The sequence below is a fragment of the Pseudoalteromonas ruthenica genome (assembly GCF_008808095.1).
GTDB lineage: Bacteria > Pseudomonadota > Gammaproteobacteria > Enterobacterales > Alteromonadaceae > Pseudoalteromonas > Pseudoalteromonas ruthenica.
In genome coordinates this window covers 57,672-115,342 of sequence record NZ_CP023397.1, presented here as the reverse complement: position 1 = coordinate 115,342, position 57,671 = coordinate 57,672, and the positions used below count along the sequence as shown (strand labels likewise).

Annotated in this window: 46 protein-coding genes (2 of these 46 cut by a window edge); 22 read left to right on the top strand and 24 right to left on the bottom strand. The window is 48.1% G+C overall.

Annotated elements, in window-relative coordinates; all coding sequences use genetic code 11:
* The 4 genes from katG to PRUTH_RS15845 form a co-directional block, all read right to left on the bottom strand.
* Positions 1-1,280, bottom strand: partial view of a catalase/peroxidase HPI gene (katG, locus tag PRUTH_RS15860; RefSeq protein ID WP_151173830.1) — the 5' portion only. Its footprint begins 931 nt before the window's first position; the window shows 1,280 of its 2,211 coding nt (coding positions 1-1,280); its start codon is at positions 1,278-1,280; the stop codon falls past the left edge of the window.
* A 184-nt stretch (positions 1,281-1,464) separates the two neighbouring features.
* Positions 1,465-3,030, bottom strand: coding sequence for a sugar porter family MFS transporter (locus tag PRUTH_RS15855; RefSeq protein ID WP_151173829.1), 1,566 nt, complete (start codon positions 3,028-3,030; stop codon positions 1,465-1,467).
* Positions 3,027-4,031 (bottom strand): LacI family DNA-binding transcriptional regulator, encoded by a 1,005-nt coding sequence (locus PRUTH_RS15850; protein ID WP_151173828.1) that lies wholly within the window; start codon positions 4,029-4,031, stop codon positions 3,027-3,029. The genes PRUTH_RS15855 and PRUTH_RS15850 overlap by 4 nt, the downstream gene beginning before the upstream one ends.
* Positions 4,032-4,082: 51 nt before the next feature.
* The gene (locus tag PRUTH_RS15845; protein WP_151173827.1) at positions 4,083-5,417 is read right to left on the bottom strand and encodes a GH1 family beta-glucosidase; all 1,335 of its coding nucleotides are present in this window, start codon (positions 5,415-5,417) and stop codon (positions 4,083-4,085) included.
* Positions 5,418-5,558: 141 nt separating this feature from the next.
* Here PRUTH_RS15845 and PRUTH_RS15840 point away from each other — a divergent pair, with 141 nt between their 5' ends.
* Both PRUTH_RS15840 and PRUTH_RS15835 read left to right on the top strand, forming a co-directional pair.
* On the top strand, positions 5,559-6,812 hold the full coding sequence (locus PRUTH_RS15840) for a sugar MFS transporter (RefSeq protein ID WP_371741533.1): 1,254 nt from the start codon (positions 5,559-5,561) through the stop codon (positions 6,810-6,812).
* A gap of 2 nt (positions 6,813-6,814) precedes the next feature.
* A complete protein-coding gene (locus tag PRUTH_RS15835) occupies positions 6,815-9,367 on the top strand; it encodes a glycoside hydrolase family 3 protein (RefSeq protein WP_151173826.1) in 2,553 nt (850 codons plus the stop codon).
* A 42-nt stretch (positions 9,368-9,409) separates the two neighbouring features.
* Here the strand turns inward: PRUTH_RS15835 and PRUTH_RS15830 are convergent, their stop codons facing one another.
* The gene (locus PRUTH_RS15830) at positions 9,410-9,961 is read right to left on the bottom strand and encodes a methyltransferase family protein (protein WP_257221098.1); all 552 of its coding nucleotides are present in this window, start codon (positions 9,959-9,961) and stop codon (positions 9,410-9,412) included.
* A 278-nt stretch (positions 9,962-10,239) separates the two neighbouring features.
* On the opposite strand from PRUTH_RS15830, the gene PRUTH_RS15825 reads away from it, so the two are divergent.
* Positions 10,240-10,431 carry a DUF3185 family protein gene (locus PRUTH_RS15825; protein WP_022944803.1) on the top strand — a complete coding sequence of 64 codons (192 nt, stop codon included), beginning with the start codon at positions 10,240-10,242 and terminating at the stop codon, positions 10,429-10,431.
* Between the two features lie 538 nt (positions 10,432-10,969).
* Here the strand turns inward: PRUTH_RS15825 and PRUTH_RS15820 are convergent.
* From PRUTH_RS15820 to PRUTH_RS15815, 3 genes are all read right to left on the bottom strand, one after another.
* Positions 10,970-11,458 carry a hypothetical protein gene (locus PRUTH_RS15820; RefSeq protein WP_151173824.1) on the bottom strand — a complete coding sequence of 163 codons (489 nt, stop codon included), beginning with the start codon at positions 11,456-11,458 and terminating at the stop codon, positions 10,970-10,972.
* 8 nt (positions 11,459-11,466) lie between these two features.
* The gene (locus tag PRUTH_RS19395; protein WP_371741532.1) at positions 11,467-11,790 is read right to left on the bottom strand and encodes a DUF5675 family protein; all 324 of its coding nucleotides are present in this window, start codon (positions 11,788-11,790) and stop codon (positions 11,467-11,469) included.
* Between the two features lie 255 nt (positions 11,791-12,045).
* Positions 12,046-13,392, bottom strand: a complete 1,347-nt coding sequence (locus tag PRUTH_RS15815; RefSeq protein WP_218939712.1) for an aminotransferase-like domain-containing protein — start codon at positions 13,390-13,392, stop codon at positions 12,046-12,048.
* Between the two features lie 158 nt (positions 13,393-13,550).
* On the opposite strand from PRUTH_RS15815, the gene PRUTH_RS15810 reads away from it, so the two are divergent.
* From PRUTH_RS15810 to PRUTH_RS15785, 6 genes are all read left to right on the top strand, one after another.
* The gene (locus PRUTH_RS15810; RefSeq protein WP_151173823.1) at positions 13,551-14,147 is read left to right on the top strand and encodes a LysE family translocator; all 597 of its coding nucleotides are present in this window, start codon (positions 13,551-13,553) and stop codon (positions 14,145-14,147) included.
* Between the two features lie 308 nt (positions 14,148-14,455).
* Positions 14,456-15,643, top strand: a complete 1,188-nt coding sequence (locus tag PRUTH_RS15805; RefSeq protein WP_257221097.1) for an HlyD family secretion protein — start codon at positions 14,456-14,458, stop codon at positions 15,641-15,643.
* 12 nt (positions 15,644-15,655) lie between these two features.
* Entirely contained in the window at positions 15,656-16,387 is a 732-nt protein-coding gene (locus PRUTH_RS15800) for an ABC transporter ATP-binding protein (RefSeq protein WP_045980072.1), read from the top strand.
* On the top strand, positions 16,384-18,813 hold the full coding sequence (locus PRUTH_RS15795) for an ABC transporter permease (RefSeq protein WP_151173821.1): 2,430 nt from the start codon (positions 16,384-16,386) through the stop codon (positions 18,811-18,813). The genes PRUTH_RS15800 and PRUTH_RS15795 overlap by 4 nt, the downstream gene beginning before the upstream one ends.
* Before the next feature lie 47 nt (positions 18,814-18,860).
* Positions 18,861-20,171 carry a sigma-54-dependent transcriptional regulator gene (locus tag PRUTH_RS15790; protein ID WP_151173820.1) on the top strand — a complete coding sequence of 437 codons (1,311 nt, stop codon included), beginning with the start codon at positions 18,861-18,863 and terminating at the stop codon, positions 20,169-20,171.
* A complete protein-coding gene (locus PRUTH_RS15785) occupies positions 20,171-21,445 on the top strand; it encodes a sensor histidine kinase (protein WP_151173819.1) in 1,275 nt (424 codons plus the stop codon). The genes PRUTH_RS15790 and PRUTH_RS15785 overlap by 1 nt, the downstream gene beginning before the upstream one ends.
* Here the strand turns inward: PRUTH_RS15785 and PRUTH_RS15780 are convergent.
* Complete coding sequence (locus PRUTH_RS15780) at positions 21,432-22,304, bottom strand: cyclase family protein (protein WP_170268985.1); 873 nt, start codon at positions 22,302-22,304, stop codon at positions 21,432-21,434. The two genes, PRUTH_RS15785 and PRUTH_RS15780, sit on opposite strands and share 14 nt — an antisense overlap.
* Positions 22,305-22,452: 148 nt before the next feature.
* Here PRUTH_RS15780 and PRUTH_RS15775 point away from each other — a divergent pair, with 148 nt between their 5' ends.
* Positions 22,453-24,453 carry a spermidine synthase gene (locus tag PRUTH_RS15775; protein WP_151173817.1) on the top strand — a complete coding sequence of 667 codons (2,001 nt, stop codon included), beginning with the start codon at positions 22,453-22,455 and terminating at the stop codon, positions 24,451-24,453.
* A gap of 35 nt (positions 24,454-24,488) precedes the next feature.
* Here the strand turns inward: PRUTH_RS15775 and PRUTH_RS15770 are convergent, their stop codons facing one another.
* Positions 24,489-26,288 (bottom strand): PKD domain-containing protein, encoded by a 1,800-nt coding sequence (locus tag PRUTH_RS15770; RefSeq protein ID WP_151173816.1) that lies wholly within the window; start codon positions 26,286-26,288, stop codon positions 24,489-24,491.
* 189 nt (positions 26,289-26,477) lie between these two features.
* On the opposite strand from PRUTH_RS15770, the gene PRUTH_RS15765 reads away from it, so the two are divergent.
* The gene (locus PRUTH_RS15765) at positions 26,478-27,767 is read left to right on the top strand and encodes a hypothetical protein (protein ID WP_151173815.1); all 1,290 of its coding nucleotides are present in this window, start codon (positions 26,478-26,480) and stop codon (positions 27,765-27,767) included.
* A 55-nt stretch (positions 27,768-27,822) separates the two neighbouring features.
* Here the strand turns inward: PRUTH_RS15765 and PRUTH_RS15760 are convergent, their stop codons facing one another.
* From PRUTH_RS15760 to PRUTH_RS15710, 11 genes are all read right to left on the bottom strand, one after another.
* Entirely contained in the window at positions 27,823-28,536 is a 714-nt protein-coding gene (locus PRUTH_RS15760; protein ID WP_151173814.1) for a hypothetical protein, read from the bottom strand.
* 25 nt (positions 28,537-28,561) lie between these two features.
* A complete protein-coding gene (locus PRUTH_RS15755; RefSeq protein WP_151173813.1) occupies positions 28,562-29,287 on the bottom strand; it encodes a hypothetical protein in 726 nt (241 codons plus the stop codon).
* Positions 29,287-30,156: a lysozyme family protein gene (locus tag PRUTH_RS15750; protein WP_151173812.1), complete on the bottom strand. Its 870-nt coding sequence runs from the start codon at positions 30,154-30,156 to the stop codon at positions 29,287-29,289. Before PRUTH_RS15750 ends, PRUTH_RS15755 begins: the two co-directional genes overlap by 1 nt.
* Positions 30,157-30,402: 246 nt before the next feature.
* Positions 30,403-33,357: a TonB-dependent receptor gene (locus PRUTH_RS15745; protein ID WP_151173811.1), complete on the bottom strand. Its 2,955-nt coding sequence runs from the start codon at positions 33,355-33,357 to the stop codon at positions 30,403-30,405.
* Positions 33,358-33,421: 64 nt separating this feature from the next.
* Complete coding sequence (locus PRUTH_RS15740; RefSeq protein ID WP_045980063.1) at positions 33,422-36,046, bottom strand: glycoside hydrolase family 16 protein; 2,625 nt, start codon at positions 36,044-36,046, stop codon at positions 33,422-33,424.
* A 266-nt stretch (positions 36,047-36,312) separates the two neighbouring features.
* Positions 36,313-36,696, bottom strand: a complete 384-nt coding sequence (locus PRUTH_RS15735) for a VOC family protein (RefSeq protein ID WP_053909492.1) — start codon at positions 36,694-36,696, stop codon at positions 36,313-36,315.
* A 76-nt stretch (positions 36,697-36,772) separates the two neighbouring features.
* The gene (locus tag PRUTH_RS15730; RefSeq protein WP_151173810.1) at positions 36,773-37,756 is read right to left on the bottom strand and encodes an LLM class flavin-dependent oxidoreductase; all 984 of its coding nucleotides are present in this window, start codon (positions 37,754-37,756) and stop codon (positions 36,773-36,775) included.
* Positions 37,757-37,973: 217 nt separating this feature from the next.
* A complete protein-coding gene (locus PRUTH_RS15725; protein WP_151173809.1) occupies positions 37,974-38,915 on the bottom strand; it encodes an alcohol dehydrogenase catalytic domain-containing protein in 942 nt (313 codons plus the stop codon).
* A 2-nt stretch (positions 38,916-38,917) separates the two neighbouring features.
* Complete coding sequence (gene dkgB / locus PRUTH_RS15720; protein WP_151173808.1) at positions 38,918-39,730, bottom strand: 2,5-didehydrogluconate reductase DkgB; 813 nt, start codon at positions 39,728-39,730, stop codon at positions 38,918-38,920.
* A 9-nt stretch (positions 39,731-39,739) separates the two neighbouring features.
* Positions 39,740-40,642, bottom strand: a complete 903-nt coding sequence (locus PRUTH_RS15715; protein WP_151173807.1) for a TIGR03571 family LLM class oxidoreductase — start codon at positions 40,640-40,642, stop codon at positions 39,740-39,742.
* Positions 40,639-41,823, bottom strand: a complete 1,185-nt coding sequence (locus tag PRUTH_RS15710) for an MFS transporter (RefSeq protein WP_151173806.1) — start codon at positions 41,821-41,823, stop codon at positions 40,639-40,641. Before PRUTH_RS15710 ends, PRUTH_RS15715 begins: the two co-directional genes overlap by 4 nt.
* 116 nt (positions 41,824-41,939) lie before the next feature.
* Here PRUTH_RS15710 and PRUTH_RS15705 point away from each other — a divergent pair, with 116 nt between their 5' ends.
* The gene (locus PRUTH_RS15705; protein WP_138508161.1) at positions 41,940-42,827 is read left to right on the top strand and encodes a LysR family transcriptional regulator; all 888 of its coding nucleotides are present in this window, start codon (positions 41,940-41,942) and stop codon (positions 42,825-42,827) included.
* A gap of 93 nt (positions 42,828-42,920) precedes the next feature.
* Complete coding sequence (locus tag PRUTH_RS15700) at positions 42,921-44,012, top strand: alkene reductase (protein ID WP_151173805.1); 1,092 nt, start codon at positions 42,921-42,923, stop codon at positions 44,010-44,012.
* On the opposite strand, the gene PRUTH_RS15695 is transcribed toward PRUTH_RS15700, so the two are convergent.
* Entirely contained in the window at positions 44,009-44,902 is an 894-nt protein-coding gene (locus PRUTH_RS15695) for an MBL fold metallo-hydrolase (protein WP_218939711.1), read from the bottom strand. The two genes, PRUTH_RS15700 and PRUTH_RS15695, sit on opposite strands and share 4 nt — an antisense overlap.
* A 128-nt stretch (positions 44,903-45,030) precedes the next feature.
* Here PRUTH_RS15695 and PRUTH_RS15690 point away from each other — a divergent pair, with 128 nt between their 5' ends.
* Together PRUTH_RS15690 and PRUTH_RS15685 are read left to right on the top strand one after the other, a co-directional pair.
* A complete protein-coding gene (locus PRUTH_RS15690; RefSeq protein WP_151173804.1) occupies positions 45,031-46,299 on the top strand; it encodes a glycerophosphodiester phosphodiesterase family protein in 1,269 nt (422 codons plus the stop codon).
* A gap of 213 nt (positions 46,300-46,512) precedes the next feature.
* Positions 46,513-48,570, top strand: coding sequence for a TonB-dependent receptor (locus PRUTH_RS15685; RefSeq protein WP_151173803.1), 2,058 nt, complete (start codon positions 46,513-46,515; stop codon positions 48,568-48,570).
* Between the two features lie 4 nt (positions 48,571-48,574).
* On the opposite strand, the gene PRUTH_RS15680 is transcribed toward PRUTH_RS15685, so the two are convergent.
* Positions 48,575-48,970, bottom strand: coding sequence for a hypothetical protein (locus PRUTH_RS15680; RefSeq protein ID WP_151173802.1), 396 nt, complete (start codon positions 48,968-48,970; stop codon positions 48,575-48,577).
* A gap of 201 nt (positions 48,971-49,171) precedes the next feature.
* On the opposite strand from PRUTH_RS15680, the gene PRUTH_RS15675 reads away from it, so the two are divergent.
* The 3 genes from PRUTH_RS15675 to PRUTH_RS15665 all read left to right on the top strand — a co-directional run bounded on the left by PRUTH_RS15675 (position 49,172) and on the right by PRUTH_RS15665 (position 51,990).
* Entirely contained in the window at positions 49,172-49,432 is a 261-nt protein-coding gene (locus PRUTH_RS15675) for a DUF1294 domain-containing protein (RefSeq protein ID WP_170268983.1), read from the top strand.
* Positions 49,433-49,531: 99 nt separating this feature from the next.
* The gene (locus PRUTH_RS15670; protein ID WP_022945241.1) at positions 49,532-49,846 is read left to right on the top strand and encodes a hypothetical protein; all 315 of its coding nucleotides are present in this window, start codon (positions 49,532-49,534) and stop codon (positions 49,844-49,846) included.
* Between the two features lie 116 nt (positions 49,847-49,962).
* Positions 49,963-51,990: a S9 family peptidase gene (locus PRUTH_RS15665; protein WP_371741535.1), complete on the top strand. Its 2,028-nt coding sequence runs from the start codon at positions 49,963-49,965 to the stop codon at positions 51,988-51,990.
* 55 nt (positions 51,991-52,045) lie between these two features.
* On the opposite strand, the gene PRUTH_RS15660 is transcribed toward PRUTH_RS15665, so the two are convergent.
* Positions 52,046-52,474 (bottom strand): organic hydroperoxide resistance protein, encoded by a 429-nt coding sequence (locus PRUTH_RS15660; RefSeq protein ID WP_130146258.1) that lies wholly within the window; start codon positions 52,472-52,474, stop codon positions 52,046-52,048.
* Positions 52,475-52,588: 114 nt separating this feature from the next.
* Between PRUTH_RS15660 and PRUTH_RS15655 the strand changes: the two genes are divergently transcribed.
* From PRUTH_RS15655 to PRUTH_RS15635, 4 genes are all read left to right on the top strand, one after another.
* Positions 52,589-53,047: a MarR family winged helix-turn-helix transcriptional regulator gene (locus PRUTH_RS15655; protein ID WP_022945244.1), complete on the top strand. Its 459-nt coding sequence runs from the start codon at positions 52,589-52,591 to the stop codon at positions 53,045-53,047.
* 573 nt (positions 53,048-53,620) lie between these two features.
* Positions 53,621-53,893 (top strand): hypothetical protein, encoded by a 273-nt coding sequence (locus PRUTH_RS15645; protein ID WP_151173800.1) that lies wholly within the window; start codon positions 53,621-53,623, stop codon positions 53,891-53,893.
* A gap of 147 nt (positions 53,894-54,040) precedes the next feature.
* Positions 54,041-54,835, top strand: a complete 795-nt coding sequence (locus tag PRUTH_RS15640) for a Hachiman antiphage defense system protein HamA (RefSeq protein ID WP_151173799.1) — start codon at positions 54,041-54,043, stop codon at positions 54,833-54,835.
* Positions 54,828-57,671, top strand: the 5' portion of a protein-coding gene (locus PRUTH_RS15635) for a DEAD/DEAH box helicase (protein ID WP_170268981.1). It continues 96 nt past the right edge of the window; 2,844 of the gene's 2,940 nt are visible here — the first part of the coding sequence; the start codon lies at positions 54,828-54,830; its stop codon lies beyond the right edge, outside the window. Before PRUTH_RS15640 ends, PRUTH_RS15635 begins: the two co-directional genes overlap by 8 nt.

Sequence of the window (57,671 nt, the reverse complement as noted above, 5' to 3'; positions counted from 1 at the left end):
TCGCCGAGGTAACGAGCACGCGGACCTAAATCGCGGTGATTTAGCTTAAACCAAGCTTTCGCGAACGCCAGCTCGTATTGTTCTGGATTGGCGCGAAAACGCTCAGCAATTTTGCGAAACTCAGGGTCTTTTTTCAGCGCGATGTCGGTAGTAAACATAATCGGCGCATGGCGCTTACCTTTAACATGGGCATCTGGCACTAAGTTCTTCGCCGACTCATTGGTCGGGATCCACTGTGTGGCACCGGCCGGGCTCTTGGTTTGCTTCCACTCGAAATTAAATAAGTTATCGAGGTAGTTCATGCTCCACTGCGTTGGGGTCACGGTCCACGCACCTTCAAGGCCACTGGTGATCGTATCTTCAGCGTTGCCTTTGCCACATTTGTTTTTCCAACCAAAACCTTGGTCTTCTAACTCTGCCGCTGCTGGCTCTGCGCCCACGCAATCAGGTTTTTTCGCACCGTGAGCTTTACCAAAGGTGTGACCACCGGCAATAAGCGCCACAATTTCCTCATCGTTCATCGCCATACGACCAAAGGACATACGAATGTCGCGCGCTGCGAGCAAGGGATCGGGGTTGCCATGCGGACCTTCAGGGTTGACATAAATCAGCCCCATTTCCACAGCAGCAAGTGGGCCTTTGAGCTTACCTTTTTTGTCACGGCGCTCGTCGGTCAGCATTTTGCCCTCTGGGCCCCAGTAAACCAAATCTGGCTCCCAGTCATCTTCACGACCACCGGCATAACCAAAGGTTTTAAAGCCCATATCTTCTAGGGCAACATTGCCGGTCAGGGCCATTAAGTCAGCCCAAGAGATATTGCGGCCATATTTTTGTTTAATCGGCCACAATAGGCGACGCGCTTTATCCAAGTTGGCGTTATCTGGCCAGCTATTAAGTGGGTCAAAACGCTGCTGCCCGCCACCTGCGCCACCGCGACCATCAAATACACGGTAGGTTCCAGCTGCGTGCCAGGCCATACGAATGAAGAAAGGTCCATAGTGACCATAATCTGCTGGCCACCAATCTTGCGAGTCTGTTAGTACCGCACGAATGTCGGCTTTAACGGCATCAAGGTCGAGGCTTTCAAAGCCCTTAGCGTAGTCAAATTCTTCACCATAAGGGTGTGACTCCACGCCATGAGCTCGAAGGGGGCTTAAATCAAGCTGCTCAGGCCACCAAAACTGGTTTGATTTCGGCTCACTGGCATAAGCCTGCATAGATACGACTGATGACACTGCCATGGCAATGGCAGTCGCCAAAGGAATTGCTTTGTTGCGCATAATCTTCGCTCCTAATGGGAGGGTTGTTAATTGAGAGTAAATATAGACCAGTTTTCCAATCTATTGGAGCGAGAAAAACAGATTAGGTTAATCGATAATTTTGATAAGGGTTTTGTTTCAAATTGCTCTACACTAACGCGGCTTCGAACATTGCCGCGCGGGTGTAGGTGGTAGCGTCGCACACTTAGCTGCGCAAGCTCAGCTCTAACTGCTCTAACGACTTGCCCTTGGTTTCTGGCAGATAACGCCATACCAGCGCTAATGCAATCAATGCAAAAATACCGTAAATGGCAAAAGTCGCCGCTGCCCCGAATTGGCTAAGCTCCCAGGGGAACACAAGCTGCACCGCAAAACTCACTGCGTTATTCACTACAGTGACCGCAGATATGGCAATCGCCCGCACAGTATTCGGGAAAATCTCCGCAAACATCACCCACATCACCGGCCCAAGAGATAACGCAAATGACGCCACAAAGAGGGTGATCCCCAACAGCACCAAGGTGGCATTCATGGTGATCGCTTCACTGAGGATCGCACTTTCATGTTTGCGCGCATCTTGGACCCCTAAATGCTGAGTCAATGCCGCTTTAAAGGTAACATCATCGCTGTAAATATGAGCCCGCATAGGACTTAACTGACTGACCACAGTGGCCGGTAGTTGCTGTTGTAGTGCGCGCAGCTTGGTATCGTCAATATGGTAGCTGGCTTGTTTGAAACCCCAACTACACAAGGCCATGCTGACGATAATACCGCCCAACCCCAAGAGCAGTAGAGGACGCCGGCCAAAACGATCGATGCACAGCATGGCGACCACCGTAAACACAACATTCACTAAGCCTATCCACAGTGCTTGGGCAAAGGCTGCGTTGGTGCCTACACCACTTTGCTCAAAAATAGTGGGGGCATAAAAGAATATAACATTGATGCCGGTGATCTGCTGAGCCACAGCCACCAGCAGGCCAATCAATAACACAAAACGCACTCGCCGCCCGGCTAACAAACGAATACGTTGCGATAGCGGCGCTACTTTATGCTGCAATGAGGCTCGCATACTGCGTAGTTGCTCATCAATACGTTGTGCGCTAAACAGGCGAGCGGCAACGCTTTGCGCCTCTTCATGCTGTTGACGCATCAGTAGCCACCGTGGACTGCGAGGAATAAAAAACAACAACAGCAACCAGCACAGTGCTGGGGCGATTTCCAGCCCGAGCATCCAGCGCCACAAATGCTCATTAATAGCCAGGCTTTGCGCCCAGCCAGCCTCGGATTGAGCTAAGTTCAGTAAATAGTAATTGGTAAAATAAGACACCGAAAAGCCCAACACGATATTCAATTGATTGATCGACACCAACTTACCGCGATGCTCGGGCAGGCTAATTTCAGCTATATACATGGGTGCAACCATCAATGAGCAAAATGCCATGCCGCCAATAAAGCGCGCCGCAATCAGCATCCAATAACTTTGTGCAAAGGCCGAAGCCAGCGCCGACACTAAATACAATGCGGCAATTACAATCAAGGTTTTGCGCCGACCGATGGCATCGCTGATGGCGCCAGCAAAGCAAGTGGCTAATAGCCCACCAAGCGTTGGCGAGCTCACGACGAACCCTTGCTCCCAACTACTTAAGTGGAAATCGTCAACAATAAAGCCAACCGCGCCAGAGATCACCGACGCGTCGAAGCCGAAGATAAAGCCTCCCAAAGAAACAACAAGCGTATAAAATAACGCCGGAGGCAGGGTTTTGATCATGGTGCACTCACCAATGAGTCGCGCGCAACCAAAGAGGGCGCAAACAGATTACGAGGCTCGGCGACCCCCCGCTGTTGGTACACATGTGCCAAGACCCAATGCGCGGCCGCCTCACCCATCAGCCGAATGGGGTTGTCTATGGTGGTTAATTTTGGATACAAGTAACGGGCAAACAACACGTTGTCGAAGCCAATAATCGACAGTTGCTCGGGTATCGCGATGCCAAGCTCACGGGCTGCGGTCATCGCCCCTGAGGCCATCTCATCGTTGGCGCAAATCAATGCACTGAATTTGTGCTTTGCTCTGTAGAGCTGTTCCAGCCCTTGCGCACCCTCCGCTTCATGATAGCCGCCCTCAATTAATAGCGCATCGTTAAATGCAATATTGGCCTCAGCCAAAGCACGCTGATGCCCCGCCAAGCGCTCTTTAGCATCGCCTTTGAATAATGGCCCGCTAATATAAGCAATATCCTTATGTCCGGCATCCAATGCCGCTTTAGTAGCCAGGTAACCGCCCAGTTCATTATCGGTGTAAAAACAACGCTCGCTGATAGCATCAATTTTGCGGTTAATAAGAATGATTTGTGCATCACCTTTGGCAAGCTCGAGCAAATACTCATCACTGACCGCTTCGGCATGTAAAATGAGGGCGTCACAGCGACGATCGAGTAAAAATTCAATGGCCTGTTTTTCTTTTTCTTCATCACTGTGGCCGGCGGTGATCACCACATGCTTGCCCGCTTTTCGCAACACATTCTCAACCGTACTCATCATATCGCCGAAGAACGAACCATGCAGCGCTGACACCAATAAGCCAACGCTGTTGCTGCAATTAGAAGCCAGCGACTGGGCAATGGCGTTGGGTTTATAGCCCAATTCAGTCATGGCTTTAAGCACTTTATCCCGGGTGCGTTCACTGACCCGGACATTGCCGTTCATCACTCTGGAGACGGTGGCCAAAGACACGCCCGCTGCTTTTGAAACTTCGTAAATGGTTGCCATGTTTATTCTTTTAGATTGTCCTTTGAGGCCTAAAGCTAATATAAAGCGCGCTTAGAGTCTATTCTCAAGCAAGCCTTTATATGCCAGCGCACTGTCTTTCAAGGTGCGTTGCTGCGTGTGGTAATCCACATGAACAATACCGAAGCGTTTACTGTAACCAAGCGCCCATTCAAAGTTGTCCATTAACGACCATGCAAAGTAACCACGAATATTGACACCTTGTTCAATGGCATTGTGCACCGCGTTAAGGTGGCTATTAAAGTAATCGATACGTGGCTTATCATAAATGGCGCCATCAACTATCTCGTCATCGAAGGCGGCACCATTTTCGGTGATATACAGTGGCGGCAATGAAAAACGCTGGTGTAAATCAACCAGTAATTTCTCAAATGCCTCTGGCACCACTTCCCAGCCCATGGCGGTTAATGGCGTTTTTGTGGGTTCACACTGAACGAACCAACCTTTGCCATCACTGGCAAACACCGCACGGGTGTAGTAGTTGATACCAATAAAGTCGTTTTTAGCGCTGATAATAGCCATGTCATCGGCGCCAATCTCAGGGCGCACGTCTTCAGGTAAGAGTGCCAGCACGTCAGGATAACGGCCTTCAAGCAGTGGTTGTAAGTACCACAAATTATGATATTGGTCGGCCAGTTGCGCCGCATGTGTATCAGCAGCGCTGCTACTTGCGCCGTAGGCAGTAGAAAAGTTCAGCACGATACCGCACTCACTGCTTGGGACCGTGCGTCTAAGTACCTGCATGGCTAAGCCATGTGCAAGCAGTAGGTGGTGCGCTGCTTGGCGACCATAGTGCTGCCCCTTTTTGCCGGGCGCATGAATGCCTACCTCGTAACCAAGATACGCAGAGCAAAACGGTTCATTTAACGTCGCGTAAGAATAAACCTGCTCACCGAGCGCTTGAGAAATAACATCGGCATACTCAGCAAAGGCATAAGCCGTTTGCCGGTTGAGCCACCCACCTTGGTCCTCTAAATACTGTGGCAGATCCCAGTGGTATAAGGTGACAAAGACTTTGATGCCCTGCGCCGTGAGTGCCGCTACTAAATTCTGATAAAAACAGATCCCCTCTTGGTTGGGCTGCCCGTGCTCATCCATTACTCGACCCCAAGCAATTGAGAGCCGATACGCATCGACACCAAGATTGGCTATGAGCTCGACATCTTGTTGCCAACGAGCGATATGTTCACAAGCGACATCGCCATGACTGCCGTCTACGATGGCACCCGGCTGACGACAAAAGGTATCCCAAATACAAGGTAAGCGCGCTGCTCTTGCCCCCTCTATTTGAAACGAGGACGTCGCGACGCCGTAAATAAAGTCGCGTTGCAACATCTTGGATTCGGTAGGCAAGGTCAATTTAGGCATCTGTGTTACTCAGTCCGTTTGCAACCCTTTTGGGTTTTTATTTGAATTCATGCGCGCTTTCTGTAATTATCAAATAAAAATGTAAGCGCTTTCATAACTAAATGTAAGCGCTTTCCTTAAAAAGATCAATAGGAGAACACCGTGGCCCTATCCATGCAGCAAGAATCTGCGCAGGCGCAGCCATCGAGCAGCGGCGGCAATTACCGTTTTGCGCTGGTTGCACTGACCTCACTGTTTTTTATGTGGGGGTTCATTACCTGCCTCAACGACATTTTGATCCCCTACCTTAAAGGGACATTCGAGCTTAATTACACCCAAGCGATGCTGGTGCAGTTTTGCTTTTTTAGTGCCTATTTTATCGTCTCGCTTCCCGCCGGAAACTTAGTGGGGCGCATCGGCTATCAAAAAGGCATTGTCTTAGGTCTGGCTGTTGCCTGCGTTGGCTGTTTGTTGTTTTACCCGGCAGCAAGCAGTGGCGTTTATGCCCTATTTTTAATCGCGCTGTTCGTATTGGCTGCGGGTGTCACGGTGTTACAGGTGGCGGCCAACCCCTATGTCAGCGCGTTAGGGCCGCAAGAGACTGCGCCGGCAAGGCTGACCATGACCCAAGCGTTCAACTCATTGGGCACCACAGTGGCGCCGTTTTTTGGCTCAATCCTTATTTTTACAGAGGGCGCTGAAGTCATAAAAGGAGACGCATCGGCAACGCAGGTCCCTTATCTTATGCTCGCCGGCGCACTGCTGTTACTAGCAGGTATTTTTGCCAAATTGACGCTGCCCAAGCTAAGCGGCCAAACAGTGGGAGTCGATGCCGTATCCGGGTCAGCATGGCGTCATCGTAACCTGACCTTAGGCGCACTTGGCATCTTTGTTTATGTCGGCGCTGAAGTGGCTATTGGCAGTACCTTAGTGAACTTTTTCAACCAGGAAAACATCGCCAATATGCATGAAGCGCAAGCGGCAAAATACATTGCCTATTATTGGGGCGGCGCCATGGTGGGACGTTTCATCGGCGCCTTAGTGATGCAAAAAATCTCCGGTCGCACAGTCCTTGCGTTTAACGCCGTCAGTGCCTTTGCTCTGGTACTCATTTCAGTGTTTTTCGATGGCTACTTGGCAATGTGGGCCATTCTTGCCGTTGGTTTATGCAATTCAGTGATGTTCCCCACTATTTTTAGTTTGGCGCTCAATGGTCTGGGCAAGCATACCGCGCAAGGCTCGGGTATTTTGTGTCTGGCCATTGTCGGTGGCGCCATTATTCCGTTGCTGCAAGGCATGCTTGCTGATGGGATTGGGCTACAATGGTCATTCCTGTTGCCAGCACTATGTTATGTGTACATTGCCTACTATGGTCTCAAGGGCGCGACTCCCGCCGTTATCGAATCAGGAAAATAACAATGACAGGTAAAATAAAATATCTAGCCGTCAGCGTGGCGGCATTGGTACTCAGTGCTTGCTCTGAGCAACCACACACCAGTGGCTCAGTCGCTACACCAATCAATAACGACGCTATCTGGCCAAAAAGCGAAAGCACCGTGGCTGAACATCACGATGTGGAAGCGCAAGTTGAAAAGATTTTGGCGGGTATGACGCTGGAACAAAAAATCGCGCAGATGATCCAACCAGAGATCCGCGATATCAGCGTTGAAGACATGCGTCGCTACGGGTTTGGCTCTTACCTCAATGGTGGCGGTGCCTTCCCCAATAACGACAAGCACGCCAAGGTCAGTGATTGGGTTGCACTCGCTGAAAAAATGTATCAGGCCTCTGTCGATGACTCACTTGATGGCAGCACCATACCGACGATGTGGGGAACCGATGCAGTGCATGGTCATAATAATGTGATTGGTGCGACCTTGTTCCCGCATAACATTGGTCTGGGCGCCGCTAATAATCCTGAACTCATAGAAAAGATTGCCCGCATCACCGCCAAAGAGGTGCTGGCAACGGGTATCGATTGGGTCTTTGCGCCAACGGTAGCGGCCGTGCGAGATGATCGCTGGGGCCGCACCTATGAAGGTTACTCGGAAGACCCTGAAATAATTCGTGACTACGCCCATGCGATTGTCACTGGCTTACAAGGCAAACCGGGCGAGGGCTTTTTGGGTGAAGGCCAAGTGATCAGCACAGTAAAGCACTTTGTTGGCGATGGCGGCACCGTTAACGGCGACGACCAGGGCGATAACATCAGCTCTGAAGAGCAGCTCTTTAACATTCATGCTGGCGGCTATGTTGGCGGTTTAAACGCTGGGGCGCAATCGGTGATGGCCTCTTTTAATAGTTGGCATGGCGAAAAAATTCATGGCAGCAAATATCTGCTTACTGAAGTACTAAAAGAAAAGATGGGCTTTGATGGCTTTGTTGTCGGAGACTGGAATGGTCACGGCCAAGTAAAGGGCTGTAGTAACGACAGCTGCGCTCAATCAATCAATGCCGGACTGGATATCTTTATGGTGCCTGGTGATTGGAAAGCATTGTACAACAACACCTTAGCACAGGTAAAAAGTGGCGAAATTGCCACCAGCCGGATCGATGATGCGGTGCGTCGCATCCTTCGGGTAAAGCTGCGGGCCGGATTATTTTCCAAGCCTAGCCCAGCTCAACGCCAATACGCCAATAACACCGATTTGATTGGCCAGCAAGCGCACCGCGAGGTAGCACGTCAAGCGGTACGGGAATCGCTGGTGTTACTAAAGAACAAAGGCCAGTTGCTGCCATTAAAAAGGCAACAGCGGGTGCTCGTTGCTGGCGACGCTGCCGACAATATCGGTAAGCAGTCTGGGGGGTGGACCATCACTTGGCAGGGCACAAACAACGAGAATAAAGACTTTCCAGGCGGCTCGTCTATTTGGGATGGAATCCAAGCTCAAGTTACACAAGGTGGTGGGCAGGCCGTGCTCAGTGTTGATGGTAGCTACCAACAAAAGCCTGATGTGGCCATTGTGGTGTTTGGCGAAGACCCCTATGCCGAGGGTCATGGCGACCGTGCAACACTGGAGTACCAGAGCGGCGATAAGCGCGATCTAGCGCTGCTTAAACGCCTCAAACAACAAGGCATTGCCGTCGTTTCAGTGTTTATCAGTGGCCGACCTATGTGGGTCAACCCCGAGCTCAATGCCTCTGATGCTTTCGTAGCTGCTTGGCTACCGGGCTCGGAAGGCCAAGCGGTGGCCGATGTGCTGTTTCGCGATGCTCAAGACCAAGTGCAATACGATTTTAGCGGTCGGTTGAGCTACTCCTGGCCAAAAACCCCCACACAGATTGTTAATCGCGGTGATAGCGATTATCAGCCCTTGCTATCTTATGGCTTTGGCCTCAGCTATGGCGATGACAACGTCTTAAGCGATGAGCTTAATGAGCACGTTAGCACTGAGGGCGCACAACAGCACGATGTTGCCCTATTCACTGGTACGGTGCAAAAACCGTGGCAGATGGCACTTTATTCTGGCGAACAAGTGCTCCCTGTCAGTGCCAATACTCACACTTTGGGCGCACTAAGCTATCGCACTATTGATAAACAAGTGCAAGAAGATGCCCGCAAATTAAGCTTTGATGGCAGCGCTCGCGCGGGCATGCGCCTAGCCAGCGAAAGCTATTTCCGCGAAGACTTACAAGCCAAGCTAGGCAGCGAGGCGGTGTTGAGCATGCAGGTCATGGTTGAACAAGCACCCAATGCTGCGGTGAAGGTGATCATGAATTGTGAGAGCGAAGGCGACACACCGGGCGCATGCCACAGCGAAGTCGATATCAGTGAGCAACTGCGTACCCTGCCCGCGAATACTTGGCAGGCACTCAGTATTGATAGTCAATGCTTTACTAAACAAGGGTTTAAACTTGCCCACACCGTAGTGCCGTTTGAGCTTACGACGCAAGGCAAGTTGATAGTCAGCGTTGCCGATATTCGGCTGCAGAAAAAAACCGATAAAGGTGCAACCATCAGTTGCCCTTAATCAGCGCTTATAAAAAGAAAGCGGCCTTGCGCCGCTTTCTTTTTATATCCAACGCCGCACTTGGCGTTGATAAGTTCGGTAACGCTCACCGAATACTGAACATAAATGCGCCTCTTCAGCCTGGGTTTGTCGATACAAAGTGAGCCAACCGACAATAAGACACAACAGTGAAAACGCCGAAGGCAAAGCCATAAAAAAGCCTAGCTGCGCTATGCCAACCCCAACAAACATAGGGTTACGGGAGATGCTATAAACCCCTTGGGTTTGCAGCAGCTGCGGCCCTTGGCGGTCAATACCACTGCGCCAGTGACGATTAAGGTTTAGGTTAATCAGCGCCGTACTCACAAAACCGCCGGTCATCAATACGGTGCCGATGATAACAACAACACTGTTTTGATATAGCGGTTGCAAAATTCCAAGATAGCTATCCGCTTGCGGCCAAGGCCAGCGGATCAGGCACACTAACCAAATAGTGATGCGAAACACCCGAAAGGTCATGTGATTCCACCAGTCGCCACAATAGGCTTGCCCAGGAAAAATCAACTCTTCGCCATGTTTGCGCTTTAAAAGCACGATGCGCAATGTGTAAAACACAGCCACGCAAGTGAAAAATATCGCTAAATAGCCTCGGGTGAAGGCCTGCAAAGCGTCTAGATTAATGCTGAAAATAACGGTCCCTTATCGTAAAAACGACACCATCTCAGGCATGAGCGGTGCAAGAATTGAAAAGTGTTAAGATACAAAAAGATAGCACGGTTCATTTAAAACATTAAATACATTGCACATTCATCTGCATTGCATACACTGAATATCAAGTAAGCGAATGCTTGTTCGCTTCAATGAACAATAATCAATAACAATGGAGTTCATTTATGAATGGCAAAATTCTTGGCATTATTTTAATCGTGGTCGGTGTTGCCTTAGTTGCCTGGGGTTATAACGTTTATGACGCAGTTGAGGCTCAGCTAACCCGTACTTTTAGTGGCGATACCCCAATAGAGGCTTGGATTGGCATGGTCGGCGGTGCTATCTGCGTGGCTGTGGGTGTTTTTAAACTAAAATAACGCCCAGTGCGGGCAACTCAGCCCGCCTTTAACACTTACTTTATTCAGCGCCTTAGCTGAATGGCAAAGTAAATACTTTGTTACCTAGACACGCTCACTTCAACATAAAACGCTCAGCGGCTCACCACTTGTTAACGAATCAGCACTGCCCTTTTTTCAACCAAAAAGTAGTAAGTAGTTGTAAAATAACTGCTTACCTAAAAAGCCTCTCCGTTTCTATACTGAGAATGAAGTTACTCTAACGATGTGAACGGGCAAATTGGGGGGCTTTCTTCTTTGGAGTGAACTGACTGCCGATGCAGCCTGGGTGTTCTTTTTAACTATTTTATTGAAGAAGGTCCAATAGTGTTAACTGATTTGCTGCGGCTGAACAGGTCAACCGTCTTTTTTGACCTCCGAGTTAGTACTATTCTGATAAAAAACCTGAAGAGTAAATATAAAACAACTGATTCTTTTGTAGTTTCTCAAGAGCCGTAAGGAGCCCGTATGTTGAGTAATAGTATCACTCCACACTCTAGCTCCCTGATTTGATTAAGCACTAATTAACTGTTCTGACTTCGGTTACTTCGAGCTGTTTAAGAAGTTTATTGACGAATGGCTTAAGCTGGTGATCGCTTCTCTGTGAAAAAGAGGACATCGACTCAGCTAATTGCACTTTTAATGACGTTAATTCATCAAAGCTCTCACCTGAGAAATCCATGAATACAATCCCATTAAACTGGGAAAGCCAGCGATCAAATGAGTCGGGATTGTCAGCCAACATAGGCAGCATAATATCAGGGTGATGGATAAGAGCCATTATTATTGGAATTGATACTTCAGCTGTTGTTGCTCCATCTCTGTGGTACCAAATCTCAACTAGAGTATTTGTAACAGGGATAAGCTCATAAGACTTATCTCTATATACCGTTTCTTCAACCTTATCGTAGTTGTTTAGTAGCCACGAAAGGTTATTTTCATTTTTCAATGATGTTGCATGAGCTGATAATGAAAAAATTGAAAACACTAAGAAAATAATTTTACTCATTGCAATTCCTACCTATCGAACTCATTAGTGATAATAACGTTTATTTGCTCTGACTGTGAAATTGCAGAAAAGATCTTACTCAGTGCTTTTCTACTATTACCTACATAATAGTGTTTGTCAGCTTGAACTCCCCATGATTTGCCAGGCATTAAGCAGCCCTCGGTGTTTTCATGGTAATTACCTGCATGAATCAGGATCTTTGTTCGACCAGGAACTCCTTGTAACTCATAAACACCTGGATACCTCTTTGAAGAGTATATTTCACGTTTCCGTTTACTCGTAAAACTCCCCGCCGGCCAACTGAGTTGTTTAATTACCGCAATCAGTATCATGTTTGTTCTACCATCATTGTTAGCAGATTGAGGAGGAGCTGACCAGTGAAAGTATCGACGCTATAGGCTTAGCAATATAAACATATGAATACTATTTGGGCCCTGAGCAACGGGCGAAGGCTACTTGCTCAGCGAATCTCCCTTTTTCGCCCTTAGATAACGTAAAGGGGGTTTACAGTTTATCGCTCTCAGCATACTCCCACCTTAAAGCGTACGGATTTCGCGCGTCATATCTACCGAACTCTCATTGTGCGGCTAACGCACACAGGAGCGCACGATTTCTAACCCTGCACGCAACTCATCGCGGGTTTTTGGCCCGGTCAGCGAAAGTCGAATGGCGTTAGCCTGGCCATAACCGCCAACGCAAAACTGTTGTCCCGAGCGTACCCTCACTCCGAGCTCATATAATTGTTTAGTAACCCGCTCGGCTTGATGCTGTGGCGGTAGTGTTAACCAATAATTGAAGCCCTGGATAACATGATCTGCAGGGCGCTCTAGATGTTGCGCTAGAATCCGGTAGCGAGCCCGCAGTTCCATCGCAATGTGGTTATCAACTTCCGCCATGGCACCGCTACATAGCCAGCGGCAAATAAGGTCGATAAGTATCGGACTGACATGCATACACGTGGAGCGAAGTGCTTTTAATAGCGGCACCCGTAAATTAGCTGGCAACACTAAATAGCCGACACGAACACCACCGGCAAAGTATTTAGAGAAGCTGCCAACATAAACAGTAATATCAGGCGCAATGCTAGCGAGCGGTAGCTGCCGCTGTTCAGGTGGGCAGTACATCACGCCATCTTCAATGATCAATACATCAAAGCGCCGGCAAATATCAATTATTTCCAGACGACGTTGCGCACTAAGTTGCACCGCCGTTGGGTTTTGAACATTAGCAGTAAGGTATAGCAATCGTGGCCGATGACGCTGACATTGCAGTAATAAATCCTCTGCTACCAAGCCCTGCTCGTCTATCGCCACGGGCTGAAGACGGCGCTCTAGTTGCGCACAACTATGAATAAACTCCCCATAGCATAACCCCTCAGTGAGCACCGTATCGCCACTGCGAGTCAAAGCTTGGAGGATAACGCTTAAACCATGCTGGCCCCCATATGTCCATTGCACCCGCTCTGGTGTTAACTTGCTATGCCAACGCTGATTAAGCCACTGTCGCAAGGTATCACTGTGGCCGCACAAACCATCGGCACTGAAATAATCCAAGATGACTGATTGTGCTTGTGGTTGTCCCAGCATCTGCTGCAAAGCGTTATGTAGGTGCTGCTGTTGACTGACGATCAGTGGTCGGCACAGCGACAGATCGATGCCCTGCTGAGAATCAAGGGGGTGGTAATAGCTGTCAGCACTGAGAGCTTCCTTAACATAAGTACCGCTGCCCACGACTGACAACGTTTTGCCTAATAAAGACAGCTCCTGATAAGCGCGCGTGACCGTGCCTACGGTAACCCCTAATTGGTAAGAAAGGATACGCTGTGAGGGAAGCTTAGTTCCCGCTTTGATTTCACCGTTATCAATCATATCCGCGTAGGCTTCAGCCAACGCTTTATATTTTGGGCCCTTGCGCCCATGCAATTGCGGGAGCACCCTGCCTCCAATGTTACCCAGACACTTTTATTAACTAACAAGAATATGTGAGGGCTGCGTTAAAGTGAATAGTTTAAATGTCATGGTGACGCATCAATGCTCTCTCTTTGCGTAAAAAATTGCTTAGCATAGGCTCGTTCACCCATACAGGAGCCGCTATGACCTTAACCGTTATGTTTTCTTTAGCCCTATTTACGCTTTTTGTTGCTATCACGCCAGGACCCAATAACCTGTTGCTCGCCGGCTCTGGCGCCCAGTTTGGGATACGTAAAACCGTGTCACATTTAATAGGCATTCGCTTGGGCCTGAGTGTCATGCTGCTAGTATGCGCCAGCGGTTTCAGCTCCATCCTAACAACAAGCCCCATACTGGCTGCCACACTAAAATATCTAGGGCTGGGGTATATGCTCTGGCTGGCTTTGGCAATGCTGCGTCACCAAAAAATAGGCAACACACCTAGCAATAGCAGTCCATTTTCTGTTACCCAGGCGGCGCTATTCCAATGTGTAAATATCAAATCCTGGACTGCCAGTATGACCGTCATTGCAAGCTTTAGCCAAAGCACTCACTATTGGCTGTCAGTCGCGTGTATTATCACCATATTTATCATCGTCGGGCTGTTCGCTAATCTTTGTTGGGTGTGGCTCGGTAAAAAGGCTGCGGCCCTACTGACGACCGTAAAGCGTACCCGAATCTTTTACGCCACCTTGTGCGTTCTGACCATTATGAGCATGGTGCCCTTGGTTGTAACCTAATATATCGACACGGTTAATTGAATAACCAGTATGTTACGGTGTAGCGGCTGCACGAAGCTAAAGCCGCTCACTCGCTCCCTTTGATGAGTCACTCTATTCCCACTTTTACTATTGCGCTCTCCCACCGGTGGGAAAAATCAGTGCCACATAAATAAAATACTTATATATTTCATAGCGTTAAAAACTGGCATAGCTTTCGCTAAAGGCTAGGTATCGAATTCATTAACCTGTTGTCATCTATGGACATCAAACACAGCTTAGCGAAAAACAAAACCTCCTCGCGCCGGCCTTTAATCTATGGGGCAGCCTTGGCTGTTCTGATCATTATAACGGCGAGTATCGGCTTTTCATGGCGCAGCCAACGTATTGATCTCAATGCCCTGACGCTTGCCACCGTGCAGCAAGGCCCTCTCAATACGCAGGTATCGGGGTATGGCGAATTGCGCTCTAAATACACACGGTTTTTAACCGCCAACCACCAAGCCCAAGTTGATCAGGTGGTATTACGCCCCGGCGCACGCGTCACCAAAGACGATATTATTTTACGCCTTAGCAACCCGAGCTTGGAGCAGCAATTAAACCGAGCCCGTCTTGCTTTAGCACGACAACGAGCCAACTTTGAGGCATTAAAGCTTGCCCAGCAAAGCGAGCAACTCACTGCCCAAGGTAACCTCACCTTGCTAAAAAGCGAGCTCGCCGGAGCCAAACTACGCGCCCAAGCTGAAGGCCAGCTTATAGCCGAGGGCATCGTCTCTATGCTTGATCATAAGCGCTCGCAGCTGCGCGTTGCGCAGCTGAGTGAGCGGGTAAAGTTAAGCGAACAACAAATGCAGCAGATGCAGGCTTTGCATCAAAAGCGCTTAGATGTTGAGAGTGAATTGGTTGAGGAATTTAGTTTAGCCTTTGCCAGTGCCCAAGCCGATGTCGACAAACTGCAGGTGCGTGCCGGCATCAATGGCATGCTACAACAGCTGCATGTCGAACAAGGTCAATCGGTTCAAGTGGGCGCACCGCTGGCCGTGGTTGGCAGCGAACATGAATTGCTAGCCGATTTGCTGGTCAACGAGCGCGATGCCAGTCAGATCGTGGTCGGCCAGCAGGCGATCATCGATACCTTTACGGATACAGTAGCAGCACAGGTCAGCCGCATCGACCCTATTGTCCGTGACGGCCGCGTTGCCATCGAGCTGGAGCTGGCTGCGGATTTACCTAGCAACGCCCGCCCAGCGTTGACCATCGAAGGCGAGATCATCACCGATACCTTAGAGCATGCTCGGCACTTGCGCCGCCCCAGTTATGTCGATGCTGAGCAAAGGCGCCCATTGTTTATCGTCGACCCCGCCGCAAATCAATTAGTCCAAGCCGAGCTGGAGTTTGGTAAACTCGCAGGAGACAGCATAGAGCTGCGCAGCACGTTGCCTGCTGGCACTCAAGTTGTGATTTCGGATATGGGCGAATACATGCACTTACAAAAACTAACAACCGTTTCCCATTAACAGGATGTCATTATGCAAACCAAGCCAATCATTGAATTACAACAAGTGTCGAAGGTATACACCAGCGACGATGTCGAAACCCATGCGCTACGCAATATCGACCTCAAAATCTATAAAGGCGATTATGTTGCCATCAGCGGCCCTTCTGGCTGTGGCAAATCCACCCTGTTGAGCCTAATGGGGCTGCTCGATGATATTAGCGCTGGCCGCTATTACATTGAGGGCGTGGACACCCAAAGCCTCGATATGGATACCCAAGCCGAACTAAGAAACTTGCATATAGGGTTCATTTTTCAATCGTTTAACCTTATTGATGAGCTGAGTGTCTTTGCCAATGTGGCTTTACCCTTGCAGTACCGCGAGCCGGCCTTAAGTAAAGATGAAATACGCCAACGTGTGGAGCACGCGCTCGCCCAAGTGGAGATCAGCCACCGCGCCGGGCATCGCCCAAACCAACTCAGTGGTGGTCAGCAGCAGCGTGTCGCCATCGCTCGGGCGCTGGCGGGCACACCCAGTATCTTGCTGGTCGATGAGCCAACCGGCAACCTCGATTCTAAAAATGGCGATGCGGTAATGGCTTTGTTGAGCGAGCTAAACCAGCAAGGCACCACCATATGCATGGTCACCCACGACCCCCGCTATGCCGGTTACGCCAAAAAACAAATCAAATTACTCGATGGCGAAATGATGCATCGTGATGCAGGCCTGAGCAGTGAGGCCAATACCGAGCTGGAGGCCGTATGATGACCCGCTTACGCATGCATTTACATATGGCTCTGCTGTCGCTGCGCCAAACGCCCGGTTTTGTTGCTGCGGTGGTAGCAACCTTAGCCATCACTCTGGCGTGTTTTTTCGTGGTGATGAGCTTATTCAGTAGCTATTTTGTGGCGCCCCTCAATGTTGAACAAGAATCACGTTTAGTCATTGTCGAGCAAGACAATATCTACCCGGAATACAACAGCCCGGGGTTTCAAAGTTTTCAATCGGTGCTGCATTGGTATGAAACACAAACCTCCTTTAGCCGCCAGGCCTTAGTGAACTCCGGTGAAGATGTCATCAGTAACCTGCCAGGGGAGCCACGTATCGCCATCACCTATGCCAGTGACGGCTACTTTGAGCTGTTTCGTGTGCCTTTAGCATTAGGACAGCATATGAGCCGACAACAGCGTGTGCAGGAGCCGCTGGATGAAGTGCTGATCTCTTATGACTTTTGGCAACGTTATTACGGCGGCGATGACAATGTGATTGGCCAAACCTTGGTGAAGCTAGATAAGCACTACCGCATTGTCGGTGTGGTTGCCAAAAACTACCAAGATCCCTATATGTTCAACCGGGGTGACAATCAGCTGTGGTTCAAATTTAGCGCGGATGCGCGCTACTTTAACGATGACAACCCAAGCGCTTGGTGGAACCTATTTCGGGGTATGAAACTAGTGGGCGTGCTTAAACCCGGGGCCACCAAAGCTTCGACTGAAGCCGAGCTTTACCAAAGTATTCAGGAAATTAAAGCGCAGTGGAAAGAGGAGTTTGATGAACTGGATGATCTCAAACCCATTGTCACTCCCTTTCGCCAAGCCGAGTTGGGCGACAACGACGATTTGGCGATTATGCTCCTTGCCGGAGTCACAGGGTTAGTGCTTATTGCGCTGTTAAATGTCAGCAATTTATTCATTGCCCGCGCCGTAGCCAAACATAAAACACTGGCATTGCAAGCGGTGTTAGGGGCTAAACGTAAAACCCTCTTTGCCAGTATTTTAAGTGAAACCTTCGTGCTTATGGCCTCCGCCGTAGCCATCGCCTTATTTATCGCCGCCTGGGGCGTGAAGCTTTTTAAGTGGGTAAGCAGCGGGCATTTGCCACTGGTTCACACCGTCGGCATTGATATTACCGTGGTCTCCAGCGCACTGATTCTCTGCATCTTATTGGCCTTGCTCTTTGCTTGGATCACCAGTCGCCTGATTAACTTTAAGCAGTTACGCTCACAGGTACAGTCCTCTGGTAAAGGGGCGGTCAGCCAAGTCAGCATGCGCACCGTAAAATGGATGATTGCTATTCAGCTGTTCCTCGCCACCAGTTTAGTGATAACGGCGACCATGGTGCTGCACAAAAGTGTGGAAACATTGCAGCGGCCACTGGGTAGCCGAGTTGATAACATTTACCAAGTGATGGTGTTTATCGAAAAAAATCGGGATGAGCTCAGCAAACGCTACGATGATTTACAAAAATTCCTTCACGCCGCAGAGCAAATTCCCGGAGTCAAAGCAGTTGCACACGGGCAAAGCCCAGTTGATAGAGGCAAACGCGCCAGCACCATTACCGATATGTCCGGCAAAGGCTCTATTTTCATCCCGCAAACTTGGGTTGGCCAAGATTACTTCGAATTTACCGGACTGAAAATTATTGAGGGCCGTAATTTTAGTGAGGCGGCTATTCGCGGCGAAAAGCATGAGTTCTTGGTCACCAAGGCAGTGAATGATTTGCTTAAGCCGGAAGGCTCACTGATTGGCGAGAAGTTTTACAGCTTCGACCCTGACAACCCAGTAGAAGTGGTTGGCATCACCGAAAACTTTAACCACCCCAAGTTCTATGATGAGGACCTAGGACGGCATTTATGGTGGCCTGCTCAGCCTTATGGCTTTGCGATCATGATAGAGATGCAGCCCGGCCAGCAGCTGCAAAGAGAAACAGTATTTCAAGCCATGCAGCAGGTCAGTAACCGTGCCGGCATATGGACTTTTAAGTCTTTAGAGGAGCAATACGCAGCCATCACCCATTTAGACAAAGTGACCTTAATGCTGTGCACCGCACTGGGCGTATTTACCCTGTTGCTCGCCGGTATCGGTATTTATGGGGTGCTCAGTTATAACCTCAGATTACGTCGCTATGAACTGGGTATGCGCATGGCCTTAGGTGCCAAACGTAAATTGTTATATCGTCAACTTATTAAGGATACTATTATGCCGTTGGTTGCTGCATTTTTATTGGCCCTGGGAGTATCCTTGGGCGGTTACATCCTATTTCAACAGTCGGTGATGCTGTGGCTGTCTCTCAATCCGCTGTGGTTGCTTTTCGTCAGCGCTGCAATTATCGTTTTCGCACTGGCTTCGGTCATCTGGCCCATGCGACAACTAATACACGACAAGCCCATGGCGGCATTAAAACAACAATAAAGAATCAGGGGGCCCTGCGCCCCTTAGTTATTAGGAATACCCCGTACATGGCACGTATACTTATAATTGACGATCAGAGCGATGTGCGCCTAAGCGCCCGCATTGCGCTTGAGAGTGATAATCACCACTGCATAGAGGCTGACTCTCCCACAGCCGCGCTCAGCCAGCTTAACCGCCATCAGGTTGATTTAGTCTTACTGGACATGAATTTCACCAAAGACACCACCTCTGGCAAAGAAGGCTTGGCCTTTCTCGATAGCTTACGGCAATGTTCTCGGCGCATCGCAGTGGTGGTGATCACCGCCTATGCCAATGTCGAATTAGCCGTCAAAGCAATGCAATTAGGGGCTTGTGATTTTGTTGAAAAACCCTGGCAAAACCGCCGTTTAGTCAATGCTGTGCGCAAGCATTTGCCTCATGACAATAGCGAGGCCAATGACCGCTTTCTGGCCTTTTCAAAAAAGACGCAAACCTTGATTGAAAACGCCAAGCGTATTGCTGCAACCAACGCCAATGTACTCATTACCGGTGAGAATGGCACCGGTAAAAGTATGCTGGCTAAGCTCATCCACCAGCATAGCGATAAAGCTGATGCGCCCTTTGTCAGCGTCAATATGGCCGCTATCCCGGAGAACCTCTTCGAAAGTGAGTTATTCGGCCACAGTAAAGGCGCGTTCACCGATGCCAAAGAAGCGCGTACCGGGCGCTTTACCCTGGCGCAATCGGGCACTTTGTTTTTAGATGAAATAGGCACCTTGCCCCTGGCGCTGCAAGCGAAGTTATTACGGGTATTAGAAAGTGGCGAATACGAGGTGCTCGGCAGCTCCACCACCTTGCACAGCAATGCGCGGGTGATCTCTGCCACTAATGCGGATTTACAAGCGGCTATTGCCGACGGTGATTTTCGCCAAGACCTACTGTACCGACTCAATACCTTGGTCCTTACTTTGCCGCCGCTGCGCCAACGCAGTGACGAGCTCGCCAGCCTTGCCGATCATTTTATTCGCATCCACTGCCAGCGTTACCAGCTGCCTGTAAAAACCTTAAACCGCTGTGCCCTAGACAAACTTAGCGCCTATCAGTGGCCAGGAAACATGCGCGAGCTCTCACATGTGTTGGAGCGCAGTGTGATCATGAGCGACGCTGATAGCCTCAGCGCTGAGCATATCGCCTTGCAACCTCACCAAGATATTGATTCGAGCCTACCGCTAATGAACTTAGAGGAAGCGGAAAAACGCATGATCAGCAACGCCATCGCTCATTTTGACGGTAATGTGGTCGCCGCCGGTGAGTTTTTAGGGTTGAGCAAATCCGCCATGTACCGACGCTTAGATAAATATCAGCTGGGCAACCAATAATGGCGCGCTCAAGCTCTTTAGAGCGACGCTTTATCATCCTTGCAGCCATCCCGCTAGGCACCCTATTGGCGCTGTTATTGGCCATAGGTGTTTACCTGCAATTGGATACACTGAGCCAAGTAACGCTGCTATTGCTTGTTCTAGGCCCCTGTATTTGGGCACTCTGTAGTTTGTACCAAACCGTGTTCGACGCTTTTGATAGCGTCGCGGTGCAGCTAGACAGCCTCGCGAATGAGGAATTTACAGTGTGGCATTTTGCCCGGTATCGACATGGGCGCATTTATGCTCTGAAAGAGGATTTGCGCCGTATTGCTACCCGCATTAGTAATAAGCGTGCAGAATACGCGCACCACGAAAGCTTTGTGTTTGACTTGGTAAACGAGCTGCACTCGCCAGTGGTGGTGCTTGATGGTCATGCTCAGGTGTATCATGCCAACCCAGCGGCATTAGCTCACTATCATCAAGACTCACTGCTAGGTGTAGCGACCAAAGAGCTTGGCTTATATCGTCATCAGCATCAATGGCAGTTGCATCAAGGGCAGCATCAAACACGCTACAAAATTGACTGTCATAGCCTAAAGCGAGGCGCTCGTCATTATCAACTTTTGGTCTATGTGTCGATTGAACAGCCCCTAAGAAACACCGAAAAAGAGGCCTGGCAAAAGCTGGTCAAAGTACTGAATCATGAAGTGCGTAACTCGCTGACGCCAATTTATTCGTTAACCCAGTCGCTGCGCGAGCAGCAACAGGCGCACTCATTGCAAGCGCAAATGCTTGAGGTGATAGAAAAACGCGCGCAACATCTACTCAACTTTGTTGCCAGTTATTCAAAGCTATCGCAGCTGCCACAACCGCAACTGCAAGCGATACCAATCACCGAGCTGGTTAGCCGCTTACAGGTGCTGCTGCCGCACATAGACATTGACTGCCAAAGCCACAGCGGCCGTTTATTAATCGACCCAGAGCAACTGGAGCAAGCGTTGCTTAATTTGGTGCGTAATGCCGAGCAGGCCAATACCCTTAGCGGCACCGAAGGCATACGCTTAGCGATTAGTAAGCACAACCAGTGGCAACTCAAGCTGTATGATAATGGCCCTGGCATAGATAATCCCGATAACCTATTTGTGCCATTTTACTCCACCAAAACCCAAGGCACTGGCATTGGATTAGTATTGAGCAGAGAGATAATTAGAGCGCAAGGCGGTGAGTTAACACTTACAAACCACTCTCAAGGTGGGGCGTTAGCGCAAATATGTTTACCTAAGGCAAAATAGCAAAAGCATTCACCGCCATTCCCGTAGCTCCACGAACACGAGGCGGGTTTAGCACCAACATAAATTCATTGCTTTTGCCCTTTGCAAGCGCCTCGCTGAGCGCTTCTAAGTTAAGGTTTTCAACAATATAAATACCATGTTGTGCGAGTAAAATGCGGTGTGCGGGAAACCGCGTTCCACTCTCAGGCACCACCTCGAAACTCAGTTGATCAGCGCCTGCTAAGAATACGTGTTGCTGTGCTAACCACTGTGCCGCACTCTGCCCTGGGCCCGGGCGAGGTCCGAGGTAAGTTGCATTGTCAGTATTAAAAAACTGGCCAAAACCGGTGCAGATCAACACCGACATCCCAGCCTTAATACGAACCTGTTGTGCTTTGGCTGTATCCTGCAAATCCTTTACGGTAATTTCGTATCCGCCAGGTAAGTGTGACACGCCTTTAAAACGCGCCACATCAAGTAACGCTGCACGATTAAGTAAGCGCTCGCGAGGATATTGCTCAATGCCAAGTTCCTTAAGGCCCCGAGCGCCATCGATTGCATCGGTGCCGATGCCACCATAGGCCTGGCCGTTGTGGCCAATATGGCCAATGGCATCAAGGTTGGGCGCGCCATGCTGGCCACTAAAATACATAATGTCGGCGGCAAAAGAGATCTCGGGGATCATCCCTTGGGTATCTTGATGATTATCCATCAGCGCCAACGCATAAGGGGGATTAAAACTCAAAAGCGGGGAGTTGTGATCCCACACATGATTGAGCTCAATAACGCGTGCTTTGGATAAACTCTCCAATAACTTAGCTTGGGCACCTAAACCGCTGTTAGTAAACATCAATGCAGCGAGTAACAGTATATATTTCATAGCGTTTCCCTGTTGTGATTGTGACATCCTGCTTGAGTATAGGCCAAAGCAAGAGCAACATGAGCGACTGTACAGCTCCTTTTCCCCATTATGGTTAAACATGGTACATTAGCGGGCGTTTTTTCGCTCACGTACTCATTCACCCCCTATGCTTGCAATTATTCTTGTATTTCTCAGTGCTTTTTTACTGTTTCAAGTCCAGCCGATCATGGCCAAAATGCTGTTACCCAGCTTTGGTGGCGGCACCCAAGTATGGACCGCTTGCCTGTTGTTTTTTCAAGCCTTTTTATTGGCCAGTTACGGCTATGCGCACCTACTCTCAAGCCGCTTTAAGTTAAAGAATCAGTTTATTGTCCACGGCTTGCTGCTGCTCGTAGGGGCTCTAGCATTACCTATTGGCACCCAAGCCTTAGCCGCCCCGGGTGCTCACCCAGCTTGGCAGGTGTTATTGCAACTAAGTATTGCTGTAGGCTTCCCCTACTTTGCCCTCGCTGCAACGGCCCCATTGATGCAAAGCTGGCAGGCAAAGGTCGATAACGAGCATGCCTATAAACTCTATAGCTACTCTAATATTGGCTCGTTTTTAGCCCTACTTTCTTACCCCTTTGCTATTGAGCCTTGGTTCGCTTTAGGCCATCAATCGTGGCTCTGGAGTGGGTTATTTGTGGCTTTTGCCGTCGTTTTTTATGGCTATATGGCGCGCTTTTATAATCAGGCGAAGCGTTTAGGTACTACCGAAAAAAGTGCATTTCGCGGCGGGCTTCACCACAAATGGTTACTGTGGTTAGCGCTGAGCGGCTGTGGGGTGATGATACTCACCGCCAGTACCAACGCCATTACGCAAAATGTCGCCCCGGTGCCGTTTTTATGGCTTTTACCACTGGCGTTGTATTTACTGACCTTTGTTTTATGTTTCCACTCAACCAAGCTTTACCATCGGGTATTTTGGTTGGCGGCTCTTTCGGTGTGCGCGCTTATCGCCTGCTTTTTGTTCTTTATTGGCAGCCAGTTCGATATTGTCAGCCAAGTAGCCCTGTATTCCTTAGTGCTGTTTGCCGCTTGCATGGTGTGCCATGGTGAGCTGGTTCAAGCCAAACCTAATACGGATTATCTCACTCAGTTTTACTTGTTAATGGCCCTAGGTGGGGCCTTGGGCACGGCGGCCATCACCTTTGTTGCGCCCCTCGTATTCACCTTGTATTACGAATACCCATTAGCCATTGCCATGGCCTTGATGCTGTTTGCTGTCGCCGTGCTACTTGATAAGCAGCACCAAAGTTCGCCATGGTTAGCCGGCAGTGCTGTTGTTGGCGTGGCCATCTCGGCGCTGTTATTTCTATGGCTAGACAGTCAGTTTAAAAGTAATGATATTACCCGTTTGCGCAACTTTTACGGCTTGTTAACCGTGACTGAAGTTAATATCGACAACCGCGTTGAACGACGTCTGATTGATGGCACCACCACCCACGGTGTGGAAGTGTTGAGCGGCCCAGGACAAGGCGAGCCACAGAGTTACTACCGACAGCAAACCTTGGTTGGGCAAATGCTCTCAGAGCTCTCGGCAAACGCCAAAGTCGGTTTTATCGGCTTGGGAGCGGGGACGTTGGCTGCTTATGGCAAGCCAGGCGATCACTACCATTTCTACGAGCTTAATCCCAATGTACTGGCAACGGCTAAAAGCCAATTTAGTTACTTAAACGCTTCAGCTTCGCAGCAGCATTATCACTTAGGTGATGGTCGCGTGACCTTATCTCAGCAACCCGCGCAGCATTTTGATGCACTGGTGCTGGATGCCTTTAGCGGCGATGCCATCCCCATGCATTTGCTAACACAAGAGGCCACCGACCTGTATCTTAGTCATCTCAAGGATAACGGCATGCTGGCGGTGCATATTTCCAATACCCATTTAGATTTAACACCTTTGATGCGTGGCTTGGCTGAGCATTTTGAATTAGCCATTGTTTACAACGAAAGCAAATCGCAACAGCGCCATGGTCACGATGTGCGCTGGGTCGTGCTTAGCCGCAGCGCTGAGCGTTTGGCATCGCTGCGCTCTAGTCAATCTCCTTGGCCAAGTACAACCACACCCTTTGTGTGGCGCGATGATTACAGTAACTTGTTGCAGGCGATGAAGTTTATGGGCGATTAACTTAAAAAAGGCGGGAATTCCCGCCTTTTCTTTGCCTACTCGACTATCAGCACCTTGGCATGCGGATAGGGCGTACGCACTATGCCATCATCGGCATAAACCTCAACTAAATACCAACCTGGATCACTGACAGTTATCGTGGTCTGTGCTGTGCTTGTCGATGAGAAGGTAGCAGTGGCATTTGTTGGCGGCTCGACTCGCCATTCGTAAGTCAGCGGGTCGCCATCAGGATCGCCTGCGTTAACCACCAAGCGAATGGGCTGATCCGCTTTTAGCTCATCCAAGACCTGCATGCCAAGAATATAGGGCTGGCGATTGGTGCCCGCTTTAACCTGTACCGACATAACATGAGGCTCGCTCGAGAGTTCACCATCAGAGGCCGTTACGCTCAGCGTATAGGTACCTGCCTTATCGAATGTGAGGCTTACTTCATTGTTTTCTATATTGCTAAGCTGCGCCTCACTTTGTGCAGGTTTATTTATCAACTGCCACTGGTAAGTGAGTACATCACCATCTGGATCTTGGCCTTTGGCGATAAAAGAGGCTGTTTTATAAAGTTTCACTTGGCCCGATGATAGCTCGATTTGAGCACTAGGCGCACTATTAGACGATGTGACACGATGAATCAATGACTTTTGGCTCGTTAAAGCCCCATCAGACGCCTGCAGCGTTATTTTGTAATCGCCTGGGTCTTGCGCTAAAAAGGTGGCTTTGGCGCTGGTTTCATTTTCAAGACTGTATGTAGCACCTTCTGGTGCTTCTATTTGCCATAAAAAGTCTAAGGTATCGCCATCAGGGTCTGTAGTTGCTGAGCCATCGAGCGTCACTTGCTGATAGGTTTTGCTTGAGCTTGGAGTGTTTAATAGGCGCACAAAGGGCGCGCCATTATTAGCTGTTGCGGTGATCTCTTTGGTTGCCACAACATATTCTCCAGTGCTTGCCGTGAGTCTCAGTTGTACTAAATAAGTACCGGCGGCATCTGCAGTGAAAAGCGCTTCAACAGCATCGTGAGTAGAGAGTTCGGCGCTGCTACCTTGGGGTTTACTCTTTAACTGCCAAGTAATTCCCACCCCTTCATACAGCTTGCTATTTGCTGCGCTGAGTTTAATTTCGGTGCCCACCTTTACGCTGCTAGGGGCCGAAATCACCGGCTCTAAGGATTGTTCTTGAACTGTAACTGTGCCTTCGGTGCTATGCTGTAACTCACCGTCATCAACAGTTAAGCGAATGGTATACTTGCCCGCTGATTGAGCCTTAAATAATGCCTGAACGCCTGTATGGGCACTAAGTTGAAACTCGGCAGAGCTATTATGAGGCTGTGCTTGCCACTCATAATTTAGCGTATCGTTATCCGCATCGAAGCTTGCTGAAGCATCTAAATGAATAGTTTCGTTCTTACCAAAATGTGTTTGCGCCAATTCAAAGCGCGCCACCGGCGCAGTATTATTGCTACTGTCAGCGACAGTAATGGTGGTTAGCACTTCACTGCTATTATTGTCGCCAGCGTCTATCACCAGCTTGAGCTGATAAGTCCCCGCGACAGTGGGTACAAAGGTAGGCTTCAACGTCTCTTTGTCAGTGAGTTCAACTGCGCCATCTTCAGGCACACTGTGCCATTGCCAAGAAAAACTGCCGCCACGAGGGATCACACTTTGGGTCGCATCAAGCTGTATTCGTTGTCCTCGCTGAGCCTGAGTGACCGCAGCAACATGAGCCTTGGCCGATTGCGAGGTGTTCTCTACAACGGGTGTCGCATCCTTGTTACTGTCGCTTCCTCCACACCCCGATAGTGTTAAACAAAATAATGGGCAAAACAAAGCAAGTCCTTTGTACATTTCTATATCCTTATAAAGTTCCTATAAAAGGAATGCTACATTAAATTTATTTTAATTTCCATTGCAGTATCAATAAGATGATTAATTATTGATACTAATTCAAATATGAAAAATACTAGATATATTGACTTTAATTATCACTGTGTAAAAGATAGACATTACTGACTTTGATAAAAAGGGATTGCCGTTATGGTTAAATACTTATTGGCATTAGCTGTTGTATATTCATGCTCTTCATACTCACACAGCGTGTACTCCAGAGCCAGTGAGTGCGATGTTGACGAGCGTTCGGCGCAATCTGTACAAGTAACATATCGAGCCCGTATGGGGTCATACAGTGACGATGAGCTAATTACACAGACTAAAGAAAAGCTGCTGCATAAACTGCAAGATATCGCCGACAATACCGATGCGGGTATCATGGAAACGGCTGTCAGTTTTAGACGTGATCCGAACTCATCCAATATTGATGCAATTGCGCAAATCGCATCAGTCACTGAATGCTACGGTGATAGATTTAAAATAACGAAAGAGAATATTGATTATTTATCATCAACAGTTTTCAAATATACGAGCAACGACCTTGATATAGAAACTTCATTCACATTACCAGCCGCCCCCCTAAAACAGCTTCAGCAGTTAACACCGACTTTAATTCTCACCGAGGCTTCTATATTTACTTTTAAAATGGGTGATGAATTCGCTCAAGTACTCGAAAAACTAGGCCGTTTTACTATGTTATGGCCGATAAATGACACAAAGTTACTGGCTTTTATTGGTCGCAATCATGTTTTTAGTTTTCACCAAGGTAAGTTAGTGGGTTATCAATACAACCAAGCTTTGTTACCTATTTCGTTAGCTAACCAGTTGGAAATTGTTGCCGAAGACTTTACATTCTCCTTAAATGGAGCACAGTTTGCTTCTACAGTAACCCTTAATGGCCAGCAGGCAGCACTCATTGACTCGGCTTATAACGAACCAAAATTTTTAACACTACAACAAGTTAGCGACCTTGATGAAACGGCGCAGAAGTTAGCTGGGTTTAGTGTAGGCAAGCCCTTCACCGACTTTAGCAAGGTGCAAACGTCTCCTTGCTACCAACACGCCATGACCATTGACGAGTATATTAGTACCTATGGAAACAGCCTAATTCAACTAGTCGATGCTGATAATAAGCGTGCTTTTTTCACCCCTTGTCGGCAAAAAATTGTGATGTCTACTGCCGAGCAAGTGGATCATATTAAACTCATGGAAGACTTCTCCGCCCGCAGGGCAGGCATCTACGGCAAAAACGAGCTCTTCGATACATTTTCAAAATGGCAGTTTGCTGGCCTTGGCCAAGGAGACCCTTATGCAAAGCTTGAAGCCATGGGCAACACTAATCTAGAGTGGGATACCGCTTATGTCACTACAGAAAAATGGCATGGGCAGTTTTTGGTGATTGATGACACCTTGATTAGTGGCAAAGTGTTCCATTAGCTGTGCCGTGGTGTGGGAGCAACATTGTGGGAGCAGCTAAGCTGCTCCTTACCTATTACCACTTCGCCAGCAGCGTTATCGGTGCCCCTTGCTGCAAGCGAGTCACAATATAGGTGTTCACACTGGAATAACTGCCGCCATCAACGCCATTTTCCATATAGAAAATAGCATCTTCGATGCCATCGCCATTGTAGTCGCCTTGGGCCATGAGCGTTAAACGCTGAATACTGCCATCGGTATCGTAATACACCGCTTGGTCTTCACTCGCAGGCTCAACTTTTTTGATTGTGGTCACATCACTCCAGTGCTCGGACTGCGCCACCCGCTCAACCGTATCATTAGAGATAGCGAGGGCGAATTCGGCAGGTAATTCCTTGGCCACTTCTTTACCGTGAGTAAAGTTGATCCAACTGCTGTGAGAGGCTTCTAGTTTCGCCATCGCCTGCCAGGTGTCGCAGATATGTTTGGTTGCTATTACCGCCTCTTGATAAGAGTATGTATCTGCCTCGAAGCCTTCCGCTAAAGCCTTTTTGAGCTCTAAGCAATTCGATACCTCAATAAAGTCCACCCCCTTATTGAGAGTATCTTGGTAATACCACTGTTTGTTGTGAAGTGCGGCAATCTCTGAGCTGTTCTTCAGCTCAATGCGTTTATCAAAGAAGCTACGGGCTTTGTTATCTAAAGTATAACGAGGCTCTATACCTGTCTTTGCACACACGCTCAGTGAACCAAAAAGAGCGGTCACTGTTATGAGGTTTAATTTAGTCACTCTGAGTTTGCCACAGGAGACCTGACTACCACTTCGCCAGCAGCGTTATCGGCGCCCCTTGTTGCAAGCGAGTCACAATATAGGTGTTCACACTGGAATAGCTGCCGCCATCAACGCCATTTTCCATATAGAAAATAGCATCTTCAATTCCATCGCCATTGTAGTCGCCTTGGGCCATGAGCGTTAAACGCTGAATACTGCCATCGGTATCGTAATACACCGCTTGGTCTTCACTCACAGGCTCAACTTTTTTAATTGTGGTCACATCACTCCAGTGCTCGGACTGCGCCACCCGCTCAACCGTATCATTAGAGATAGCGAGGGCGAATTCGGCAGGTAATTCCTTGGCCACTTCTTTACCATGAGTAAAGTTGATCCAACTGGTGTGAGAGGCTTCTAATTTCGCCATCGCCTGCCAGGTGTTGCAAATTAGCTCGAGCGCTTCAATAGCGCCTTGCATTGAAAAGTCTTCGCCCTTGAAACCTTGAGCCTGCGCTTGCTTTAATTGCTCACAGCTTGCAATTTCTGTGCTCTTGCCAGAATCATTTATTAGCGGATAACTAAAAAACCACTTACCACTTGCTAGCGCTTCCACATCCGCTCGGCTATCTAGTGATACGGGATCGACAAAACGCCCCTCAGTTTTATTGGTTTCGCTATAACTTGGAGCAATACTTGGTTGCTCTGTATTTGCGCAGGCTGCAACAGAGAGCAGCATGGCCCCAGATAATAAAAAAGTGCTTTTAGTCATTATGAGTTTGCCAATAAGTTACGAACATACATATTGCGCTCTTCGGAGATGTCTTTACGAGACGACTCGAGCGCGGCATTTTTATAGTCACCCGCGTTAATATAGCGGTTAAAGTTAGGGAAGGTGTTTTTAAGCTTGGTCATACCCAGGTTAAAAATCATATCGAATAGCGCCAATTTGACATTGTCTGGGAAGGCAGCGAACTTATCAGCCCCGTATATTCTTTTTAGCTCCGATTCAAACTGACGAATATGCTTCTCAATCTGTGCATCCATAGTTTGCTCAGACAGGTGTAGTTTGGTTGCTGATTTATAAATGGAAGCGGGGTAATCTTTACCATAGGGCATTTTCTTTAAGCGTGAGAACTCTTCTTCTATTTGCGCGGCAGTAGCCGGCTGCCCGGTGGCATTGACAATAAAAGGTAATTTTTTGGCTTCATCTACGTTACTCAGTAGGTGGCCCACACCAACGGTCGCAAAGCCTTTGGTATCCAAATACATGTGCTCTACGCGGCCCTCATAGCGCTCAATATTACGATAAAGCGACACTTTCAAGGCTCCAGAAACCGGTGTCTGCGCGCTGGCGCTCGCTTGAGAGAGCTTTTCATTTACTTTGCGATGGGTGCGCCCATTTACATCCACTTTGCCGTCGGGACGAACCATACCCACCACTTTTTGTTGAAATAGGTTTATCGCGGCAACGGTTTTTGACTGTTCAGGACGGCTTCCTAAACGACCATCAACGACTAACCGCTGAGTGGGCGCAATGAGTCTCAGTAGAGCGTTTAAGGCTTGTTGTACCGCTTTAATGTCATTGGGATTATTGACACCGTTGATGCCGACAGATTGGGAAATACGCATGGTTGTCATGAGTTCATCCTTGTTAAAAGTATTCCTAAGGCACCTATACGACCATGAAATTAGGCGCTAATTGAGGCAATATTAAACAAAACAGTTAAAAATAGCCAGTTGTCCGTTTAGGTACTTGACGCGCAGCGACATCAAAGCCCCCTTTCTACTCACTGACATAAACTCAAGTGGTTACAAAAAAAGCCGCTCGGTGAGCGGCTAGGTTGGTTCTAGGGATAAACCCTGTCGTGGAGCTAAAAATAATGGCTAAAAGCTATAGCGCGCACCCAAGGTGTAGCGCGGCCCATATTGACGTGCAAATAAGAACTGCTCTTCATATCGACCGTAACCACGTTCGGTTTCATTATTGAGATTCACACCTTCGGCAAACACAGTAATGTGCTCGTCAATGTCATAATTAACACTGATATCCCATTGCCCATACGTGTCGCTATACTGCGGTGGCGCATCTGAGGAGCCCTGGTCCTGGCCCACACCAATAAGATACGAATCACGCCACGCATAAGTGACCTTCACCGATAAGCCATCTTTTTCATAGAAGGCCTGGAAGTTTGCAGAGTCGCTCAAGCCAGTAAGTGGAGCTTGTTGCACCAAGCTTTCACTATCAAACTCGACATCGCCGTCAACAAAAGTCGCGTTTACACCAACACCAAAGCCCGATTCCCCGAACAGGTGCTGCAGCGCCACTTCAAATCCGTCTACCGCTTTGCTGTCGGTATTCTGCGGCTGGCTGATGTTCCAAACAATAAGCGGATCATCACTGCTTGGCTCAATTTTACCTTCGCCATTACCATAGCCTAACGCCAGCATTTCATTATAGATTGCATCGCTGGTCGCCTGCTCGCCACGCCCTTCAATTGCAGCCACCGCCTCACGGTAACGAGGACCATCAAGAATATCGTGCAAACCGTCTATGGTGGTTTCAGTGATGGTTGTTTGGATAAAGTTATCCACGTCTTTTTTGAAGTAACCCAGCGACGCGTAGCTGCCTTCGCTGTAGTAATACTCTAGAGACAAGTCCAAGTTAGTGGACTCAAATGGCAATAGGTTGGGGTTCCCTTGGGCGCCAGTTCGCGAGCCTGGTTTAGGGCTGCCCGTTAAACTACGGCCGCCGGCCAAGTTACCCAAAGGTGCACGTGACATGGTTTTACCCCATGATACCCGCGCTACCAAATCGTCGGTCAAATCCACTTTAGCATCAATCATCGGCAGTAGGATGTCGTAGTCACCCTCTTGAGTCAGGAAGTTATTCGTGCCACCTTCGGCGTATTGCATAATCCACTCTGACGCACTTTCCCAATTCACTTGTTGCTCGACACGCTGGCGTACAATGCTAGTTACATCGGTTTGCTCATAACGTAAACCGGCATTCACTTGCACGTAGTAATTGGCGACGTCGAATTCCCACTGCGTCTGCAAGTAGAGGCTTTGCGTTTGCTCTTCAACGGTGTTCTGACTATCAATACCATCAAAGAAAGGGTCGATAGAATATACATTGTCACCTACTACATCTTCAGTAAGGTAAGCCAGCTGGCGAGCAATGGCCTCATCAAAGTCGTAGGTGTAGTAATAACCCGGTTGTAAGTCACTGCCACCTCCAGCAAATTGATCAAGGAGATCGCCGGTTTCATGGTAGGTGAACATATTATCAGGGAAAATCTCGGGGAACGCCGGATTGAAACCAGGGCCGCCGCGCAGACCGCTCCACGCCGTGAAACCCGTCATGGTTTGCTCAGTGTGCGAGCCACCGAATTGCACCCGGATCAGTGGGATATCAAAGCTGTCGTTGTACCATTCGCTATGCAATTGCGCCTGTTTGATATCCGATTCACCCGGTGAGTAGATGAACTGACTAAAGTTAGAATCAATTTCACTCGGGGCTAAAGTAGTGGTGCCATTTTTCCAGTTTACCAAGGCATGAGGAATGTCCCCTTCACGGTAGTCATAAATTTTATTAATAAGCTGATCGGAGCCCAAGATCACTTGCCCTGCGCTGCCTAGCCCGTCATCGGCACCATTGTCAGTTTCGTTATTAGAATCATGATAATCAACAGCAATCTGCCATTGATCGTTGATTTGCCAATCGACGTTAAGGCCCACAGAACGTGCGGTTACTTCGGTGGTTGAACGGTTGGCGGTAAACGACGCATCATTACCACTAATGTCAGCGAAGAGTGCGGTGCCATTTTCATCAAGCTCGTAGCCGTTAATATTGCCACCAAACTCGTTCCAAATTCCCCAACCAATGCTGTTAGAGCCAGTAATAGCCCGGCTCGCCGTATAATCCAGCGTCACCACAATATCATCGATAGGCGCGTACTGAAGCGTTACCTGCCCGTTGGTGCGCTCGCGCTCTAAGTCTTCAATACTGTAGTTCATATCTTTAGGAAAGAAATGATTACCCACCCGGTTGCCATCAGCGTCTAAAGGGCGGGGATCAATCACACTGCCGTCATCAAGCGACGGTAAATCTACGTTAGCTTGCCAACCTTGAATGTTTGCTTGTTGTTTTTGAAAGTCACGTTCCTGATGCGAGAAGGTAAAGCCAACACCGAACATATCATCATCAAAGGTGTTGCTGTACACCGCAGAAAACTCTGGAGTAACGTCATCCCCTTGTTCATTAGAGGTATCGTGAATAGCCTTGCCGGTTACGGTAAAGTGCTGCCCAGGGCGTTGGAAGGGTCGCGAAGTAACAATGTTAACCGTCGCGCCTAAACCACCGCTGGGGACATCTGCACGCGCGGTTTTAAAAACTTCTAAGGTGTTCACACCCTCTGAGGCGATGTTTTCTAGGTTGTACGAACGCGTGTAACCTGTTCCTGGCATTTGTCGGCCATTAAGGGTGATAAGGTTAAACTCAGGGCCAAAACCACGTACGGTAATTTGGCTACCCTCGCCGTTAGCCCGACTTACTGACACCCCGGTTATGCGCTGCAATGACTCAGCCAAGTTAGTATCTGGGAACTTACCCATTTCCTCTGCAGAGATTGCATCGACAACGCCGGAAGATTGGCGTTTAAGATCCATGGAACGAATCAAACTGCCTCGGATCCCTTTAACTTGAATAACTTCTATTTTCTTTTCTGCATTGTCTTGTTCTGTCTGTGCCCAAGTTGGCATGGCCACACCAAGGCCTGCGGCAAGGCTCAGCGACACTGAGACAGCTAGCGATGATTTCTTAAATGTTGTAGGTTTCATGATTGCCTGCTTATACAAATTGTTGCCATAGGTTGCGGGCAGCGTACTACCCGCACTCAGTGTGTTAAGGGTTCGCTATGACCGCGTTATCGATGCGATACACAGCACCTTCACCCATGCCCCAAGAAGGGAATACCATCACCACATTGATAGCACTGACATCCAAGCCAGCATTGAGTAGCTGTTGTAATGTGAAGGTGTAGGTTTGCCATTCACCCACGACAGGCTCTGCCCCTTCCTGACTGGCGCTGAGCGGCAGTTCCACTGCGGTTGCAGCACCCAATGACTCAATCTTGAACAACCATTGAGCGTCCGGGTTACCCGCATTGCTGGTAATCTTCATTTCAAACTGCACCACACCCTCGCTGAGTAAGCCGGAGGCATCAAATGACACGTTTTCATCTGCTAGGAAACCCATCACGGTTGGCGTCGCCCCGATTGTAAACTCAGCAACTGCGCCATGAGCTTGGTCGTCAGTCACTACAGCAGGCTCAGAGCCACCACAGCAATCCCAAATACTCCACTGCTCAGCAGCCGCGTCTTTGAATAAGGTTAACCCATCATTCTCAGGGTAATAAATTTTGGCGTTATCAATGCGGTATACCGCACCTTCACCGCTGCCCCATGCAGGGAAAACCATTACTACATCAATGGCGCTTAAATCTAACCCAGCGCTCGCTAGGTCAGTCAACGGGAAGGTATAAGTTTGCCATTCACCCGCTTGTGGGGCGTGACCTTCAGCGCTTGTTGTTAAATCAACTTCAGCGGCCGTTGCTCCGCCGCTTGACTCCAACTTGAGCAACCAAGGCGCATCTGGCGTATTCGGCATTGATGTTACTTTCATATCAAACTGCATCACGCCACCTTCAACGATAGCCGTGGCATCAAAGGGGTTATCACTGCCGCCTGCATCGCTGCGCGTATTAAAGCCCATAACGGTAGGTGTAGCACCAATCGCAAATTCAGCAACCAAACCATGGGCTTCATCATCCATGACTTCGATAGGTGTGCTGCCACCGCAGCAATCCCACATCGGCCAATCAACATTTTGGCCATCAGTGAAAAGGTCTAACTGCGGGTACTCAGCGTTTATCTCAACGTTATCGACTTGATAAACGGCGCCCTCTCCAGTGCCCCAAGCAGGGAAGATCATCACCACATCAATTGCCGACACATCAAGGCCAGCATCAGCTAACGCTTGGATTGGAAATGTATACGTTTGCCATTGGCCTACGACAGGAGCTTCACCTTCGGCGCTGGCGCTAAGGTTGAGTTCAACGGCGGAGCCAGCATCAAAGCTTTCAATTTTGAACATCCAAGTGGCATCTGGATTCGCCGGAGCTGAAGTGACACGCATATCGAAACGCACAAAGCCGTTATCAAGCATGCCGGAAGCATCATAAGGCGACGCCTCGCCCTCGGGATCAGTGATAAACTCGCTACGGCTGGTAAACCCATTTACCGTGGGTGCACTGCCGACCACGAACTCCACCACATTGCCTTTGCCTTCTACAGGTACTAAGCTCGGCGTTGAACCGCCACAGCAGTCCCAAGCAGGCCAGTTAGGGTTAAATTGGTCAGCAAAAATAGTCAGTGGATTGATGCCTGTTGATGGCGGTGTAGGCACAGGTGCCTTACCTTCAACTAATGCATCTGCAGGGTCATCATAACCAGGGCGAATTGTTTCGCAGCCTTTGCCTGTATCAGGGTTCGATGCACACTCATAAACGCGCACATAATCAATTTCAAACTTTTGTCCCTCGGCAAAAGCGCTGGCATCAATACCTGTTTGATTGACGTTTTCCGGCCAATCACCGCCAACAGCAAGGTTGAGGATCATATAAAAATCTTGGTCATACGGAGCATTATCCCAATGCGTGACTAGCTCACCACTGCCCTGCTCAAAATACTCAGCAAACCACCCACGATGCTTTAAGCCCACAGCTTCATTTTTGCTGTTATAAAGCACCTCAGAACGGCGCTGAGTAGCGTAAAGGTAGTCGTCCACATACCAACGAATTTCGCCTTCTTGCCATTCGATGGCATAAGTATGGAAGTCATCTGCGGGGTTCTCATCTTGAGGGAACTCATACGCTTTGCCACTGGAAGCATTGTCTGGCCAATCGCGTCCATAGTGCAAAGTACCATGAATATTAGACTCCACCCCCTCATCGGTGGGCACTTTCAGGTTAACAGCTTCGAGGACGTCGATTTCTCCCGACTTAGGCCACGAACCATACACTTCATCGGTGGGCATCATCCAAAACGCCGGCCAACTGCCTTGTCCTGAGGGCAACTTGGCACGAACTTCAAAGCGCCCGTAGGTAAAATCAGCCTTGTATCGGGTGTTTAATCGTGCCGACGTGTAAGGCTTCTCAGCCCCTTCTGATGCTGGTAGAGCAACAATATTGAGCACGCCATCTTCGATGTATGCGTTATCGCTGCTATCGGTATAGCATTGCTTTTCATTGTTGCCGCCACCGGCGCAATTGATTTCATAGTTCCACTTTGAGGTGTCGATGCTTTCACCACTGAAGTCATCTTCCCAAACCATGACCCAGTTGGAGGCAGGTGCACTAACCTCTGTGGTGGTGACATCAGTCTCAGTGGCGGAGCCGCCACACCCAGTCAGTACAGCTAATGAGAGCGCTGCCAAAGCCCGAGTCGTGTGTGTTGCTGCTTTGTTCATTTTGTTGAACCCCAACATTAATTGGTTATTAGTATCTAACTGATTTAATTGTGTTTTTATTATCAACCAGTATTTTGTAAGCGCTTTCAAAAGTACTCAAATAAAAAGCGCAAATTATGTAAGCGCTTTCATAACATATGACATGGTCGTTAAAACGTCAATAAAATGCAGTTATTTTTTAACACAGCGTTAACTATATGGGGACAAATACACGCAACAAAGCGCCCACCTGGGCGCTTATAGTAAGATTCACATTTCCTTATCTATTAAGCAGGGCTTGGCATATAAAATACATTCAACTTATTGCCATCTAGGTCTCGAAAGTAGCCAGCATAAAAGCCAGGGATATCACCACGCTCACCGGGCTCTCCTTCTTCTTTAGCACCAAGAGCAACCGCCTTTTGGTAAACCTTATCAACCAAATCCGGGGAACTGGCCTGTAATGCCACCATAGTTCCATTACCGGCGCTTGCGGGGCTCTCATCATAGGGCGTTACTATCGCTAATCCTGCGCCCACAGGACCAGTCGACCAAGCGATTAAGCGCTCATTCTCCATAAACCGTGCTGCACCGAGTTGGCCCAATAAAACATCATAAAAAGCCGCAGCCTTTTGCAAATCATTTGTACCTAAAGTGACATAGCCAATCATGTTGTGTTCCTTTTTTTGTGATGCAAGATGCTCATCAAGCATATACGGGGATAAACCAAGCGCCAACCCATATCTATCACCCGTGCATTATCAGCTCATAAGAGTTCAAACGCGCTTGTTGATCATAAATAATATTGTGTAGCATGATTTCGTCGGCCCCTGTACGCGCCTGTAACCCACGCAGCCCGGCCTGGACTTTCTCTTTATTACCGATGATTGACTCGCGCAACATCCGAGTCACTTGTTGACGTTCAAGGTCGGTCCAGATCGCATCCATATTGTCGGTGGGAGGAGGGATCAGCCCCTCTTGCCCCCTGATCATACTGACAAACTTTTGCTGCCCTGTGGTTGCGAGAAACTCGGCTTGCTCGTTAGTAGCAGCGGCAATGGCATTCACCGCTACCATCACATAGGGAGCACTCAGTTGAGCGCTGGGCTGAAACTGTTCACGATACAATTCTATCGCGCGCATCATAAAGTCAGGGGCAAAGTGCGCAGCGAACGCAAAGGGTAAGCCTTTTTGTGCCGCGAGCAAGGCACTGTAAGTGCTTGAACCAAGTAGCCACAACGGCACGTGAGAACCGACTCCAGGGTAAGCTCGAACGCGTTGGCCAGGTTGCTCCTCACCAAGAAAATACTGCAGCTCTTCGAGTTGTGGCAACAAATCTTCCGCAGCCTTTGCATCACGTCGCAACGCACGTGTTGTTGCGCCATCGCTCCCCGGCGCACGGCCAATGCCTAAGTCGACGCGCTCAGGAAACAGCGCTGCCAAGGTGCCGTATTGTTCAGCGACAATCATCGGCGCGTGATTGGGCAGCATCACACCCCCAGAGCCAATACGTATACGCTGAGTATGAGCGCCGATGTACGCCAGTAAGGTGGACGTGGCAGCGCTGGCTATGTCGGGCATATTATGATGCTCCGCCATCCAAAAACGATGGTAACCTAAACGTTCCACATGTTGAGCAAGCTCCTTAGCGCGGGCAAACGCTTCATTGGCGTTGCAGCGTTGCACCACGGGCGCGAGATCAAGCACACTGAGCTTAGCAATAGCGGTCATTATTACCTCTTCATTTAGCACGTTCTACATTATGTTGATAGGGCCACCTTAACAACATCTCTACCGATACAGCAGCCACAATATGGCATTATCATGATGCTATTTCGGCATCAATATCGTGAGGTAACCGTGCCTGTAACCCAATTAAAACCGTGTAAAAGCTACTAACCTGGGCCTTATGCGTTAGTTTTATTCCGCCATTCAAGGCCCAGAGTAACTATTGATTGAGCACAACTGCTTTTTGTTTTTCCTCCTTAGAGAAAATCAAAGCATCATTTAATGCATCAAAAGCGAATTCACTTGGTTGCTCTACCTGTAAGTGACCAGCCACCACGTCTTCTAGTAGACGTTCACCGTCCCTTACAAGGCGCTGCCACTGAGCGCTATCCCCATAGTCATGCAGTGCCCCTAAGGCAATTTCATGGTATGAAATAGTACGCGTAAATGGCGCATCCACGGGGTTATCAATGCGTCCTAAAATACTGATAACATGGCCATTGGCCTGCAGCAGTGGCACAAGCTCCCTTGCCGTATCCGGGCCATTAGCATCAAACAGTGCAAAGTAACCGCCCGCGCTGGGCGCTTGACGAAAAACTGCATCTATACTCAGTTTATCCGCTTGCTCTTGGGTTAAACTTTGCGATAAAACATGCACTTTAAAACCACTGTGACTCAGCATTTGGGCCAACAACTTGTTCACTGCCCCCATACCCGTTATCAGTACCTTAGCACCTTTAACTGCGGGGATTTTGCTAAACGCTTGCCACGCAGTCAGCATCGGACATGGTAAAGCGGCAGCCACCGAAGGACTCAAGCTTTGTGGTATGCGCATCACCCGGTTCGCAAATAAAACGGTGTGTTCAGCAAAACTACCATCAAGGCTTAAACTGTGATGATAAGCCACTATTTGACCGACTAATTGAGCGTCAACTCCCGCACCTACGGCCAGCACTTCGCCGGCACCATCAACGCCCGGAGTGTGACCCTTGGGCCAAGAAATAGGATCGGCATCAATGAATTTCCAATCCACAGGATTGATGCCGATGGCAAGGTTGCGCACCAGAATCTGTCCAGCCTTCAATAGAGGTAAGGCTTTGTAGTCTAATTGCAGGGCATTACCTGCCCCATTAAACTGCCATGCATGGGTCCGCTCTACCATATTTAAATATCCCACTTGGGTGAAAAATCAGGGTCGGCTTGACGGTCGTTACAATCAAGGGCATCTATTCTGGCGATGTCTTCAGCGCTTAAAGTCAGTTCCAGCGCCTTAAGATTTGTGGCTAAATTGGCTCGTTTGGTCGATGATGGAATTGTCACCAAACCATGTGCTAACTCCCAAGCCACAACCACTTCGGCGGCGCTGACGTTATGTTGTTTAGCAATAGCTAAAATAGTCTCGTCTTTCAGCACTTTACCCACAGCAAAAGGCATGTAGCCGGTCACTGTGATTCCTTGTTGCACACAAAATTCACGCACTTTTTCATTAGTCAAATAAGGATGAACTTCAATTTGGTTATTGGTCAACGAGCCCTCTGGTAAGATTTTTAGCGCTTGTTGAAGTTGGGCAATAGTGAAGTTAGATACACCTATGTATTTAGTCAAACCCAGCTCTTTGGCACGATGTAATTCACCAAGGTATTCATCCATTGGTTCACCGCCCTCAGGGCTTGGCCAGTGAATTAACAGTAGGTCCACGCTATCAAGCTGCAACTTTCGTAAACTTTCTTTAACGCTGTCAATAAAGCCTTCTTTATTGAGCTTATCGTTCCACACTTTAGTTGTTACAAAAAGCTCTTCACGGGCAATATCGCTATCTCTAATAGCACGACCTACAGCTTCTTCGTTGCCGTAGATTTGCGCAGTATCGATATGCCGATAGCCCTCTTCAAGAGCCATCATTACACTCTGATAAGCGACTTCGTCCTCTAGTCGAAACGTGCCAACGCCTAGTTTAGGTAAAATTGATTGATTCATATAGTCTCCTTAAAAATGAAAATGCGGTAATACCTGTTTACCGATGCACTCGAGTGCCCATTCAACGGGCAAGGTATTTCGCCTAAAATGCAAACCAATATGGTTTACACCTACTTGTTGCATTGCCTTTAGTTCAGTGATGAGTCCATTTACGCCAGTTTCAATCCCGAATCGGTGACGTGTTATTGGCGCATCAGGCTCATCCAGCAAATTTAAATGAATAAAGCTCACGTAAGGCTTTTCGCCAGCAACATTACGCCACTGTGCTACTCGCTTTTTATGATCTTCAGGAGTACCGGGGTATGCCAACCAGCCATCCATATTTTGTCCCACCCACATTGGTGACTGCTGGGCGAGACCCGCGACATATAAGGGCGTGTTAGTCAACTCCGGCAGAACCTTTTGCCCTGCTTGTAAGGGCCGCTTGGGCTCACCTTTGAGCACCGCCACAGCTTCTTGAAAGCGGGCTCCCCGTGAGGGAAAGTCAATATTAAATAAAGGGTATTCACTAGGGCGATCACCACTGGCAAGCCCTAAGATCAACCGCCCTTTACTGAGGCTTTGTATCGTGGCGGCGGCTTTTTTTACTAGCCAAGGCTGGCGAAGAGGCAACACCACCGCAGCTGTGCCAAGCATTATGCGTTCAGTTTTAGCCGCCAGATAACCTAGATAACTAAAAGTTTCAAATACTTGAGCAGCATCACCAAAATTAGGGTCATAAATAGGCACGTCACGAACCCAAGCGGCGAAGAAGCCCATTTTGTCGGCTAACTGAATACGCGCTTCATGATGACGCATATCTGGAATGCCAAAAGGTCCTGAGGTATTGGTTTCAAAACGAGCCCAGTCATTATCCAGCGGCAACTCCACCCCGATAGAAAAGGGTTTTTGTGCTAGTTTATCCAGGCTCATACCAGATCCTGAGCACGCGTTTCGTCGCGCTTATCAAGATGACCACTCCAACGCGTTGCCACCAAAGCCGCTACGGAAATCATAGCCCCTATCCAAGCAGTGTCTTGCAGGCTCATACCGTCGACAATCGCACCGCCCAATACAGAGCCTACAGCAATCCCGATATTAAACGCCGCAATGTTTAGGCCTGATGCTACATCTACGGCATTAGGGGTGTATTTTTCTGCAAGTTTTACTACGTACACTTGCAACCCAGGAACGTTGCCAAAAGCAAAAGCCCCCCATATCAGCACGGTGATCACCGCTCCCACTTTTGATCCCATAGTGAATGTGAATACCAATAAAACTAGAGATAAAGCCGCAAAAATCAGCGTAAGGGCGTTAATCGGACCTTTTTTGTCGGCTAGCTTGCCGCCATAAATATTGCCCACGGCCACAGATACACCATAAACCAGCATGATCAAACCAATGGCTGACGGAGCAAAGCCGGCTTCTTGCTGTAAAATAGGCGCCAAATAAGTAAATGCAGTGAATGTGCCGCCATAGCCCAAAATAGTCATGACATACACCAATACTAATCGCGGTTGAACAAGCACTTGCAACTGCTCTTTGATGCGTGCCGGGCGACCTTGTTTTAAATTCCCCGGGACCAGCACAGCACTGCCAATGAGAGCGATTAGCCCTAAGGCAGAAACCACTAAAAAGGTTGCTCGCCAACCGAAGTTTTGACCAATCCAAGTACCCAGCGGCACGCCTGTGACTAGGGCTACTGTCAAACCGGTGAACATGACTGCGATGGCACTAGCTTCTTTTTCTTTACTCACAAGGCCTGTGGCAATGGTTGAACCAATGGAGAAAAACACGCCATGGGCCAACCCAGTCAGGATGCGCGCCGCAATTAAGCTTTCGTAGCTCGGCGCTTGCCAAGCCAAAATATTTCCTCCAACGAACAACGCCATGAGGCTAAGAAGCACGCTTTTACGCTTCCACCGTCCGGTGAGCGCGGTCAGCACTGGTGCGCCAACAGCCACGCCAATGGCATAAAGGCTAACCAATAACCCAGCACTTGGCAGGGTCACATTTAAATCTTGTGCAATAGTCGGCACTAATCCTACTATTACAAATTCGGTAGTACCTATAGCAAAGGCACTCAAAGTTAAAGCGAGCAATGCAATGGGCATTTATTTTCCTCTTCACTGCGAGTTTAAAAACAATGCCGTCATTGTGGGAGTAAATTTATTTGCAAAAAATAGCAGCAGTGACAAAATACTTTTGTGATAAATGAAAAGGTAAGCCGATGCCCGTCAATGCTAAAACTGAAGACTTAGAAGCCTTTGTGACCGTAGTTGATACTGGAGGCTTTTCTGCTGCGGCACAATTACTCGACCAACAAGTTGCCAAAGTGTCCCGAGCGGTAACCCGTCTGGAGCGTACTTTAAATGCCACCCTACTAAATAGAACCACACGGCGAGTAGAGCTCACAGAAGAAGGAGAGTTGTTTTTGAGCCACGCTCGCGATGGCTTGAATATGCTGGCAAAAGGCGAAGAAGCACTGCGTTTGCTGGGCCGCTCTCCTTCAGGAAAATTACGCGTTGATGCCGCCAGCCCATTTGTTTTTCATCAATTGACCCCTTTGATCAACGATTTTTGCAAAACCTACCCAGATATTACTCTAGAGCTAACCAGCCACGACAGTATTATTGATTTGCTTGAGCATAAAGCCGATATAGCCATACGTATTGGTGACCTTAGTGACTCAAATTTACATGCTCGACGACTAGGTAAAAGCCGCCTACACATAGTGGCAAGTCCTGAGTATTTAGCTCATCATTCCCTTTCAGAGAATATTCAAACTCTGCATGAGCAGCGTTTAATCGGTTTTAGCGATGCCCCACACCTTAACACTTGGCCACTCAAAAGCCCGCAACAATTGCGCTTTGCTATCAGTGCTTCCAGCGGCGAGACTGTGCGTCAGCTATGTATAGCGGGTCAAGGACTCGCATTGTTGTCGCATTTTATGGTTAAAGACGACTTAGCCGCCGGGCGCTTAGTGAGCGTACTCAACAACCATATTTTAAGTCCTAATCGACGAGAATCTGTACAAGCTGTTTACTACCGCAACAGTGCAGTGTCTTCACGAATATCTGCCTTTTTAGATTTCATTGAATCAAGGTTGTGCCTGTAGTTACGTATTTCACAAAAGTGTTTTTCATTTATTGCGGTTAATGATGACAATCATCTGCGATACGCTGTGCTCAGCACAACTTTAGGAGGTCTTATGAATTCACTTTTCCGCCCCATTACCTTAGCCGGTAAAACATTAAAAAACCGCATTGTTATGCCACCGATGACACGTTCGCGTTCAACCCAACCGGGTGACATCGCCAATGACTTAATGGCGACCTACTACGCGCAGCGTGCCAGTGCCGGACTGATTATCAGTGAAGGGACGCAAATCAGCGAACTAGGTAAAGGCTATGCCTGGACCCCGGGGATCTACACCCCAGAGCAGGTTGCCGGTTGGCGCAAGGTCACCGACGCCGTCCACCAAGCCGGCGGTGTGATGTTTGCCCAGCTGTGGCATGTCGGCCGCGTATCCCATAAAAGTAATACTGGCGGCAAGCAGCCCATTTCATCGTCTGCAATTCAAGCCAAGGGGGTGAAGGTGTTTATCGATGACAATAACAACCCAGGTTTTGTCGAGGCGCAAATGCCGCGTGCCATGAGCGTTGCAGAAATCCACGAGGTCATCGCGCAGTATCGCCACAGCGCCCAATGCGCCAAAGAAGCAGGCTTTGACGGCATTGAGCTGCATGCTGCCAACGGGTATCTAATCAACCAGTTTTTAGACTCACAAGCCAATAACCGCAGCGATGAGTATGGTGGTAGCCTTGATAATCGCCTGCGCTTTTTGCGTGAAGTCGTCAGCGCGGTCAGTGAGGTGTTTGGTGCAAACGCCGTAGGGGTCAGATTAGCACCGTTAACAACCTTAAATGGCGCGGTAGATGACAACCCTCAAAGCACGTATGTGGCTGCAGTGCAGGCTCTTAATGAGCTTAACGTTGGCTATGTCCATATTGCGGAGGCCGACTGGGACGATGCGCCTTTAATGAGCGCGCAGTTTAAGCATGCTATCCGTGATGCCTTTGATGGACTCACTATTTACGCGGGTAAATACACCAAGGCGCGCGCCGAACAAGCACTAGAGGACGGTTGGGCCGATATGATTGGCTTTGGTCGCCCCTTTGTTGCCAACCCGGATTTACCGCAGCGCCTTAAAGCAGGTTTGCCTTTAGCAGAGCATGATCCGCAAACATTATTTGGCGGTGGCCCAGAGGGTTATACTGATTACCCCAATGCGACCACTTAATGTTCGTTCTCTTTAACGCTCACATCGGGGCGAAAATTAAAGTAAGACTCTTCTATCAGCGTGCGGTACACACCGGCAATATTTTGCGCTCGCCACTGCTGGTACATGGGCAGGTGGCTGAATTCAGGAAAATGTAGCTGTTGCTGCATTTTCGTCAAAGTATGGCCCGCCAACAGCGCGTCACGTACGCTATTATAAAGGGTCTTCAGGTAGGCAAGGTAGCGACGCACGTCGCCCTTGTCACCCATTTGTGCATGTCCCCCTACCAAAATATCAAAGTCATGGCTTGCGAGTAATTGCTCTGTAGAGCGGATCATGCCGTGGATATCATAACCTTGCAGATCTTTATAAGGCATGCGACCTAACACCACCCAGTCGACCACAAACATAACGTTTGCAGGCATGAAATGCATACTCACATTGCCGCGCCCATTATTGGGGCCGAAATAACTAAGCTGTACAGAGCTTTGTCCAAGCTCAGCGGTGAAAGAATCAGTGAAGGTAACGTCAGCAAAGCGCACGGGAGCTTTGGTCCAGCGCATGTCCTCATCTGCATAACGATGAGCAACAACGGTAGTCTGTTCATCGACCAGAAATTCGCCACCGAGCGTGTGGTCAATATGGTTGTGACTGTAGGCCATGAACTTAATGGCAACACCAAAACGAGAGTGAATCGCCTTTTTCAGCCATTTCGCCGCATCAGCATTAATAGGATCAGTGACAAATGCCCCCTTATCAGTGATCATAAAGACGCTGTGGTAGTGGCCTGCACTAAATCGATACACGTTATCTTTAACTTGCTCAATCACATAAGACTGAGCGCTGCTAGCAAAACTCACCACCCATAACAAACACATCAACGCCTTATACATAAAACTCTTATTGTTCATTCACATTGCTGATAGTTTAGTCTACTGTGCAATTAGCTGTAGCGATCAAGTGATGCTTGTGTCGCTGTAATAAAAATAAAACATCGCGTCCTTATGATGGTTAAAAACCTAAAAAAGGAACTAACTCTATGCGCTTTTCTCTCATTAGTTGCTCGTTGGCGGCGCTTTTATTAAGCGGATGTAACAGCAGCTCAGATTCTGATCCTGTGGTGGTTGAACAGCCACAAACAGCCACTCCTGCTTCAGTGCAACTGGGCCCTCGCCCATTTGCGCTGGTTGATGCCATGGCTGCGGGGCCACTTAAAGAAGCACTGCAAGCATGTGCCGACGACAATTTCGTGGCCAGCGACTTTTCCATTGGCCACCGTGGCGCACCCATGCAGTTTCCTGAGCATACCCGTGAAAGTTACATTGCGGCAGCGCGCATGGGTGCAGGGATCTTAGAATGTGATGTCACCTTTACCGCCGACAATGAGCTGGTCTGTCGCCATTCGCAGTGTGATCTGCATACCACCACCAATATTCTAGAAACCGAACTTGCTAGCAAATGCTCAGAGCCTTTCACTCCCGCCGCAGACGGCGTACCCGCAAGCGCCCAGTGTTGCACCAGCGATATCACCTTAGCCGAGTTTAAAACGCTCAAGGGAAAAATGGATGGAGCGAACCCAGCAGCAACCACTGTCAGTGAATATATGAAAGGCACTGCACCGTGGCGAACCGACTTATATGCCGCTCGCGGTACCTTGATGACCCACCAAGAAAGCATTGAATTGTTTAAATCACTGGGCGTAAAAATGACCCCAGAGTTAAAATCACCTAGCGTCAGTATACCCTTTAATGGCATGTCGCAAACCGATTACGCATCAAAAATGCTGAACGAGTATGAACTTGCGGGAGTTGCTGCCGACCAGGTGTGGCCGCAATCATTTAACCGCGATGATGTGTTGCATTGGGTTAACACTCATCCAGAATTCGCCGCACAGGCCGTTTACCTTGACGGTCGCGACGCCGAGCCGGGCTTTGATCCAAGTAATGCGCAAACCTGGTCACCCAGCATGGCTGAGCTGGTCAATCAGGGCATCGAAGTTATTGCACCACCGATTTGGATGTTACTTGATTTAGATAACAATAATCAGATTGTTCCCTCGGCGTATGCCAAAGCAGCCAACGAGGCAGGATTGAAAATTATTGCTTGGTCATTAGAGCGCTCTGGGCCGCTTGAGAGCGGTGGTGGCTGGTACTACCAATCAATCACCGATGCCGTTGATTCAGATGGTGTGATGATGCAAGTGCTGGATGTATTAGCGCAAGATGTTGGCGTCATCGGTGTGTTCAGTGACTGGCCTGCGACCACTACCTATTATGCTAATTGTAAGTTAGCCAACAACGACGCCTAGCAGCGCTTATATCACAGTAGCGAGGCACCTAGCCTCGCTGCGGTGCTTTCACCCCCACCTCACTCGCCCCGCCGGTAAACCAACAGCCTGACTAATTCCCTGGTATTTCGACACCACTGTGCACCACAGTGATCAGCCAATACCGTCTGAGAGTATAATTTTGCACTGCGCGCTACAAATCCGTACCATCAACAAAAAATGCACAGAAAACGTATGCTTAGACCAACATTCTTATCTCTACTCGCGTTTACACAAGTGGCACTCGCTCAAAATGACTTAGCCGAGATTGAACGCATCACGACCACGGCCTCGCGATTGGCGGTTTCAGGTGACGCTATGGCATTGAATATTGCCACCATCAATGCTGAACAACTGGCTATCCTTGGCAGCACACACATTGAAAAAGCCATGAAACAAATCGCCGGTGCCAATTTACAACACGGTAACGGCCAAGAATATTTACCATCATTGCGCTCTCCGGTATTTACCGGCGGGGGCGCATGTGCCGAAGTGTTGGCATTAGAAGATGGTATTGCCCTGCGTGCAGCCGGTTTCTGCAACGTTAATGAGCTGTTTGAAGCGCACAGTGAAATGGCTGAGCGTATTGAAGTGCTTAAAGGGCCAGGCTCTGCGCTGTACGGCTCAAATGCTGTGCACGGGGTAATTAATGTGATTACCCCCGATACTACTTATGGGGGCGGCTTCGCTGGCCTCGATGTGGGCTCGTATGGCTATAAACGCGCAAAACTGCGCGCCGGTAAAGATTTAGGCGAGCAAGGTTTTGGCATTAATAGCAGTGTTACCCGTGATAGCGGCTACCGCGATGATGAGAGTGTCGAACAAGAGAAAATCAACCTGCGCTATCGCTATAGCGGCGATACCTTGAGGGTGCAAACCGGGCTCACCTACACCCATCTAGACCAACAAACAGCAGGCTATATTGAGGGTTTTGAAGCCTATAAAAATGAGCAAGTGGCACAGCAAAACCCCAACCCAGAAGCCTTTCGCAAAAATCGCGCGACGCGGCTATGGTCGCAATTTACTTGGCAAGCAAACGGGCAATCCACCTGGATGATCACCCCTTATGTGCGCGACCAGCAAATGACCTTTTTAAAGCATTTTTTACCGGGTAAACCGCTGGAGGAAAATAGCCAGCAAGGGTTTGGCCTACAAACGCTTTGGCAAACCCAACTCAACAATTCTTGGCAACTAAACCTAGGCATAGATGGTGAGTACACCCAAGGCGACGTGCTGCAATATCAACACCAGCCAACCACCGGCTCAGCCTTTTTACAGGCCACCGTACCACAAGGAAAGCATTACGATTACAGCGTTGATGCAACATGGTATGCCCCTTTTGCGCAGCTCTCTTATCGTCATTCGGCCTGGTTAGTGACTTTAGGAGCACGTTACGAGCACATCGACTACAACTACAACAACCATATGCTCGCTGGGCGTACCCGTGACGATGGCAGCGAATGTGGCTTTGGCGGTTGTCGTTATTCACGCCCCGCGAGCGGCGACAACAGCTTTGCCGATCTCTCCCCGAAGCTATCGCTGAGCTATCAGCTGAGCCCTGAACTTATTGCTTACACTAATCTCGCCAAAGGCTACCGCGCGCCGCAAACCTCAGAGTTATATCAACTCCAGCGTCAGCAGCAAGTGGCCGATTTAAAAAGCGAAACCATCAATAGCGTGGAGCTGGGTGTAAAGGGGGCTTACAATTCAGTGCGCTTCAACCTGGCTGGCTACGTGATGCACAAAGATAACTTTATTTTCCGCGATAGTGACTTCTTTAATGTCAGTGACGGTGAAAGTAAACACCGAGGTATTGAGTTAGAACTACGCTATCAGGCTAGCAGCCGGGTAATGCTGCAACTTGCACTGAGTCGGGCGCTGCACACCTATGAGCACCAGCAAGTCATCGCTGACACTCAACTCAAGGGAAACATTATGGACACCGCGCCCAAATGGGTGGCAAATACTCAACTGCATTGGCAAGTCAGTGACGATGTCGATGTTGCCCTTGAGTGGCATCACGTCAGTGATTATTACACCGACCCACAAAATTTACACCGCTACAGTGGTCACGACCTCATAAATATACGCGGTGCATGGCAAGTGAATAAGGACTGGCGAGTGATCGCTCGGGTCGAGAATGTTGCTGACACAGCCTATGCCGAACGTGCCGATTTCACGACTTTCAGCGGCGATCGTTACTTCCCCGGGCGCCCGCGCAGCGTGCTATTTAGTATCGAAAGGCAGTGGTAACTTATTAGCTTAGTGCACTTAAGAGTATACCGGGGTCAGAGATCCCGGCCTCTTTAAGTGCTTCAGTGACCGCTTGGGTCATTTGCATAAGCTGTACTTCCATATTGGCAACAAGATTACGCTGTGATTCGAGCATTGCTTTGTGCGCTTCCTCATCATTGGGGTCTTGCTCGTTTTGCAGAGTTCTCAACCTTTCACGTGCTTGGTCTATTTGCTCTTTTACGCGCTCGATTTGTTCTAGCATTTTCTGAATATGCGCGGGCAGTTGCTCGCGCAAGCTCTGCTTAATGTCCGCCTCAGCCTGAGCTTTGGCTTGATTATGCTGGGGTTGCAGGCGTAAAGTGCCCTCAGATTGAGGCGTTGTCGGTATAGATTGTGAGTAGGAAGAATCAATGCGCATTGCGCGTCCTTGGCGTCATGGCTCGCTTTTAAATACTATCGGCACCGACTAGGGACACTTGAGCCAAATTTTATCGGACAACACATAATGAAGTTTATATTGCAGCTTTGCAAAGGTGTTTGCAGCTTACTCTTTGTCTGCGCTGTCGCACTGCTCTGTTGGCAAGTGCAAACTCTTTGGCCTAGCGTCTTCTATTTATGCATGAGCACAATAACCTTTGTGTGGTTTTGGCATGATAAACGCGCGGCGCAGCGCCAACGCCCACGTACACCCGAGCGTGACTTATTAATATGGTCGCTATTCGGCGGCTGGCTAGGAGCCCTTGCGGCGCAAACTTGGTTGCGTCATAAATCGCAAAAGCGCGCCTTTATCATAAAGCTATGGGTGACTATTTTGGTCCATTGCTGGATGTTTATTATTGTTGCAGTACAACTGATTTTGAGTAGCGATGGTTTATGGTAGTCATACTTTTGGCTAAATATAAAAGTGCTGACTTTTTATACATTTTTGCTAAACTTGGGAACAAATAAAACGTCACGCTCGTTAAATGGATTTACAGCAATGAACTTAATTATTTTCTTACTCCTTTTTGGCGCCTACCTATGGGTGCGCTTTACCCTTCGTAAACAGCTACGTAGCTATGTTGAACAGTACTATCCCGACTTGCGCGCAGTGCTCAATCATAACCCGCTAAAACTCAGTAAAGCCAAAGCACTGGAAACCAACTTAGATGCCTGGCTCAACAACGAAAGTGGATACAGCCTGAGTGACGATTACATCAGCCGCAAGCGCAAGCAAATCTCATTGACCAACCAATGTGGCATGATCATCGCGCTAATCGCTATGCTACTGCCCTTATTTTTTGCAACTCCATGACCAAGCTGTCATTTTCTATCGAATAAAGTTGCACCTACAGAGTATGGGTTTTATAACAGGGAGACTGACATAGCTGCCAAGGACAGATTATGAAATTCACTCCCCTCTCTTGGGCCATGGGTTTAGCTATCGCAACCAGCGGTATCGCCAATGCGGCCCAAAGCACTAGCCATGATGTACTCGCGCTTGAAGACGTTTTCAATCTTGAATATGCCAACCAAATCGATATCAGTGATGATGGCGATACCGTGTATTTCGTGCGCAATCGCATGGACATTAAGTCAGACCGCAAATTTAGTAATATTTGGCAGGTCAGCACCGACAATAAACAGCTGCAACCGGTAACCAGTGGCGTACATCAAGATTTTGCCCCCGTGTTATCCCCCGATGGCAGTCGCTTAGCGTTTATTTCTACACGAGATGGCAGCGCACAGCTGTATGTTAAGTGGTTAAACACAGGTGCGGTGAGTAAAATCAGCAACCTTACACAGAGCCCCTCCAAGCCCACCTGGACACCAGACGGCAAAAGCTTAGTATTCAGTATGTTTGTGCCCGCTAAGCCCAATAGCCCGGTGAGCTTACCCGGTAAGCCCGAAGGCGCAAAATGGGCCGACCCAGCGCTGTTTATCGATGAGGTTTACTACCGCGCTGATGGCGCTGGCTATACCAAAGCAGGCCATAATCACCTGTTTCGTATTGCTGCCAATGGCGGCAACGCGGTGCAGCTCACATCCGGTGACTTTGACCATGGCGGCAGTATCAGCTTTAGTGACGATGGCAGTATCTTATACTTTTCAGCAAACCGTCACAGCGACCATGAGTTAAAGCCGATAAACTCAGAAATTTACGCGCTGGAGCTTGATACTCTGAGCATTCGCGCCATCACCGACCGCGATGGCCCAGACAGCCAGCCGCAGGTGTCTCCCAATGGTCGTTACTTAGCCTACACCGGCTATGACGATAAGCGCACTAACTATGAAAACACTCAGCTCTACATCCGTGATTTAGAATCTGGCGAGACGCGCAGCTTAACGCCGGACTTTGACCGCGCAGTAGCGCAAATACACTGGGCGGATGATAGTCGCGGTCTGTACTTTAGCTACGATAGCGAAGGCAAAACCACCATTGGCTACCAACCTTTGCGCGGTGAAGCCAAGGTGATCACCGACAAAGTGGGGAGCGTGTCTTTTGGTCGCCCCTACTCAGGCGGCGATTTTGACGTTAGCACCGAGGGTGATATTGCATTCACGCTCGCCGACACTCAGCGCCCTGCTGATGTGGCCTTGACTAAGCGCGGCGAAGCGCTGCGGTTAACGCATTTAAATGAAGATGCCTTGGCCAACAAAACGCTTGGAAAAGTGGAACAATTGTGGGTTAAGTCCAGCCACGATGAGCTCGACATTCAGGGTTGGATTGTTTACCCACCGCACTTTGATGCAACCAAGAAATACCCTTTGATTCTCGAGATCCACGGTGGACCGGTGGCCAACTACGGGCCTCACTTCAGCGCTGAAGCACAATTATTCGCCGCTCAAGACAACGTGGTGCTGTACATGAACCCACGCGGCAGTGACTCTTACGGCAAAGACTTTGCGCAAACGATTCATCATAACTACCCAAGCAACGACTACCATGATTTGATGACGGGTGTGGATGCCTTAGTTGCCAAAGGATTTATTGATGACACTAAACTCTATGTAACCGGCGGCTCTGGCGGCGGTGTACTTACCTCGTGGATAGTCGGCCATACCGATCGCTTTGCTGCGGCGGTGGTTGCCAAGCCTGTAATTAATTGGTTTAGCTTTGTACTAACGGCTGATTTTTATCCCTTCTTTGCGGATTACTGGTTCCCAGGCAAGCCATGGGAGCATATGCAACATTATATGGAGCGCTCACCTATTAGCTATGTGGGCAATGTAACCACCCCCACCATGCTATTAACCGGTGAGGCCGATTATCGTACGCCTATTTCCGAAACGGAGCAGTTCTACCAAGCATTGCAATTGCAGGGGGTGGATACCGCCATGGTGCGTATTCCTGATGCCTCGCATGGCATCACCAAGCGGCCCTCGAACCTGATGGCAAAAGTCGCCTACATTCTGTGGTGGTTTGAAAAGCACGGCGAAAAGCAGGCCGATAAATAACCATATAAAGGCGGCGACACGCTGTCGCCGCCCTTGTCGCGACTAGGCTGTGCCTTTAGGCCAGCACCAATTCCACATCAATATTGCCACGTGTGGCATTGGAATAAGGGCAAACCTGATGCGCGGTATCCACTAATTGACGCGCCTGCGCTTTGTCCATATCCCCCAAATCCACGGTGAGCTTAGCGTCGATAGAAAAGCCCTGCCCTTTTGGACCAATTGCAACCTCACCCGTGACGGCAATATCTTGAGGTAACTTAATTTTTTGATCGCCAGCCACTTTTTTCAACGCGCCAATAAAACACGCTGAATAACCGGCGGCAAAAAGCTGCTCAGGGTTGGTGCCCTGACCATCATCGCCCCCCAGCCCCTTTGGAACCGATAGGTCAACATCTAAACGGCCGTCATCCGACTTGGCAGAGCCGTCTCGTCCACCAGTTGCTGTGGCTTTTGCACTATAAAGAATCTGTTCTAACGCCATTATTGGCCTCCTTCTAGTTAACTATTTAGCAATTTATTTTGTATGCAAAATAAATAATAGCGATGGCCAACTTGAAGATCAAGTTGTTTGCATGCAAAATAAAATAAAGGAGAGATCATGACCGACAATGCTTTAAAACTTGACTACCAGCTGTGTCACCGCTTTTACACTGTGGCTAACGCCTTCACCCGGGCCTATCGTCCGTTATTGCGTGAGCTCGATATTACTTACCCACAGTACGTGGTGTTAATGGCATTATGGGAAAAAGACCAAATCACCATTCATCAATTACTTGAGAAAACCCATATTGATGGTGGTGCCATGAGTTTAATTTTAAAAAAGCTCACGCAGAAATCTTTTGTGCAAGTGATCCATGATCAGCATGACAAGCGGGTAAAACGGGTCGTGCTCAGCGACTATGGAAAAAAAGCCAAACACACCGCGCAAAAAATTCCCCAGCAAATGCGCTGTAACCTCAAAAATATCAGTGATGAAGAAGGGATGGAGTTGATACGACTAATAGACAAGGTGAGTGATGACTTACACACCACGCTTTGTGAGGCCGATACTCAGTAAGCACTGAACGATTGGATAAGTTTTAACGTTATCTGTCAGGTTTGGTCAAATTGTACTAAATCCGATAGCCGCATATACGCCAAAAGCGAACCTTCACACCTAACTCGTTTCTGCCCCAAAAAGAGTTAACGTAAATGCTCTAAGGGAGGCTTAGAGCAAAACGGACTGTCACTCTCTAGCTAATCTAGGAAGGGCTTTTCTAATTCCTGCCAAGATGTTGCTCCAACCAATACGCTTTTTCCAAAGCTTTCCGTCGACTAAAACTTTATAACAATCGATCCGATCAGTTTTATACAGTTCAAGTTTATGAGTAATGGGTTCACCACTATCGTAATCGGTGATTTCGATTATTCTTCTTAGTTCAGGAATGTTTTGTGGCTATACAAAGCTTTCTTGTTCTATAGCAAATTTTCGATTAGTGTATGATTTACGATAATTTTTTGAAGCCTTATTAGTTTGTCTATACATAAGTAATCTCCTACCTTACAAGGTAGCATACCTTGCAAGGTCTCACTAATAAGCTGTTATACGTAAATCAAATACCTGTGCATATATAAATTGAAGGAGAACTTTATGCCATGTACAAACCCACACTCAAGAACTCTTGATGAAACCCAATTAACTAACTTATCTAGGCATCAAATGCATGAGCATGGCCGCCACAAGTGCTGCCAATGCGCATATAACTCTGGTTACGATCAGGGTTTTGCATTACAAGAATCGATCAGATTAGATATTGATGCTTTAGGTGACTCACAAGCAGGTGCCGATGGAAGGCATAGAAGTGTTCATCAAGCATTTGCATTAGGTTATAGTCACGGAATTCGAGATTATATAAATCAATAAATTACGTATAACAAGTGCCTCTTAGGGAATCACAAGGGAACAGTGCTAATAATCATAGTCATTCTTCGGAATTTAATGAGTCTCAAAGTAGTGAAAATTGCTCGATGATACAAATAGAAAAAATAATAAATTGGAATCCAAAAGTTCATGGTTGATGTCACCGACTTATTTGAAGACTATCAAAAGCCCGAAGGTGCTATTGAAGTAAGGACTCATGTTCTGAGTGAGGGTAATGAGGCAATTCTAGAGGACTTTCTGGTTGAAAATCTGCCTTGGTGTTATTTTCGACGCGAAAGACTACCTAACCAAATAGAACGTAGCGGGCAAATTGCTTCAGCAATAATCGGCAGCAAGTTCCCTGATCCAGGCGCTGTAATGTCAGGTGATTTTGGTGAAATTTTATCTTTATTCTATTTGTCTAATGAGCGGCAAGAGCAGCTTATTGAAGTAATGAAATGGCAACTAAAGCAAGATCGGAATAAAGCTGCGCCTCATTCGGACATCATACTACTGTTTCGAGAAAACGAAGGTGTCCCTTCTGAAAACGACTTCGTCTTATGCGCCGAAGCGAAAGCAATGGCCACGCCAAGCAATAGTACTTTACCAATAGAAAAATCGATTGAAGGATACATATCCGATAGCACTGGACGGTTGTCGAGAACACTTACTTGGCTAAAAGAGCGAGCAGTAGCCGAAGACACCGCTGAAGCCATTGCGTTATACACAAGGTTTTCTGATGAAGCAGTCTCTACAACATTTCAGAAATATTATCGATCATTTGCCATCATTGACAGGAACTTACTAGATGGGGAGCTGCAAAGAGAACTAGATTTGCCAGAACAAAGTGAAGCGTTTGAGGTCGTAGTTCTTGGAGTTCCTGGACTCAAGGATGTTTATCAAAGGTGCTTTCAGCGCGCTATAGATGAGGTGCCTAATGAATAATGCTCTCGGGAATATGATAGCGCAGCTTGAATCTTGGGAAAGCGCAGCTGAATTCAATATACCTGAAGAGGATTGGGTAGGTTATGTAGTTAGAAACAGAACTGACGATTTATATATCAGTGCCTTTTCTGCGATCTTCGAGAGCTTAAGGAAAGAGGATGCTAATGCTTTAAAATCCGATTTGCGTGAGCTGGCGAAGACCTTGCTTATCTATTCGAAGAGTGCAGCTGCTCGCTACATTAAAGGGGTAGAGCCCACACTTAACTTGATCTATGCGGCTGCGTGTTTCTATATCTCTGATTATCCAGCTACAGCAACCTTAATCCTAAAGGATGTATCTAATTCAGATTCGTTGTTAGATGAAGAAAAATTCCTTTACACATTTTTACTAAGGTCTATTTCATCTTCTAATAGCTATGAAGAGTTATTTTCTGATGTTGCTCGATTGCCAACAGGAAAAATATGGGATGAGTTAAACGACAGTATTAGAGATTCAATGGCCTTGGGATTAGAAGAAGATCCAAGACTATATATAGCATCAAAACTACTGCTTAAGTGCCTTGAAAGGTATTGTGAATATAGCGTTGGAACAAATCTTTCAAATTTCGCTCATGAGTTCTTACCTGAGGTTTGGGAGCCGTTTCTTTTTAATGAAGGAGCGTTTTCAATTTGGGAGCTTTTTCCTTCTCAGAAGATTGCACTTCAAAATGGAATTCTAAGTAACCAAGACGAAGTATATAGCCTTCAGATGCCTACTTCCTCAGGAAAAACATCTTTATGCGAGATTGTGATTTTTAACGAAGTAAGAGTCAGGCAAAAAAAAGTTCTCTTCATAGTACCGTTTAGGGCATTAGCCGCAGAAATCAAGGCAGGGATTACGGCACGTCTCCAGTTAGCTGACATCAATGTATTAGCTGCATATGGAGGCAATATACCCACTAGAAGCGAAGGTCAGAATATAGAGACTACGGATGTCTTGATCGTGACCCCCGAAAAACTAGTGGCTATTAGCCAAATGAATTCTGAGTTGCTTGCAGAGTTTACAACCGTCATTTGCGATGAAGGCCACCTTATCGACGATAGAAGTCGAGGGTTTCAATATGAAGTTTTGCTTACAAGGTTAAAGTCTAATGAGGATATTAGAAGAAAAATCGTATTTATTTCTGCAATTCTACCCAATATCGATGAAATACATGCTTGGCTTGGAGGGAGTGAAGAGGCTTTATCGGTTTCTGAATATAAGCCAGTTGAGATTGATTACGCTATTCTAAGAAGACAACAAAAGGATTATTGGCAGCTTTCGTTCAATACAATTTATGAGCAGCCGAAAAGTTACTTTCTTAGAAATTTCATCGTTAAAGATGATTTTAGATTTATTAATCGAAATACAGGAAATAGAAACTTACTACCCCAACGTGGTTCTCCAGCGATGCTGGCAAGCATAAGTGCGCTAAAATCTAGAAAACACGGTGCTGTTGCGATATTTACAACTCAGAAGGGGCCTAATGGCGTTAGTGGGTTAACAAATGCAATGCTAAGGCTGTTCGAGAACGATGCATTCTCTTGCAATGACGATTTTCAACAGTCTGAAGCATTGGAGCAACTAAGAGATTATATTGGATTCCAATTTGGAACGACTCACAAATTGAGGGCTTTGCTATCACATGGGATTGGGTTTCATCACGGCGACCTTCCTCAAGAAATTAGAAGGGAGATGGAAGAAGGGATTCAGGGCAATTTATTTAACATTCTAATCTGCACCACCACTCTTGCTGAAGGAGTCAATTTACCTATCCGCACATTAGTCATGCATACGATCAGAAGATTTAACGGTCGAATCATGGAGCCCATTAAGCTTCGAAATATAAAGAATATCGTAGGGCGTGTAGGCCGAGCTGGAAAAGAAGCAAGAGGCAGGGTGATTTTTGTAAATTCGGATGAGCAAAATATTGCAGAGTCTGTTTTTAGAGATGAGCGAATGGAGCCTGCAAAAGGCGCACTTTTTAATCTTATTAGAAATATCGATCAGAGCATTAGAGAGCTCAATATTCAGTTAAGTAACGATTTGTTTGAACGTCAAAATCCTGAGTTCCTAAGCATTCTTGATCGGATTGATATGGCTCTAATTGATTTGGTTCCTGGAGATATAGAGTTAAATGATTTTGAGGATCATTTGGGGGATATACTTGAGTCTACTTTAGCGTTTCGTTACTGCGATACTGATGAATTGAGAGCAAGGATAGAAGAAGTATTTCGACTCAGATCACAGCATATCCAAGAAAGTATTGATGCAGCACGTTGGCCAGCACTCAAATCCAGTGGCTCATCTCCGAGGTATTTCAATTACCTCGAAGGTTTAGAAGTCGTTGAGTTGGACTTGTGGACAGAACTGGAAGATGTTTTAGACGAGCATTGGTTAGAAGAAGTCGTCTTAGAGGTAAAAGAGTATCCCCTTCTCGATTTAGAGGATATTGAAGATGGTTTGCTTCTGCAGGTCATTCGACTTTGGCTGAGTGGTTGTACATATGTTGAGATTTCGACAGATTTAGGGATTGAATTTGATGATGCACTAGAAGTGGTTTGTAGTTCTATTGGCTATAAGCTTCAAGAATTGATGTCTAAAGTTATTCAATTGGCCATTAACTCACACGGTGAAAATATCTCAGAACTTGCACTTAATTGGTCTTCACTTCTTCAGTACGGATTGGGCACACTGCAACAGCTAGATCTGTTCGAACGAGGAGCAACAGATAGGTTGGCAATATGGGGAATTCAACGGTACTTGGAGGCCAACAACGTACAGCTTCGTAAAAATCGGTTGCTACGTTTCTTAAGA

What these genes read in the sequence shown, in the direction of transcription:
- PRUTH_RS15855 (WP_151173829.1), bottom strand. Translation starts at nt 3,030, where the DNA reads ATGATCAAAACCCTGCCTCCGGCGTTATTTTATACGCTTGTTGTTTCT.
- PRUTH_RS15850 (WP_151173828.1), bottom strand. Translation starts at nt 4,031, where the DNA reads ATGGCAACCATTTACGAAGTTTCAAAAGCAGCGGGCGTGTCTTTGGCC.
- PRUTH_RS15845 (WP_151173827.1), bottom strand. Translation starts at nt 5,417, where the DNA reads ATGCCTAAATTGACCTTGCCTACCGAATCCAAGATGTTGCAACGCGAC.
- PRUTH_RS15835 (WP_151173826.1), top strand. Translation starts at nt 6,815, where the DNA reads ATGACAGGTAAAATAAAATATCTAGCCGTCAGCGTGGCGGCATTGGTA.
- PRUTH_RS15825 (WP_022944803.1), top strand. Translation starts at nt 10,240, where the DNA reads ATGAATGGCAAAATTCTTGGCATTATTTTAATCGTGGTCGGTGTTGCC.
- PRUTH_RS15820 (WP_151173824.1), bottom strand. Translation starts at nt 11,458, where the DNA reads ATGAGTAAAATTATTTTCTTAGTGTTTTCAATTTTTTCATTATCAGCT.
- PRUTH_RS19395 (WP_371741532.1), bottom strand. Translation starts at nt 11,790, where the DNA reads ATGATACTGATTGCGGTAATTAAACAACTCAGTTGGCCGGCGGGGAGT.
- PRUTH_RS15810 (WP_151173823.1), top strand. Translation starts at nt 13,551, where the DNA reads ATGACCTTAACCGTTATGTTTTCTTTAGCCCTATTTACGCTTTTTGTT.
- PRUTH_RS15800 (WP_045980072.1), top strand. Translation starts at nt 15,656, where the DNA reads ATGCAAACCAAGCCAATCATTGAATTACAACAAGTGTCGAAGGTATAC.
- PRUTH_RS15795 (WP_151173821.1), top strand. Translation starts at nt 16,384, where the DNA reads ATGATGACCCGCTTACGCATGCATTTACATATGGCTCTGCTGTCGCTG.
- PRUTH_RS15790 (WP_151173820.1), top strand. Translation starts at nt 18,861, where the DNA reads ATGGCACGTATACTTATAATTGACGATCAGAGCGATGTGCGCCTAAGC.
- PRUTH_RS15785 (WP_151173819.1), top strand. Translation starts at nt 20,171, where the DNA reads ATGGCGCGCTCAAGCTCTTTAGAGCGACGCTTTATCATCCTTGCAGCC.
- PRUTH_RS15780 (WP_170268985.1), bottom strand. Translation starts at nt 22,304, where the DNA reads ATGAAATATATACTGTTACTCGCTGCATTGATGTTTACTAACAGCGGT.
- PRUTH_RS15775 (WP_151173817.1), top strand. Translation starts at nt 22,453, where the DNA reads ATGCTTGCAATTATTCTTGTATTTCTCAGTGCTTTTTTACTGTTTCAA.
- PRUTH_RS15770 (WP_151173816.1), bottom strand. Translation starts at nt 26,288, where the DNA reads ATGTACAAAGGACTTGCTTTGTTTTGCCCATTATTTTGTTTAACACTA.
- PRUTH_RS15765 (WP_151173815.1), top strand. Translation starts at nt 26,478, where the DNA reads ATGGTTAAATACTTATTGGCATTAGCTGTTGTATATTCATGCTCTTCA.
- PRUTH_RS15755 (WP_151173813.1), bottom strand. Translation starts at nt 29,287, where the DNA reads ATGACTAAAAGCACTTTTTTATTATCTGGGGCCATGCTGCTCTCTGTT.
- PRUTH_RS15750 (WP_151173812.1), bottom strand. Translation starts at nt 30,156, where the DNA reads ATGACAACCATGCGTATTTCCCAATCTGTCGGCATCAACGGTGTCAAT.
- PRUTH_RS15745 (WP_151173811.1), bottom strand. Translation starts at nt 33,357, where the DNA reads ATGAAACCTACAACATTTAAGAAATCATCGCTAGCTGTCTCAGTGTCG.
- PRUTH_RS15740 (WP_045980063.1), bottom strand. Translation starts at nt 36,046, where the DNA reads ATGAACAAAGCAGCAACACACACGACTCGGGCTTTGGCAGCGCTCTCA.
- PRUTH_RS15735 (WP_053909492.1), bottom strand. Translation starts at nt 36,696, where the DNA reads ATGATTGGCTATGTCACTTTAGGTACAAATGATTTGCAAAAGGCTGCG.
- PRUTH_RS15730 (WP_151173810.1), bottom strand. Translation starts at nt 37,756, where the DNA reads ATGACCGCTATTGCTAAGCTCAGTGTGCTTGATCTCGCGCCCGTGGTG.
- PRUTH_RS15725 (WP_151173809.1), bottom strand. Translation starts at nt 38,915, where the DNA reads ATGGTAGAGCGGACCCATGCATGGCAGTTTAATGGGGCAGGTAATGCC.
- dkgB (WP_151173808.1), bottom strand. Translation starts at nt 39,730, where the DNA reads ATGAATCAATCAATTTTACCTAAACTAGGCGTTGGCACGTTTCGACTA.
- PRUTH_RS15715 (WP_151173807.1), bottom strand. Translation starts at nt 40,642, where the DNA reads ATGAGCCTGGATAAACTAGCACAAAAACCCTTTTCTATCGGGGTGGAG.
- PRUTH_RS15710 (WP_151173806.1), bottom strand. Translation starts at nt 41,823, where the DNA reads ATGCCCATTGCATTGCTCGCTTTAACTTTGAGTGCCTTTGCTATAGGT.
- PRUTH_RS15705 (WP_138508161.1), top strand. Translation starts at nt 41,940, where the DNA reads ATGCCCGTCAATGCTAAAACTGAAGACTTAGAAGCCTTTGTGACCGTA.
- PRUTH_RS15700 (WP_151173805.1), top strand. Translation starts at nt 42,921, where the DNA reads ATGAATTCACTTTTCCGCCCCATTACCTTAGCCGGTAAAACATTAAAA.
- PRUTH_RS15695 (WP_218939711.1), bottom strand. Translation starts at nt 44,902, where the DNA reads ATGAACAATAAGAGTTTTATGTATAAGGCGTTGATGTGTTTGTTATGG.
- PRUTH_RS15690 (WP_151173804.1), top strand. Translation starts at nt 45,031, where the DNA reads ATGCGCTTTTCTCTCATTAGTTGCTCGTTGGCGGCGCTTTTATTAAGC.
- PRUTH_RS15685 (WP_151173803.1), top strand. Translation starts at nt 46,513, where the DNA reads ATGCTTAGACCAACATTCTTATCTCTACTCGCGTTTACACAAGTGGCA.
- PRUTH_RS15680 (WP_151173802.1), bottom strand. Translation starts at nt 48,970, where the DNA reads ATGCGCATTGATTCTTCCTACTCACAATCTATACCGACAACGCCTCAA.
- PRUTH_RS15675 (WP_170268983.1), top strand. Translation starts at nt 49,172, where the DNA reads ATGAGCACAATAACCTTTGTGTGGTTTTGGCATGATAAACGCGCGGCG.
- PRUTH_RS15670 (WP_022945241.1), top strand. Translation starts at nt 49,532, where the DNA reads ATGAACTTAATTATTTTCTTACTCCTTTTTGGCGCCTACCTATGGGTG.
- PRUTH_RS15665 (WP_371741535.1), top strand. Translation starts at nt 49,963, where the DNA reads ATGGGTTTAGCTATCGCAACCAGCGGTATCGCCAATGCGGCCCAAAGC.
- PRUTH_RS15655 (WP_022945244.1), top strand. Translation starts at nt 52,589, where the DNA reads ATGACCGACAATGCTTTAAAACTTGACTACCAGCTGTGTCACCGCTTT.
- PRUTH_RS15645 (WP_151173800.1), top strand. Translation starts at nt 53,621, where the DNA reads ATGCCATGTACAAACCCACACTCAAGAACTCTTGATGAAACCCAATTA.
- PRUTH_RS15640 (WP_151173799.1), top strand. Translation starts at nt 54,041, where the DNA reads ATGGTTGATGTCACCGACTTATTTGAAGACTATCAAAAGCCCGAAGGT.